Annotated in this window: 54 protein-coding genes (1 of these 54 running past the window's edge); 28 read left to right on the forward strand and 26 right to left on the reverse strand. The window is 71.6% G+C overall.

What is annotated here, in order from left to right:
- The 3 genes in view from ACWDVB_RS09195 to ACWDVB_RS09205 are tightly spaced (at most 38 nt apart) and all read left to right on the forward strand, a layout consistent with a single transcriptional unit that may run on beyond the window.
- Positions 1-432, forward strand: the final stretch of a protein-coding gene (locus ACWDVB_RS09195) for a cytidylyltransferase domain-containing protein (RefSeq protein WP_451514928.1). It extends 882 nt beyond the left edge of the window; 432 of the gene's 1,314 nt are visible here — the last part of the coding sequence; its start codon lies off the left edge, out of view; it ends in the stop codon at positions 430-432.
- 14 nt (positions 433-446) lie between these two features.
- A complete protein-coding gene (locus tag ACWDVB_RS09200) occupies positions 447-1,409 on the forward strand; it encodes an N-acetylneuraminate synthase family protein (protein WP_451514929.1) in 963 nt (320 codons plus the stop codon).
- Between the two features lie 38 nt (positions 1,410-1,447).
- Complete coding sequence (locus ACWDVB_RS09205; RefSeq protein ID WP_451514930.1) at positions 1,448-2,587, forward strand: hypothetical protein; 1,140 nt, start codon at positions 1,448-1,450, stop codon at positions 2,585-2,587.
- Here ACWDVB_RS09205 and ACWDVB_RS09210 read toward each other — a convergent pair.
- The 3 genes from ACWDVB_RS09210 to ACWDVB_RS09220 are packed head-to-tail and all read right to left on the reverse strand — an operon-like array spanning position 2,535 to position 5,255.
- Entirely contained in the window at positions 2,535-3,110 is a 576-nt protein-coding gene (locus tag ACWDVB_RS09210; protein WP_451514931.1) for a carboxymuconolactone decarboxylase family protein, read from the reverse strand. The genes ACWDVB_RS09205 and ACWDVB_RS09210 overlap by 53 nt on opposite strands.
- A 52-nt stretch (positions 3,111-3,162) precedes the next feature.
- A complete protein-coding gene (locus tag ACWDVB_RS09215) occupies positions 3,163-3,621 on the reverse strand; it encodes a protein-tyrosine phosphatase family protein (protein ID WP_451514932.1) in 459 nt (152 codons plus the stop codon).
- The gene (locus tag ACWDVB_RS09220; RefSeq protein WP_451514933.1) at positions 3,618-5,255 is read right to left on the reverse strand and encodes an MFS transporter; all 1,638 of its coding nucleotides are present in this window, start codon (positions 5,253-5,255) and stop codon (positions 3,618-3,620) included. Before ACWDVB_RS09220 ends, ACWDVB_RS09215 begins: the two co-directional genes overlap by 4 nt.
- Before the next feature lie 159 nt (positions 5,256-5,414).
- Here ACWDVB_RS09220 and ACWDVB_RS09225 point away from each other — a divergent pair, with 159 nt between their 5' ends.
- The 11 genes from ACWDVB_RS09225 (at position 5,415) to ACWDVB_RS09275 (ending at position 17,634) form a co-directional block, all read left to right on the forward strand.
- On the forward strand, positions 5,415-6,305 hold the full coding sequence (locus ACWDVB_RS09225; RefSeq protein ID WP_451514934.1) for a LysR family transcriptional regulator: 891 nt from the start codon (positions 5,415-5,417) through the stop codon (positions 6,303-6,305).
- 316 nt (positions 6,306-6,621) lie between these two features.
- Complete coding sequence (locus ACWDVB_RS09230; RefSeq protein WP_451514935.1) at positions 6,622-7,869, forward strand: M20 family metallopeptidase; 1,248 nt, start codon at positions 6,622-6,624, stop codon at positions 7,867-7,869.
- A 136-nt stretch (positions 7,870-8,005) separates the two neighbouring features.
- Positions 8,006-9,088: a BMP family lipoprotein gene (locus ACWDVB_RS09235; RefSeq protein WP_451514936.1), complete on the forward strand. Its 1,083-nt coding sequence runs from the start codon at positions 8,006-8,008 to the stop codon at positions 9,086-9,088.
- Positions 9,089-9,305: 217 nt separating this feature from the next.
- Entirely contained in the window at positions 9,306-10,358 is a 1,053-nt protein-coding gene (locus ACWDVB_RS09240) for a BMP family lipoprotein (RefSeq protein WP_451514937.1), read from the forward strand.
- 259 nt (positions 10,359-10,617) lie between these two features.
- Positions 10,618-12,207: an ABC transporter ATP-binding protein gene (locus tag ACWDVB_RS09245; RefSeq protein ID WP_451515033.1), complete on the forward strand. Its 1,590-nt coding sequence runs from the start codon at positions 10,618-10,620 to the stop codon at positions 12,205-12,207.
- Positions 12,204-13,361 (forward strand): ABC transporter permease, encoded by a 1,158-nt coding sequence (locus ACWDVB_RS09250; protein WP_451514938.1) that lies wholly within the window; start codon positions 12,204-12,206, stop codon positions 13,359-13,361. Before ACWDVB_RS09245 ends, ACWDVB_RS09250 begins: the two co-directional genes overlap by 4 nt.
- The gene (locus tag ACWDVB_RS09255) at positions 13,358-14,620 is read left to right on the forward strand and encodes an ABC transporter permease (protein WP_451514939.1); all 1,263 of its coding nucleotides are present in this window, start codon (positions 13,358-13,360) and stop codon (positions 14,618-14,620) included. Before ACWDVB_RS09250 ends, ACWDVB_RS09255 begins: the two co-directional genes overlap by 4 nt.
- The gene (locus tag ACWDVB_RS09260; protein WP_451514940.1) at positions 14,617-15,018 is read left to right on the forward strand and encodes a cytidine deaminase; all 402 of its coding nucleotides are present in this window, start codon (positions 14,617-14,619) and stop codon (positions 15,016-15,018) included. Before ACWDVB_RS09255 ends, ACWDVB_RS09260 begins: the two co-directional genes overlap by 4 nt.
- A gap of 100 nt (positions 15,019-15,118) precedes the next feature.
- Positions 15,119-16,396, forward strand: a complete 1,278-nt coding sequence (locus ACWDVB_RS09265) for a thymidine phosphorylase (protein WP_451514941.1) — start codon at positions 15,119-15,121, stop codon at positions 16,394-16,396.
- Between the two features lie 209 nt (positions 16,397-16,605).
- Positions 16,606-17,190 carry a Uma2 family endonuclease gene (locus ACWDVB_RS09270; protein ID WP_451514942.1) on the forward strand — a complete coding sequence of 195 codons (585 nt, stop codon included), beginning with the start codon at positions 16,606-16,608 and terminating at the stop codon, positions 17,188-17,190.
- Between the two features lie 63 nt (positions 17,191-17,253).
- Positions 17,254-17,634, forward strand: coding sequence for an STAS domain-containing protein (locus ACWDVB_RS09275; protein WP_451514943.1), 381 nt, complete (start codon positions 17,254-17,256; stop codon positions 17,632-17,634).
- Here the strand turns inward: ACWDVB_RS09275 and ACWDVB_RS09280 are convergent.
- Both ACWDVB_RS09280 and ACWDVB_RS09285 read right to left on the reverse strand, forming a co-directional pair.
- Positions 17,545-18,528 (reverse strand): sigma-70 family RNA polymerase sigma factor, encoded by a 984-nt coding sequence (locus ACWDVB_RS09280; protein WP_451514944.1) that lies wholly within the window; start codon positions 18,526-18,528, stop codon positions 17,545-17,547. The genes ACWDVB_RS09275 and ACWDVB_RS09280 overlap by 90 nt on opposite strands.
- A 181-nt stretch (positions 18,529-18,709) precedes the next feature.
- Positions 18,710-19,996: an MFS transporter gene (locus ACWDVB_RS09285; protein WP_451514945.1), complete on the reverse strand. Its 1,287-nt coding sequence runs from the start codon at positions 19,994-19,996 to the stop codon at positions 18,710-18,712.
- 62 nt (positions 19,997-20,058) lie between these two features.
- Here ACWDVB_RS09285 and ACWDVB_RS09290 point away from each other — a divergent pair, with 62 nt between their 5' ends.
- A complete protein-coding gene (locus tag ACWDVB_RS09290) occupies positions 20,059-21,030 on the forward strand; it encodes a LysR family transcriptional regulator (RefSeq protein WP_451514946.1) in 972 nt (323 codons plus the stop codon).
- Positions 21,031-21,075: 45 nt separating this feature from the next.
- Here the strand turns inward: ACWDVB_RS09290 and ACWDVB_RS09295 are convergent, their stop codons facing one another.
- Positions 21,076-21,840, reverse strand: coding sequence for an alpha/beta hydrolase (locus ACWDVB_RS09295; RefSeq protein WP_451514947.1), 765 nt, complete (start codon positions 21,838-21,840; stop codon positions 21,076-21,078).
- Between the two features lie 102 nt (positions 21,841-21,942).
- On the opposite strand from ACWDVB_RS09295, the gene ACWDVB_RS09300 reads away from it, so the two are divergent.
- Together ACWDVB_RS09300 and ACWDVB_RS09305 are read left to right on the forward strand one after the other, a co-directional pair.
- On the forward strand, positions 21,943-23,112 hold the full coding sequence (locus tag ACWDVB_RS09300) for an adenosine deaminase (RefSeq protein WP_451514948.1): 1,170 nt from the start codon (positions 21,943-21,945) through the stop codon (positions 23,110-23,112).
- A 149-nt stretch (positions 23,113-23,261) separates the two neighbouring features.
- Positions 23,262-23,663, forward strand: coding sequence for an ATP-binding protein (locus ACWDVB_RS09305; protein WP_451514949.1), 402 nt, complete (start codon positions 23,262-23,264; stop codon positions 23,661-23,663).
- 61 nt (positions 23,664-23,724) lie between these two features.
- On the opposite strand, the gene ACWDVB_RS09310 is transcribed toward ACWDVB_RS09305, so the two are convergent.
- The 5 genes from ACWDVB_RS09310 to afsQ1 form a co-directional block, all read right to left on the reverse strand.
- Positions 23,725-23,928 (reverse strand): PspC domain-containing protein, encoded by a 204-nt coding sequence (locus ACWDVB_RS09310; RefSeq protein WP_451514950.1) that lies wholly within the window; start codon positions 23,926-23,928, stop codon positions 23,725-23,727.
- A gap of 88 nt (positions 23,929-24,016) precedes the next feature.
- Positions 24,017-24,574 (reverse strand): VanZ family protein, encoded by a 558-nt coding sequence (locus ACWDVB_RS09315; protein ID WP_451514951.1) that lies wholly within the window; start codon positions 24,572-24,574, stop codon positions 24,017-24,019.
- Between the two features lie 51 nt (positions 24,575-24,625).
- The gene (locus ACWDVB_RS09320) at positions 24,626-25,228 is read right to left on the reverse strand and encodes a hypothetical protein (protein WP_451514952.1); all 603 of its coding nucleotides are present in this window, start codon (positions 25,226-25,228) and stop codon (positions 24,626-24,628) included.
- Positions 25,225-26,793 (reverse strand): ATP-binding protein, encoded by a 1,569-nt coding sequence (locus tag ACWDVB_RS09325; RefSeq protein WP_451514953.1) that lies wholly within the window; start codon positions 26,791-26,793, stop codon positions 25,225-25,227. The genes ACWDVB_RS09320 and ACWDVB_RS09325 overlap by 4 nt, the downstream gene beginning before the upstream one ends.
- The gene (gene afsQ1 / locus ACWDVB_RS09330) at positions 26,790-27,467 is read right to left on the reverse strand and encodes a two-component system response regulator AfsQ1 (protein WP_030779097.1); all 678 of its coding nucleotides are present in this window, start codon (positions 27,465-27,467) and stop codon (positions 26,790-26,792) included. The genes ACWDVB_RS09325 and afsQ1 overlap by 4 nt, the downstream gene beginning before the upstream one ends.
- Positions 27,468-27,680: 213 nt before the next feature.
- Between afsQ1 and ACWDVB_RS09335 the strand changes: the two genes are divergently transcribed.
- Positions 27,681-28,406, forward strand: a complete 726-nt coding sequence (locus ACWDVB_RS09335) for a SigE family RNA polymerase sigma factor (protein ID WP_451514954.1) — start codon at positions 27,681-27,683, stop codon at positions 28,404-28,406.
- Between the two features lie 146 nt (positions 28,407-28,552).
- Here ACWDVB_RS09335 and ACWDVB_RS09340 read toward each other — a convergent pair whose 3' ends face one another.
- On the reverse strand, positions 28,553-29,182 hold the full coding sequence (locus tag ACWDVB_RS09340) for a uridine kinase family protein (RefSeq protein ID WP_451514955.1): 630 nt from the start codon (positions 29,180-29,182) through the stop codon (positions 28,553-28,555).
- A gap of 122 nt (positions 29,183-29,304) precedes the next feature.
- On the opposite strand from ACWDVB_RS09340, the gene ACWDVB_RS09345 reads away from it, so the two are divergent.
- Positions 29,305-29,691 carry a hypothetical protein gene (locus ACWDVB_RS09345; RefSeq protein WP_451514956.1) on the forward strand — a complete coding sequence of 129 codons (387 nt, stop codon included), beginning with the start codon at positions 29,305-29,307 and terminating at the stop codon, positions 29,689-29,691.
- Between the two features lie 100 nt (positions 29,692-29,791).
- Here the strand turns inward: ACWDVB_RS09345 and ACWDVB_RS09350 are convergent, their stop codons facing one another.
- From ACWDVB_RS09350 to deoC, 3 genes are read right to left on the reverse strand one after another with little or no spacing between them, the layout of a single operon-like run.
- Positions 29,792-30,691, reverse strand: coding sequence for an aldehyde dehydrogenase family protein (locus ACWDVB_RS09350; protein WP_451514957.1), 900 nt, complete (start codon positions 30,689-30,691; stop codon positions 29,792-29,794).
- Entirely contained in the window at positions 30,684-32,120 is a 1,437-nt protein-coding gene (locus ACWDVB_RS09355; RefSeq protein ID WP_451514958.1) for an aldehyde dehydrogenase family protein, read from the reverse strand. Before ACWDVB_RS09355 ends, ACWDVB_RS09350 begins: the two co-directional genes overlap by 8 nt.
- Before the next feature lie 5 nt (positions 32,121-32,125).
- The gene (gene deoC, locus ACWDVB_RS09360) at positions 32,126-33,064 is read right to left on the reverse strand and encodes a deoxyribose-phosphate aldolase (protein ID WP_451514959.1); all 939 of its coding nucleotides are present in this window, start codon (positions 33,062-33,064) and stop codon (positions 32,126-32,128) included.
- 326 nt (positions 33,065-33,390) lie between these two features.
- Between deoC and ACWDVB_RS09365 the strand changes: the two genes are divergently transcribed.
- The gene (locus tag ACWDVB_RS09365; protein ID WP_451514960.1) at positions 33,391-34,026 is read left to right on the forward strand and encodes a PH domain-containing protein; all 636 of its coding nucleotides are present in this window, start codon (positions 33,391-33,393) and stop codon (positions 34,024-34,026) included.
- A gap of 47 nt (positions 34,027-34,073) precedes the next feature.
- Here ACWDVB_RS09365 and ACWDVB_RS09370 read toward each other — a convergent pair whose 3' ends face one another.
- From ACWDVB_RS09370 to ACWDVB_RS09385, 4 genes are all read right to left on the reverse strand, one after another.
- The gene (locus ACWDVB_RS09370; RefSeq protein WP_451514961.1) at positions 34,074-35,285 is read right to left on the reverse strand and encodes a hypothetical protein; all 1,212 of its coding nucleotides are present in this window, start codon (positions 35,283-35,285) and stop codon (positions 34,074-34,076) included.
- A gap of 164 nt (positions 35,286-35,449) precedes the next feature.
- Positions 35,450-37,099 carry a phospho-sugar mutase gene (locus ACWDVB_RS09375; RefSeq protein ID WP_451514962.1) on the reverse strand — a complete coding sequence of 550 codons (1,650 nt, stop codon included), beginning with the start codon at positions 37,097-37,099 and terminating at the stop codon, positions 35,450-35,452.
- A 498-nt stretch (positions 37,100-37,597) separates the two neighbouring features.
- Entirely contained in the window at positions 37,598-38,422 is an 825-nt protein-coding gene (locus ACWDVB_RS09380) for a purine-nucleoside phosphorylase (protein WP_451514963.1), read from the reverse strand.
- A gap of 114 nt (positions 38,423-38,536) precedes the next feature.
- Positions 38,537-38,974: a gamma-glutamylcyclotransferase gene (locus ACWDVB_RS09385; protein WP_055568517.1), complete on the reverse strand. Its 438-nt coding sequence runs from the start codon at positions 38,972-38,974 to the stop codon at positions 38,537-38,539.
- A gap of 120 nt (positions 38,975-39,094) precedes the next feature.
- Between ACWDVB_RS09385 and ACWDVB_RS09390 the strand changes: the two genes are divergently transcribed.
- On the forward strand, positions 39,095-40,543 hold the full coding sequence (locus tag ACWDVB_RS09390) for an NAD(P)H-quinone dehydrogenase (protein ID WP_451514964.1): 1,449 nt from the start codon (positions 39,095-39,097) through the stop codon (positions 40,541-40,543).
- Between the two features lie 176 nt (positions 40,544-40,719).
- A complete protein-coding gene (locus ACWDVB_RS09395) occupies positions 40,720-41,691 on the forward strand; it encodes a DeoR/GlpR family DNA-binding transcription regulator (protein ID WP_451514965.1) in 972 nt (323 codons plus the stop codon).
- 26 nt (positions 41,692-41,717) lie between these two features.
- Here the strand turns inward: ACWDVB_RS09395 and ACWDVB_RS09400 are convergent, their stop codons facing one another.
- A complete protein-coding gene (locus ACWDVB_RS09400) occupies positions 41,718-42,281 on the reverse strand; it encodes a TetR/AcrR family transcriptional regulator (protein ID WP_451515034.1) in 564 nt (187 codons plus the stop codon).
- Positions 42,282-42,463: 182 nt separating this feature from the next.
- Positions 42,464-44,239, reverse strand: a complete 1,776-nt coding sequence (locus ACWDVB_RS09405; RefSeq protein WP_451514966.1) for an acetyl/propionyl/methylcrotonyl-CoA carboxylase subunit alpha — start codon at positions 44,237-44,239, stop codon at positions 42,464-42,466.
- Positions 44,240-44,630: 391 nt separating this feature from the next.
- On the opposite strand from ACWDVB_RS09405, the gene ACWDVB_RS09410 reads away from it, so the two are divergent.
- Positions 44,631-45,047 carry a hypothetical protein gene (locus ACWDVB_RS09410; protein ID WP_451514967.1) on the forward strand — a complete coding sequence of 139 codons (417 nt, stop codon included), beginning with the start codon at positions 44,631-44,633 and terminating at the stop codon, positions 45,045-45,047.
- On the opposite strand, the gene ACWDVB_RS09415 is transcribed toward ACWDVB_RS09410, so the two are convergent.
- The 4 genes from ACWDVB_RS09415 to ACWDVB_RS09430 form a co-directional block, all read right to left on the reverse strand.
- The gene (locus tag ACWDVB_RS09415) at positions 45,028-45,633 is read right to left on the reverse strand and encodes a nucleoside triphosphate pyrophosphatase (RefSeq protein ID WP_451514968.1); all 606 of its coding nucleotides are present in this window, start codon (positions 45,631-45,633) and stop codon (positions 45,028-45,030) included. The genes ACWDVB_RS09410 and ACWDVB_RS09415 overlap by 20 nt on opposite strands.
- 41 nt (positions 45,634-45,674) lie before the next feature.
- A complete protein-coding gene (gene mmpB, locus ACWDVB_RS09420) occupies positions 45,675-45,803 on the reverse strand; it encodes a morphogenic membrane protein MmpB (RefSeq protein ID WP_451514969.1) in 129 nt (42 codons plus the stop codon).
- Positions 45,804-45,875: 72 nt separating this feature from the next.
- On the reverse strand, positions 45,876-46,082 hold the full coding sequence (locus ACWDVB_RS09425) for an acyl-CoA carboxylase epsilon subunit (protein WP_451514970.1): 207 nt from the start codon (positions 46,080-46,082) through the stop codon (positions 45,876-45,878).
- Positions 46,083-46,131: 49 nt separating this feature from the next.
- Complete coding sequence (locus tag ACWDVB_RS09430) at positions 46,132-47,715, reverse strand: acyl-CoA carboxylase subunit beta (protein WP_451514971.1); 1,584 nt, start codon at positions 47,713-47,715, stop codon at positions 46,132-46,134.
- A gap of 124 nt (positions 47,716-47,839) precedes the next feature.
- On the opposite strand from ACWDVB_RS09430, the gene ACWDVB_RS09435 reads away from it, so the two are divergent.
- The 5 genes from ACWDVB_RS09435 to hutH all read left to right on the forward strand — a co-directional run bounded on the left by ACWDVB_RS09435 (position 47,840) and on the right by hutH (position 54,139).
- The gene (locus tag ACWDVB_RS09435; protein ID WP_451514972.1) at positions 47,840-48,703 is read left to right on the forward strand and encodes a biotin--[acetyl-CoA-carboxylase] ligase; all 864 of its coding nucleotides are present in this window, start codon (positions 47,840-47,842) and stop codon (positions 48,701-48,703) included.
- Between the two features lie 134 nt (positions 48,704-48,837).
- On the forward strand, positions 48,838-49,998 hold the full coding sequence (locus ACWDVB_RS09440; protein WP_451514973.1) for an adenylate/guanylate cyclase domain-containing protein: 1,161 nt from the start codon (positions 48,838-48,840) through the stop codon (positions 49,996-49,998).
- Between the two features lie 83 nt (positions 49,999-50,081).
- On the forward strand, positions 50,082-50,879 hold the full coding sequence (locus ACWDVB_RS09445) for an enoyl-CoA hydratase/isomerase family protein (RefSeq protein ID WP_451514974.1): 798 nt from the start codon (positions 50,082-50,084) through the stop codon (positions 50,877-50,879).
- A 66-nt stretch (positions 50,880-50,945) separates the two neighbouring features.
- Entirely contained in the window at positions 50,946-52,127 is a 1,182-nt protein-coding gene (locus ACWDVB_RS09450) for a diguanylate cyclase domain-containing protein (RefSeq protein ID WP_451514975.1), read from the forward strand.
- A gap of 473 nt (positions 52,128-52,600) precedes the next feature.
- Entirely contained in the window at positions 52,601-54,139 is a 1,539-nt protein-coding gene (hutH, locus tag ACWDVB_RS09455; RefSeq protein ID WP_451515035.1) for a histidine ammonia-lyase, read from the forward strand.
- A 32-nt stretch (positions 54,140-54,171) separates the two neighbouring features.
- Here hutH and ACWDVB_RS09460 read toward each other — a convergent pair whose 3' ends face one another.
- Positions 54,172-54,414: a hypothetical protein gene (locus ACWDVB_RS09460; protein ID WP_451514976.1), complete on the reverse strand. Its 243-nt coding sequence runs from the start codon at positions 54,412-54,414 to the stop codon at positions 54,172-54,174.
- Positions 54,415-54,607: the final 193 nt, after the last annotated feature.

Here is a 54,607-nt window from a genome sequence, read left to right on the forward strand (position 1 = left end):
GACAGGGTGCTGATCGACTCCGACGGACGGGAGTTCGTCTCCGTGCACCGCGGGGACGGCCTCGGCATCGCGGCCCTCCGCAGGAGCGGCCTGCACATGCTGATCCTGTCCACGGAACAGAACCCGGTCGTCGCCGCGCGCGCCACGAAGCTGAGGCTTCCTGTCCTGCACGGCATCGACCGGAAAGACCTCGCACTGAAGCAGTGGTGCGAGGAGCAGGGCATCGCTCCCGAGCGCGTGCTCTACGTCGGCAACGACGTCAACGACCTCCCGTGCTTCGCCCTCGTGGGCTGGCCCGTGGCGGTCTCCAGCGCCCACGACGTCGTACGCGACGCGGCCCGCGCGGTCACCACCGTCCCCGGCGGTGAAGGCGCGATCCGAGAGATCGCCACCTGGATCCTCGGCCCCTCTCTCGACTCCCTCCACAGTTAAGGAAAGTTCCCGCCATGAGCACCCTCACCTCCGTCACCCCCCTCGACGCCAACTCCCGCCTGCGCCAGTTCGGTTCGAAGACGGCCGGTCCCGGTCAGCCCGTGTACATCACCGGCGAGATCGGCATCAACCACAATGGTGACCTGGAGAACGCGTTCAAGCTGATCGACGTGGCCGCCGACGCCGGCTGTGACGCGGTCAAGTTCCAGAAGCGCACCCCGGAGATCTGCACCCCGCGCGACCAGTGGGACATCGAGCGCGACACCCCCTGGGGCCGCATGACGTACATCGACTACCGCCACCGCGTGGAGTTCGGCGAGTCCGAGTACCAGGCCATCAGCGAGCACTGCGCCAAGCGCGGCATCGACTGGTTCGCCTCCCCGTGGGACACCGAGGCCGTCGCCTTCCTGGAGAAGTTCGACCTGCCCGCCCACAAGGTCGCCTCCGCCTCCCTCACCGACGACGAGCTGCTGCGCGCCCTGCGCGCCACCGGCCGCACGGTCATCCTCTCCACCGGCATGTCGACGCCGAAGCAGATCCGCCACGCCGTCGAGGTCCTCGGCTCCGACAACATCCTGCTCTGCCACGCCACGTCGACGTACCCGGCCAAGGCCGAGGAGCTGAACCTGCGCGTCATCAACACCCTCCAGCAGGAGTTCCCGAACGTCCCGATCGGCTACTCCGGCCACGAGACCGGCCTCCAGACCACCCTCGCGGCCGTCGCCCTCGGCGCCACCTTCGTCGAGCGCCACATCACCCTCGACCGCGCCATGTGGGGTTCCGACCAGGCCGCCTCCGTCGAGCCGCAGGGCCTCACCCGCCTGGTCCGCGACATCCGCACCATCGAGGCGTCGCTCGGCGACGGCGTCAAGAAGGTGTACGAGTCGGAGCTGGGCCCGATGAAGAAGCTGCGCCGCGTCGCGGGCGTCGTCGCGGAGGCCGACTCGTCGGCGGCCGCCGAGCCGGTCGCGGTCTGAGCGCCCGGCCCGCCTTAACGGGAGACGGACAGACGACGATGAGCCCCCGAGTCGGCCGAGCCGCCGACACCGCAGCGGCAGCCGCGCCCGAGCGCACCACGCTCGCCTTCGTGGAGAGCCCGGTCCAGCTGCTCAACGTCCTGGAGTGGGCGCACGCCGCGGCCGCGACCGGCCCGACCGGAGGCCTCACCGTCGTCGTCCTGTCGCCCAACGACCCCATGACCCGTGGGCAGTTGCGCCGCATGGCGCAGCTCGCCCGCGACGAGGGCGTCGAGGTCCGCTGGGAGGAGGCACGCGGCGGCGCGAGCGCCCCCTTCCAGACGATAGGAGGCCTCGCGGGCGCGCTGCGCAGGGCCGACCGGATCGTCATAGGCGACCCGTTCTCCCGCTACGTACAACTGCTCCTGACGATCACCCGTGCCCCCTCCCTCGTCGTGGTGGACGACGGCACGGCGACGATGGAGTTCATCTCCCAGCTCGCCCGCGGCGAACGCCTGGTGCGCTGGCACCGCAAGGGCGGCCGCCCCGGCGCCCGTGACCTGGTCTTCGCGCCGGTCTCGGCCTCGGCCAGGCGCCGCCTCACCCCCGGAGCGTCCCGCACGGTGGAGGTCTTCTCCGCCATGCCGATCGACCAGGCGCCGCCCGGCGTCGACGTCACGGTCAACGCCTTCGCCTGGACCAGGGAGCGCTTCGGCCCGCCCCGCATCACGCGCGGCGCCGACCTGGTCGGCACCTCCCTCGTCGAGACGGGCGTGGTGGACCCCGACCGCTATGTCGAGGCGGTCCGGGCGCTCTCCCTCACCCACGGGGCGACCCGCTACTTCGCCCACCGCCGCGAGAGCTCCGAGAAGCTCCACCGGCTCGCGGTGGAGACGGGCCTCCAGGTGGTCCGCCCCGACCTGCCCCTGGAGCTGATCGCCCGCCGCGGCCCCATCGGCCGTACGATCCTCAGCTTCCCCTCCACGGTCGTCCACACGCTGCCGCTCGCCCTCGCGGGCACGGAGGTGAAGGTGGCGGTCTGCGACATCGACCCGTCCTGGCTCACGGAGAACGCGTCGCCGCGCGCCCAGGGCTTCCTGTCCGGGGTGACGGGGACGGCGCGCGACGTGCACCGGCTGACGTCGGTCATCTCTGCGGCGGGTAGTCCTCGAAGCGTGGGGTCCCCGGCTCCGGGGTGAGCCGGGTGGCGCGGGCCACGAAGCTGATCGCGTGATACCAGCCGGCCAGCATCAGCAGGTCGAGCAGCTGCTCCCGGGTGAACTCGGCGGCGAGCCGTGCCCACAGGGCGTCGTCGATGTCGCCGCCCGCGTGCAGCGCGTCGCTCAACTCGACGAGCAGCCGGTCGCGTCCGGTGGTCCAGCACGGGTCCGTGCTGGACCCGTGGGTCAGGGACGCGATCTGCTCGTCGCTCAGTCCGGCCTTCGCGGCGAAGCGGGAGACGTGGACGGCCCACTCGTACTCGGAGCGGCACAGGGCGCAGACGCGGTCGATGACGATCTCCCGGTCGCGCAGCCCGGCGCTGAAGTTCCGCCCCAGTTCGTAGGAGCCCCAGCCGTGCATCGCGGCGGCCATCGGCACGTTGTGCGCGAACATGCGGAACAGGGCGATGGGTTCCTGCCCCGGCGGCATCATGCGGCGCAGGACGGCGGCGGCCTCGGGCGGGTAGGGGGCTCGGAGGGGCGGTATCCGCTCGTCGGTCACGGCTTCCTCTCGGCTGTTCCTGGTGTTCCTGCGGGCCTTGCGGCCCGGCTCCTCAAGCCTGCCCCGCGAAGCGCTCCACGTACCGCCGCTGCCAGGGCGTCTCCACCGCACGCCGGTCGTAGTTCGTACGTACGAAGGCGACCGCCTCCAGGGCGGGCACCCCGTCGAGTACGGCGATGCAGGCGAGGGCGGTACCGGTCCGCCCGCGCCCGCCCCCGCAGGCAACCTCGACGCGCTCCCCGGCCGACCGGTCCCACACCTGGCGCAGCAGCTCACGCGCCCGCGCGCGGTCACTCGGCAGCCGGAAGTCGGGCCAGCGCAGCCAGGCATGCTCCCAGGGGAGACGCTCCGGTTCCTTGCCGAGGAGATAGACGCCGAAGCCGGGCGGCGGTCCGTCCGGCAGCGGCCGCCGCAGCCCACGCCCGCGGACGAGCCGCCCGGAGGGCAGTCGAAGGACGCCGGGGGCAGTGGGCTGCCAAGTCGCCGTGGTCGCGCTGCGGTCCTCGGTCATGGCCGGTCGGTGCTCCCTGTGGCGTGTTGGCGGTGGCGTGCTGGCGGTGGCGTGCTGGCGGTGGACGCCTCATTCTCACGCGCGGGTCCGTCCGGCTCATTCTCACGCCCGAATCCGTCCGGCGTACAGCGGTCTTCGGACCCCGGTCCGGACCATCGGCCCGCCACCGGGAGATCGGCGTCGGCGCCGTCCACGGCGGGCGCGCCCGAGGCCACCGGCACACTCCGCCTCGCACGCAGCCCGAAGGCGCTGATCAGCGCGGCCAGCAGGGCGGCGCCGAGCGGCACCCACAGGGCCGCCCGGTAGCCGTGGAGCAGGTCCGCCGGCGCACCGGACGCCGTGGCCGCGACGTTGACGGCCGTGACCGCGGAGAGGCCGAGCGCGGCGCCGAACTGGAAGGACGTGTAGAGCAGCGCACCGGCCAGGCCCTGCTCCTCCTCGGCGATCCCGTCCGTGGCGACGATGGTCAGCGGCCCGTAGGCCAGCGAGAACGCGACGCCGATGACGATCATGCTCGGGAGCATCATCGCGTACGTCCAGTCGGCGCCGACCGGCAGGAACAGGGCGTAGGCGAGCGCCGCCAGGAGCAGCCCGCCGAAGATCACCCGGGCGTTGCCGAAGCGGTCGACGAGCTTGGGGGTGAGGAGAGGGGAGAGGATCGCGTCGACGCCCATGATGAGCATCGCGAAGCTGGTCTGGAGCGTCGACCAGTCCCGGAGCTCCTGGAGATAGAGCACGACGAGGAACTGGAAGCCGAAGAAGCCCGCGGCGAAGAGCAGCCCGGAGAGGTTGGCGCGGACCAGGTTGCCGTTGCGCAGGATGCCGAGGCGCACCAGCGGGGCCGCCGAGCGGCGTTCGACCGCGACGAACGCGGCGAGGAGGGCGAGACCGGCGCCGATGGTGGCCGCGGTCCAGCCGGGCGAGGCGTGCGTGGCGCGCTCCACGCCGAGGACGAGCAGCACGATGGCGGAGGTGACGGTCAGGCCGCCCGCCAGGTCGAACCCCTGCCCGGCCACCCGCTGCGGACGCGCCGACTTCGGCACGAAGGCGAGGGCGGCGAACAGGATCAGGGCGGAGAGCACGACCGGCGCGAAGAACACCCAGCGCCAGCCCACCGAGGTCAGCACCCCGCCGACGACGAGCCCGACGGAGAAACCGCCGGCCGCGGTACCCGAGTAGATGAGCAGGGCCTTGTTGCGCTGCGGCCCCTCCTCGAACCCGGTGGTGATGATCGAGAGCCCCGCGGGCGTCATGAAGGCGGCGGCGATCCCGGTGACGAACCGGGCCACGATCAGCATCCACCCCTCGGTGGCGAACCCGCCGAGCCCGGAGAAGACGAGGAAGACGGAGAGCCAGAACACGAACATCTGACGGCGCCCGAAGAGGTCGGCGGCGCGCCCGCCGAGCAGCATGAACCCGCCGTACCCGAGGACGTACGCGCTCATCACCCACTGGAGGGAGCCGGTGGACAGGCCGAGGTCGGCGCGGATGGAGGGCAGGGCGACGTTGAGCATGGCGACGTCGATGCCTTCGAGGAAGATCGCCCCGCACAGGACGAGGAGGACGCCCCATTGGCGCGGAGTCCAGCTGGTGGTGGGCCGTTGTCCGGCGGATCTCTGGGCGCTGTCACTCATGACGACTCAACTCTCCCGCTACGGGCAGCCGTTGACCCTGGTGCTGCCGCTGTTGTTGTCTGCTCAATCACCCTCGGTCAGACGGGGGAGAGGAACAACGGCGAAGATCGCAACGTTCGTTCAATCAGGCTGAACGATCCGACGATCACGGGGGCACCGATGCCGATCGAGCGCGACGAACTGGAGTGCTTCCTCCTCCTCGCCGACGAGCTGCACTTCGGCCGCACCGCCGAGCGGATGCGGCTCTCCAAGGCCCGGGTGAGCCAGCTCGTGCAGCGGCTCGAACGGCGCGTGGGCGCACCGCTGTTCATCCGCACCAGCCGCCGCGTCGCCCTCACCTCGCTCGGCCGGCAGCTGCGCGCCGACCTCGCGCCGCACCACCGCGCCATCGAGGAGGCCCTGGAGCGGGCGGCCGCCACCGCGCGCGGCATCGACGCCGTGCTGCACGTCGGGTTCTCCAACCCGCTCACCGGCGAGATCGTGATGAAGGCGACGGAGGTCCTGCGCGTCAGCCACCCCGGCCTCGCCGTGGAGGTCTGCGAGGTGCCGCTCGGCGACCCTTACGGGCAACTGCGCAGGGGCGAGTTCGACGTGCAGCTCACCGAGCTTCCCGTACGGGAGGACGACCTGGGCGGCGGACCGCCGCTGCTCGCCGAGGAGCGCGTACTGGCCCTGCCCGCCGCCCACCCGCTGGCCGCGCGGGACACGGTGACGCTGGAGGATCTGGCCACCGTCCCCCTCCTCACGCTCGCGGGCGAGGTCCCCGACTACTGGCTGGAACACCACGTCCCCGCCCGCACACCGAGCGGCCGCCCGATCGAGCGGGGCCCCGGGGTGATCAACCTGCAGGAGGGCCTGACGCTGGTCGCGGCGGGCCGGGGCGCGCTGCTGGCCCCCGCCCACACGGCGACGTACTACGCCCGCCCCGGTGTCACGTACGTCCCCTTCGCGGACGCGGCGCCGACGGGCTACGGCCTGGTGTGGCGCCTGGGGCACGACACGGGGGCGGTGGCGGCGTTCGCACGGACGGCACGGGAAGTGGCGGGGTGACCTGACTCGAACGTGCGTTCCCATCTGCGTGGGCGGAGGGGCCGGGTGTGACCGGCGGTACAGCGCAGATCCCGTTTGTCGTGTTTTGCTGTAGAGAGCTGATCGCCCGACCGCCTCTTCCGGGAGCGGTCGCCCACGCCCCCTACAGGCGTCGGACGACTTACGCATCCTCCATGGCGGCGTGAAAGTTTACCCATCCCGATCGGCGGCCATGCGCCACGAGGCCACTATTTCTTCCCCTATCGGGCTGAACTTTTGTTGATCGTGGGTTAGTTGGCCGTTGCATCGCCCTACCCTTCAAAGGGTGAACCAACTGATGTCCCGAGCGTCCGAAAAGGTGTCCGACGGCATGTCCGGAACGGAGTCCGCGCCCGCGGAAACACTCCCCGGCGCGCTGCCCGAAGCGCTGCGCGCCGAACTCGTCGCCTTCCGCCGCGACCTGCACATGCACCCGGAGCTCGGCAACCAGGAGTTCCGTACCACCGCGGCCATCAAGGCCCGCCTTGAGGAGGCGGGCCTCGCGCCCCGTGTGCTGAGCGTCGGCACGGGCCTGGTCTGCGACATCGGCGAGCCGGACGGAGCACGCCCCATGCTCGCCCTGCGCGCCGACATCGACGCCCTGCCCATCCCCGACACCAAGCTCGGGGTGCCCTACCGCTCCACCGTGCCCGACCGCGCCCACGCCTGCGGGCACGACGTGCACACCACCGTCGTCCTCGGCGCCGGTCTGGTCCTCGCCGGTCTGGCGAGCAAGGGGCAGCTGCCCTTTCCGGTGCGGCTGATCTTCCAGCCCGCCGAGGAGGTCCTGCCGGGCGGCGCCGCCGAAGCCATCAAGGAGGGCGTCCTCGACGGCGTAGGGAAGATCATGGCCGTGCACTGCGACCCCCGCGTCGACGCGGGCCGCATCGGCCTGCGGCACGGCCCCATCACCTCTGCCTGCGACCGCCTTGAGGTCTCGCTCGACGGGCCCGGCGGCCACACCGCGCGCCCGCACCTCACCACGGACCTGGTCACCGCGGTCGCCAAGGTCGCCACCGACGTCCCCGCCCTCGTCGCGCGCCGCGCCGACGCACGCTCGGGCCTCTCGCTGACCTGGGGCCGCATCGAGTCCGGGCACGCCGCGAACGTCATCCCGCAGCACGCCGAGCTCTCCGGGACCGTGCGCTGCCTGGACCTCAGGGCCTGGCGGGAGGCGCCCGACCTGGTGCACGACGCCATCCAGGAGATCGCCGGCCTCTACCGCGCCAAGTCCGAGGTCGACTACGTCCGCGGAGTCCCGCCCGTCGTCAACGACGGCGGCGTCGCCGACCTGCTGCGCGACGCCATGGTGGAGCGGCGCGGCCTCCACTCGGTCGAGGACACCGAACAGAGCCTCGGCGGCGAGGACTTCTCCTGGTACCTGGAGCACGTGCCCGGCGCCATGGCCCGGCTCGGCGTCCGCAAGCCGGGCGAGCGCACCGTCCGCGACCTCCACCAGGGAGACTTCGACGCGGACGAGTCGGCCATCACCGTCGGCGTCGAACTCTTCACCGCGGCCGCCCTGTTGGACGCCGCGCGCACATGACCCGGGATGTATCCGGCGCTCGGCACGAATAGGTAACGGCCGGGCGGAAACCCGTTCCCTGCCTTTCTACGCGCGTTAATGTGCGCCGAAATCAGCGCCGTCAGCGGTGCGTTGGGGAACGTGAGGAGTACGTCCTATGCGTCGTGTATCAAGACTTTCCCAAGTGGCCGTGGCGGTGGCGTCGCTCGCCCTCGCGGCTTCCGCGTGCGGCAAGACCAGCAGCGAGGCCTCGCAGGAGAACGGCGGCAAGGAGAAGGGCTCCGGCACCTCGTCGTACAAGGGCAAGGGCATCGGTCTGGCGTACGACATCGGCGGGCAGGGCGACCAGTCCTTCAACGACGCCGCCTACGCGGGCTACTCCAAGGCCCGCAAGGAGTTCAAGATCGGCGGCGTGGACATGGAGCCGGGCGACGGCGAGTCCAGCGCCGACAAGGTCCAGCGCCTCGAACAGCTCGCCAGGCAGGGATACAACCCCGTCATCGGTGTCGGCTTCGTCTACGCGCCCGCGGTGGAGGCGGCCGCCAAGAAGTTCCCGAAGACCACGTTCGGGATCATCGACGACAACACCGTGAAGGCGGACAACGTCGCGGGCCTCGTCTTCCACGAGGAGCAGGGCTCCTATCTGGCGGGCGTCGCCGCCGCGAAGGCCAGCAAGGCCAAACACGTCGGATTCGTGGGCGGCGTGGACATTCCACTCATCCACAAATTCGAGGCCGGATTCGTACAGGGCGTGAAGTCCGTCGATCCCAAGATCGAAATTGAGAAGCGGTATCTGACGGAGAAGCCCGAGGAGGGCGGATTCTCCAGCCCCGACAAGGGGCAGAACGCGGCGAGCGGTCAGATCGAGGCCGGCGCGGACGTGATCTACCACGCGGCGGGGCTCTCCGGGCAGGGCGTCATCCAGGAGACCGGCTCGCAGAAGAAGTGGGCGATCGGCGTCGACTCCGACCAGTACCGGCAGAAGGCCCTCGCCAAGTACAAGGAGTACATCCTCGGCTCGGCCCTCAAGGACGTGGGCGGCGCGGTGTACGACCTGACGAAGTCGGTCGTCGAGGGCAAGCCGATGAAGGGCGAGCAGCGGTACGACCTGGGCTCCGGCCGCGTCGGCTTCTCCGACTCGAACCCGAAGTACACGGCGATGAAGGACGTCGTCGCCGCCGTGGACAAGGCGAAGAAGGACATCATCAGCGGCAAGGTGAAGGTCAAGACCGTTCCGTAGGGCGTTGTACGTAGTACGTCGTGTGGCGACTGGGCGCCTCCCATCCGGGGGGCGCCCACCGCGCGTTCGCCCCCCGGACGCCTGGTGGCCACAGCTCGATAACGGACCGGACAGAAGGGTTCTTATGTGAGGTCTACGCGCGTTACGCTGCGGCGAAATCAGCGCCGGGTGTGGCGCGTACGTGCTTGTGCTTGCTTGTACTAAGGAGTTCTTCTCTATGCGCCGGGTGTCTCGAATAGCTGTCGCGGGCGCCGCGACCGCAGCCCTCGCCGTCTCCGTCTCCGCCTGTGGTGGCACGTCAAGTGACGCCGCCGCGAGCAAGGACGACAAGAACAAGGGCGTCGCCATCGCCTACGACGTCGGCGGCGCCGGCGACCAGTCCTTCAACGACGCCGCGACCGAGGGCATGAAGAAGGCCGCCAAGGAGTTCAAGACCGGCGAGAAGGCCGTCGAGCCGGTCGACGGCGAGTCGGACGCCGACAAGGCGCAGCGCCTGACGCAGCTCGCCAAGCAGGGCTACAACCCGGTCATCGGTGTCGGCTACGCCTACGCACCGGCGATCAAGGAGGTCTCGGCGAAGTTCCCGAAGGTCTCCTTCGGCATCGTCGACGACGAGACCGTCAAGGCCGACAACGTCTCCGACCTGGTCTTCAGCGAGCAGGAGGCGTCCTACCTCGCGGGCGTCGCCGCCGCCAGGACCACCAAGTCCAAGACCGTCGGCTTCATCGGCGGCGTGGACGTCCCCCTCATCCACAAGTTCGAGGCGGGCTTCGCGCAGGGCGTCAAGGACACGAACCCCAAGGTCAAGCTCGTCAAGCAGTATCTGACGGAGAAGGCCGAGGACGGCGGCTTCACCAGCCCCGACAAGGGCAAGACCGCCGCCCAGGGCCAGATCGAGAAGGGCGCCGACGTGGTCTACCACGCCGCGGGCCTCTCCGGTCAGGGCGTCATCGAGGCCGCCGCCGCCAAGAAGGTCTGGGCGATCGGCGTCGACTCCGACCAGTACAAGCAGGACGCGCTCGCCAAGTACAAGAAGTACATCCTGACCTCGGCGACCAAGGACGTCGCGGCCTCGGTCTACAACCTGGCGAAGGCCGTCGAGGACGGGAACGCCAAGGGCGGCGTCGTCCGCGCCGACCTCAAGTCGGGCGGTGTCGCGCTCGCCGACTCGAACCCCGAGTTCATGAAGATGAAGGACGTCCAGGCCGCGATCGAGAAGGCCGAGGCGGGCATCAAGAGCGGCAAGATCAAGGTCAAGACCACGCCGTAACGGCCTGGCCATGGCACCGTCTGCCGTAACGGCGGCGTGATTCTCGTGTGACGGGGTGTGGGGGACGATGGTTCACCCACGCCCCGTTCGCGCGGGCCGCGTTCTCAACTTCCCCTGGTGTGAGATCCCTTCGCACCAGGGACTTCCCCAGCAACACCCAGCAACATCCGGAAGCACCTAGTAGCAGGGGCACTGCGCGCGTAGGCGGCCCCTTTCCTTCAGGCCCTTCAGGCCCTCTGGCCCCCGAGGAGAGTGCGCCATCGACGCGTCCACCAACCCTCCGCCCATCGCCGTCGAACTCGTCGGCATCACCAAGCGCTTCCCCGGAGTCGTGGCCAACCACGACATCCACCTCACCGTCCGCAAGGGCACCGTGCACGCCCTCGTCGGCGAGAACGGCGCCGGCAAGTCGACCCTGATGAAGATCCTCTACGGCATGCAGAAGCCGGACGAGGGCACCATCAACGTCGACGGCGAGCAGGTCGCCTTCGCCAGCCCCGCCGACGCCATCGTGCGCGGCATCGGCATGGTGCACCAGCACTTCATGCTCGCCGACCAGCTCACCGTCCTGGAGAACATCGTTCTCGGCAGCGAGAAGCTGCACGGCATCGGCGGCGCGGCCCGCCGAAAGATCGCCGAGATCTCCGACCGCTACGGCCTCGGGGTGCGCCCCGACGCGTACGTCGAGGACCTCGGTGTCGCGGACCGCCAGCGCGTGGAGATCCTCAAGGTCCTCTACCGCGGCGCCACCACGCTGATCCTCGACGAGCCCACGGCCGTGCTCGTGCCGCAGGAGGTCGACGCGCTCTTCGACAACCTCCGCGAACTCAAGTCCGAGGGCCTCTCGGTCATCTTCATCTCGCACAAGCTCGGTGAGGTGCTCTCCGTCGCCGACGACATCACCGTCATCCGGCGCGGTACGACCGTCGGCACGGCCGTCCCGTCCGAGACGACGCCGCGCCAGCTCGCCGAGCTGATGGTGGGCAGCGAACTGCCCACCCCCGAGACGGCCGAGTCCACGGTCACCGACCGCCCGATGATCCAGGTCGAGAGCCTCAAGCTGCTCGCCGACGGCGACTCGGGCCGCGCCCTGCTCGACGACATCTCCTTCACGATCCACGAGGGAGAGGTCCTCGGCATCGCGGGCGTCGAGGGCAACGGCCAGACCGAGCTGATCGACGCGCTCATCGGCCTCAAGCACGCCGACTCCGGCGCGATCCGCATGGCGGGCGAGGACATCACCGCCGTACCCACCCGCAAGCGGCGCGAGGACGGCATCGGGTACATCCCCGAGGACCGCCACCGCCACGGCCTCCTCCTGGAGTCCCCGCTGTGGGAGAACCGCATCCTCGGCCACGTCACGGAGAAGCCGAACGCGCGGGGCTTCTGGCTCGACCCCAAGGGCGCCCAGGCCGACACCCGCCGCATCGTCGAGGAGTACGACGTCCGTACGCCCGGCATCGACGTGACGGCCGCCTCGCTCTCCGGCGGCAACCAGCAGAAGCTGATCGTCGGCCGCGAGATGAGCCACAAGCCGCGCTTCCTGATCGCCGCCCACCCCACCCGCGGTGTGGACGTCGGCGCGCAGGCACAGATCTGGGACCAGATCCGCGAGGCCCGCCGCGAGGGCCTCGCCGTGCTGCTGATCTCCGCCGACCTGGACGAGCTGATCGGCCTCTCCGACACCCTCCGCGTCATCTACCGCGGACGGCTCGTCGCGGACGCCGACCCGGCCACCATCACGCCGGAGGAGCTGGGATCGGCGATGACGGGTGCCGCCTCCGGTCACCTGGAACACGTCGAGTCCGGTGACGGCTCCGAGGAGTCCGAGGAGGACAAGACCCGATGAAGAAGTTCGACAAGGAGCGCGTGCTCCTCGCGGTGGCCGCACCGGTCATCGCGCTGTTCGTGGCCGTGGCGCTGACCTCGGTCGTGCTGCTCGCGTCGGGCAAGAGCCCGATCGAGCCGTACACCCTGATGCTGGAGCAGATCTCCTACTCCGACGTGCAGGTCCTGACCATCAACCAGGCCGGCATGTACTACCTGGCGGCGCTCGCGGTGGCCATCGGCTTCCGCATGAACCTGTTCAACATCGGCGTCGACGGTCAGTACCGCCTCGCCGCGATGGTCACCGCCGTCGTCGGCGCGCACGTCGCGCTCCCCGCCGCCCTGCAGATCCCGCTGCTCATCGTGGTCGCCATGCTCACCGGCGCCTTCTGGGCCGGCATCGCGGGCATCCTCAAGACGACCCGCGGCGTCAGCGAGGTGGTCGCCACGATCATGCTCAACGCCATCGCGACGAGCGTCATCGGCTACCTCACCCTCACCGAGAACTTCGGCGTCCCGGTCGGCAACAACCAGACCACCGGCGTGATGAAGGAGTCCGGCTGGTTCCCGGGCATCAAGCTGGCGGGCGGCGAGGTCTACGGCTTCGTCTTCGTCGCGATCCTCGCGGGCGTCCTGTACTGGCTGGTCCTCAACCGCACCCGCTTCGGCTTCGACCTGCGCGCCACCGGCGCCTCCGAGTCGGCCGCCGCGGCCTCCGGCGTCAACGCCAAGCGCATGGTGCTGACCGCCATGCTGCTCTCCGGCGCGGTCGCGGGCCTCGCGGGCCTGCCGATCCTGCTCGGCGACACCCACACCTACAGCCTCAGCTTCCCCGCGGGCCTCGGCTTCACCGCCATCGGCATCGCGCTGCTCGGCCGCAACAACCCGGTCGGCATCGCGCTCGCCGCGCTGCTCTGGGCCTTCCTCGACAAGGCCTCGCCCGCCCTGGACTACGCGACCCCGGTCTCCTACGACAAGGAGATCGCGGTGATCATGCAGGGCCTCATCGTGATCGCGGTCGTCGTCTCGTCCGAGACCGTACGCCGCTGGGGCCTGAGCCGTCAGCAGCGTCGCGTCGGTGAGGAACTGGCCGCCGCCGCACGGGCGAAGGCCGACAACGGCAGCAACGGCAACAACGGCAACAACGACACCGCGAAGGAGGTGGCTGCCCGATGAGTACGGCATCCGTGGCCAAGCCCCCGGCCAAGCAGCCCGCCGCGGGCCGCCGCCGCGTCTCGCTCCCCGTCCTCCTGCTCTCCATCGCGGGCGCCCTGGTGCTGATCTCCGTGGTCCGCATCATCACCGGCGCCGACGGCATCACGTCCACCGGCCAGATGTCGACGGCGCTCAAGCTCGCCGTGCCGATCGGCCTCGCGGGCCTCGGCGGCCTGTGGGCCGAGCGCGCGGGCGTCGTCAACATCGGCCTCGAAGGCATGCTGATCCTCGGCACCTGGTTCGGTGCCTGGGCCGGCTTCCAGTGGGGCCCGTGGGTGGGTGTCCTCTTCGGCATCCTCGGCGGCGCGCTCGGCGGCCTGCTGCACGCGATCGTGACGGTCACCTTCAACGTCAACCACATCGTCTCCGGCGTGGCCCTGAACATCCTCGCCCTGGGCGTCACGCGCTACCTCGCGACCTTCGCCTTCGAGGGCGAGGAGGGCGGTACGTCGAAGCAGTCGCCGCCCGTGGACTCCCTCGGGGACTTCTCCGTGCCAGGTCTGTCCGACTGGCTCATGGACCTCAACGGCAAACACTGGTTCCTCGTCTCGGACCTCGCGGGCCTGCTCGGCGGCCTCTTCACCAACCTCTCGCCGCTCACCGTGGTCGCCGTCGCGATGGTGCCGCTGAGCTGGTGGGTCCTGTGGCGCACCTCGTTCGGCCTGCGGCTGCGCTCCTGCGGCGAGAACCCCATCGCCGCCGAGTCGCTCGGCGTGAACGTCTACAAGTACAAGTACCTGGCCGTCGTCATCTCCGGCGGCTTCGCCGGCCTCGGCGGCGCCTTCCTCTCGCTGGTCGCCTCCAACATCTACCTGGAGGGCCAGACCGGCGGCCGCGGCTACATCGGCCTCGCCGCGATGATCTTCGGCAACTGGATGCCGGGCGGGCTCGCGCTCGGCGCGGGCCTCTTCGGCTACACCGACAGCCTCAAGCTCCGGGGCGGCGGTACGAACGTCCACGCGCTCCTGCTGCTCATCGCGGTCCTGCTGGTCATCGGCGCGATCTACCTCGCCTGGCGCAAGCGGTACGTCCCCGCGGCGATCACCGCGGCCGTCTCCGCGCTGATGTTCCTGTGGTACGGCTTGACCGACGAGGTCCCGAACCAGGTCGTCACCGCCACCCCGTACGTGGTGACCCTGCTGGTCCTCTCGCTCTCCGCCCAGCGGCTGCGGATGCCGAAGGCGGACGGAATGCCGTACCGAAGGGGACAAGGCAAGTGACGACCACCGCTGTCGACGCCGACTGGGACGCCCTGCGGGAAGCCGCGCGCGAGGCCATGTCGCGTGCGTACGCCCCCTACTCCGGCTTCCCGGTCGGCGCCGCGGCGCTGGTCGACGACGGCAGGACGGTCTCCGGCTGCAACGTCGAGAACGCCTCCTACGGCCTCGGCCTCTGCGCCGAGTGCGGCCTGGTCTCGCAGCTCCAGCTCACGGGCGGTGGCCGTCTCACCCACTTCACGTGCGTGGACGGCAAGGGCGAGATCCTGATGCCGTGCGGGCGCTGCCGCCAGCTCCTGTACGAGTTCGGGGGCGCCGAGCTGCTCCTGGAGACGTCGTCGGGTGTGCGGTCGCTGGGCGACATGCTGCCGGACGCGTTCGGGCCGCAGCACCTCAACTGAACCCGGGCCCCCGCCTGTTGGCGGGGGCCTTCTTCGCTGGCGGGCTCTATGCGCGTAGAGTCGGGCCGGTACGACGCCTTAACTGCTGGAAGGACATGCCATGGACGTCATTTCCGTCATCCGCACCAAGCGCGACCGGGGCGAGCTGAGCGACGAGCAGATCGACTGGGTCATCGACGCGTACACGCGCGGCGCGGTCGCCGACGAGCAGATGTCGGCCCTCGCGATGGCGATCCTGCTCAACGGCATGAACCGCAAGGAGATCGCCCGCTGGACCGCCGCGATGATCGCGTCCGGCGAGCGCATGGACTTCTCCTCGCTCTCCCGCCCCACCGCCGACAAGCACTCCACGGGCGGCGTCGGCGACAAGATCACACTGCCGCTCGCGCCGCTGGTCGCCGCGTGCGGCGCGGCCGTCCCGCAGCTGTCGGGCCGCGGCCTCGGCCACACCGGCGGCACGCTCGACAAGCTGGAGGCCATCCCCGGCTGGCGCGCCCTGCTCTCCAACGAGGAGATGCTGAACGTACTTGAGGGCGTCGGCTCGGTGATCTGCGCGGCGGGCGACGGCCTGGCCCCCGCCGACAAGAAGCTCTACGCCCTTCGTGACGTGACGGGAACCGTCGAAGCGATCCCCCTGATCGCCTCCTCCATCATGTCCAAGAAGATCGCCGAGGGCACGGGCTCGCTCGTCCTCGACGTGAAGGTCGGCACCGGCGCCTTCATGAAGAACCTCGACGACGCCCGCGAACTGGCGTCCACGATGGTCGAGCTGGGCACGGACAGCGGCGTCCGCACGGTGGCCCTGCTCACCGACATGTCGACGCCGCTCGGCCTCACGGCGGGCAACGCCCTTGAGGTCCGCGAGTCGGTGGAGGTCCTCGCGGGCGGCGGCCCGGCCGACGTCGTCGAGCTGACCCTCGCGCTGGCCCGCGAGATGCTGGACGCGGCCGGCCTGAAGGACGCCGACCCCGCGAAGGCCCTCGCGGACGGCTCGGCGATGGACGTGTGGCGCCGCATGATCGCGGCCCAGGGCGGCGACCCGGACGCGAAGCTGCCGGTGGCACGGGAGCGGCATGTGGTCACCGCGCCGTCGTCGGGCGTGCTGACCCGCCTCGACGCGTACGACGTCGGCGTCGCCGCGTGGCGCCTCGGCGCGGGGCGTGCGCGCAAGGAGGACGTGGTCCAGGCGGGGGCGGGCGTGGAGCTACACGCCAAGCCGGGCGACTCCGTCGAGGCGGGCGCGCCCTTGATGACCCTGCACACGGACACGCCGGAGCGGTTCGCGTACGCGCTGGAGTCCGTGGAGGGTTCGTACGACATCGCTCCGGCGGGGACGGACTTCTCGCCGGGGGCGATTGTGCTGGACCGGATCGGCTGAGAGCTCGGCTCTGGGGGCGCTACGCCGTCTGCGGGTGTGTGGGGGCTGGTCGCGCCCGCGCGGCGGAGCCGCATATGGACACAGCCCCGCGCCCCTTCGGGGCGCCCCTCTGACCAGGGCTTACTCATGCGGGTGAACGGGATCGGTGGGCCGCCGCCGGTCCCGTTCGGCATGCTGGGATCGGTGACGCACCGAAAGAGGAGACCGCCATGAGCGCACTCACCGTAGGCCATTGGCCCGGCCAGAGCTGGGACGACTTGCTCCGGCTCTGGGAGGAGATGGAGTGGCCCGAGGGCAGCAAGGTGGAGATCATCGATGGGGTCGTCACCGTGTCACCTAGCCCTGCGAACCAGCACAACGTCATGGCGGAGAAGGTGCAGCGCCGCCTCTATTCCGTACTCCCGGAGGACTGGGGGATCTACCAGACGCTGTCCGTTGCCGTGCCATCGAGGCTGGGCGTGTTCACCCCGGATCTTGTCGTGGTTCCTGTTGTGGAAGCCGGAGTCCCCGGCGCCTACCTTTCAGCGGGCGCCGCCGAACTCGTCGTCGAGGTGACATCGCCGTCGAACGCCCACCACGACCGCATCAGTAAGCCCGCGAGCTACGCGGCAGCAGGTGTCCCCCTCTATCTCCTCATCGACCGCTGGGCGCCAGGCGGCCCTAAGGTCACCCTCTACGGCGAACCCCGAGGCGACGTCTACCGCGTCCTGAGCGCCTGCAAGTTCGGTGAGCCCGTCAAGCTCCCCGAGCCCTTCGACCTGGAGATCGACACCAGCGCGTTCCCCGTGGACTGACGCAGGCAGGCTCATCCGGCGGCCCCACCGATGAGTTCCGCCGGCCGCGCCGGTCAACCCTGCGTGGCCGAACCCGAAGAGAACCTCATCCGTATCGCAGGGCCCCTGCGCCCAGACGACATCCCGCCCCTGTGCGAACAGGTCACGGCCGCCCGGCACGGGCCCGGCGACGGCGAGACAGCCGACGTGATCTGCGACGTCTCCGCCGTCACCACCGCCGACCTCACCACCGTCGACGCCATCGCCCGCCTGCACCTGGCGGCCCGCAGGGCCGGGGGCCGGATCCGGCTCAGGAACCCCACCCCTGCCCTGCTTGCCCTCCTCGGTCTTGTCGGCCTCGTCGAACTGCTCGGGCTAGTCGTCGAGATGGAGGGGCACCCCGAAGAGCGGGAACCACCGCTGGGTGTCCAGGAAGCAGTGGAAGCCGGCGATGCGGCCCTCTGAGATCTCGACGACCTGGATCGACCAGGGCATGAAGCCGCCGTTGTCGGGGTCGGGCTTGTACTGGGCGAAGCCCGGTGTGCCGTTCACATTCACCGGGAGCAGGCGGCCGTTGGCGCACGCGGCGCCCATCGTGGACATGAAGCCCGTGATGTCCGCCGTGCCACGCAGCCACAGGTCGAACGGCGGCATCGTCATGACGGCGTCCTCGGCGAGCAGCGCGGTCAGCGCCACCATGTCGTACCCCTCGAAGGCGGCGACATAGCGCTCCAGGAGCTTCTGCTGCTCCTCGTCCAGCGGGTCGGAGACGGCCGTGTCGTCCGCCGGCCGCTCGGCGAGGGTGGCGCGGGCCCGCTGGAGCGCGCTGTTCACCGAGGCGACGGAGGTGTCGATCAGCTCGGCGACCTCGCTGGCCTTCCAGGCGAGGACCTCGCGCAGGATCAGCACCGCCCGCTGCTTGGGCGGCAGGCTCTGCAGGGCGGCGACGAACGCAAGGCGCACCGACTCCTTGGCGACGGCGGCCTCGGCGGGGTCGCTGGGCAACGGCAGCATCCGGGCGTCCGGCATCGGCTCCAGCCACGTGTTGTCCGGGCGGGGGGTGAGCGCGGCCTGGGCCAGCGGGGCGGCGGCGGTCAGGTCCATGGGGCGGGCGCGGCGGTTGCCGGCGTTCAGCATGTCCAGGCAGACGTTCGTCGCGATGCGGTACAGCCACGAGCGGACGCTGGAGCGGCCCTCGAACTTCTCGAAGCTGCGCCAGGCACGCACCATCGTGTCCTGCACGGCGTCCTCGGCCTCGAAGGCCGAACCCAGCATCCGATAGCAGTACCCGGTCAGTTCGACCCGGTGCTTCTCCAACGTGACGTCCAGATCGGTCGTCGTCCCTGCGATGTCGCTCATCCCCACCCACCCCTGCGGCTACCGAGAAGGGCCCGCCAGTGAGGCCCGACACATCGGAAGCTACCGCAGCCCACTGACAACGGCCCCCGGAGTGGGACAACCCGCAGGTGAAAGGGGTGGGAGCCCGAGAACAGCGGGAGCCCGAAATCAGCAGGCGTGCGAAATCAGCAGGCGCGCGCAATCAGCAGGCGCGCGCCACGAGCCCGCGTCGCCGCTCCGCCCGCGCCGCGTGCGAACCCCACACCGTCACCGACACGACGCCGAGCACCGCGAGAAGACCGAGCCCCACCGTTCCGGCCCAGCCCCCCGCGTGGAAGGCGACCGCGCCCAGCGTGCCGCCCGCGCTGGAGCCCAGGTAGTACGCGGACTGGTACAGGGCCGACGCCTGCGCCCGCCCGGTCGTGGCCGTCCGGCTCACCGACGAGGACGCCACCGCGTGCCCCGCGAAGAACCCGGCGGTGATGAGCACGAGCCCCAGCAGGACCAGGACCAGGGAGGAGGAGAGGGACAGCAGCAGGCCGCCCGCCGTCGTGCTCACCGCCAGGTACAGCGCGCCGCGCCGCCCGAGCCGGGCCACGAGCTTGCCGGCCGCCGCCGACGAGACCGTACCGACGAGGTAGACGAGGAAGATCGAGCCGATGACGCCCTGGGGGAGCGAGAACGGGGCGTCGGTGAGCCGGTATCCGATCACCGTGTAGACCGCGCCGAAGACGGTCATGAACAGCGCCCCGATCGCGTACAGCCTGCACAGGAGCGGGTTCGACAGATGCGTACGCACCGTGCGCGCGAGGGACTTGGGGTTCAGCGAGCCCGGCGTGAAGTGCCGCGGCGCGGGCAGCAGCGCGCGGAAGGCGACCGCGCACAGCACCGCGACGACGCCCACGACGGCGAGCGCCGCACGCCAGCCCCAGGCCTGCGCGACCCAGCCCGTGACGATGCGCCCGCTCATCCCGCCGATGGAGTTGCCCGCCACGAACATGCCGATCGCGGCCACCAGCGCCTTGGGCCGCACCTCCTCGGCGAGGAACGCCATCGCCGACGCCGGGAGCCCCGCGAGGGCCGCGCCCTGCACGGCCCGCAGCGCGATGAGCACCTCGACGGACGGCGCGAAGGGGACGAGGAGTCCGACCGCCACCGCGACGGTCAGGGACGCGGTCATCACCGCGCGCCGCCCATAGCGCTCGCTGAGCGCGCTCAGCGGCAGGACGAAGAGAGCCAGTGCGCCCGTGGCCGCCGAGACCGTCCAGCTCGCCGTGCTCGCGCTCGCGCCGAAGTCGGCGGAGAGCAGGGGCAGCAGGGCCTGCGTGGAGTAGAGGAGGGCGAAGGTGGCGACGCCCGCGAGGAAGAGCGCGAAGCTCATCCGGCGGTAGCCGGGACCGCCCGGTGTCAGACGGGAGTCGGCGGCGGGGGACGACGGGGTGAGGGCGACCGCGTGGGTGGCGGACGCCCCGCTACTGGCAGGAGGCATGCCACGAACGTACGAGCCCTTTTCTGATGCGTCCAATGCATGGAATCGCCATAATCGTTCCCATGCAGCATCAACGAAGGTCACAGCCGCGCCTGTCACACAACAGTGACGTGGAGGACATCGTGACGCTGCTCGCGCCACGCCTCGCGTACTTCGCGGGGGCCGCCCGCGCCGAGCACGTCACGCGCGCCGCGCAGGAGATGCAGATCCCCCAGTCGACGCTCTCCCGCGCGCTCGTACGGCTCGAACGGGACCTCGGCGTCGACCTGTTCGCGCGCCACGGCCGCACCGTCTCGCTCACCCCGGCCGGCCGCACCTTCCTCGCCTCGGTCGAGCGGGCCCTCGGCGAGGTGGAGCGTGCCGCCGAGTCGGTGCGCGCCGACGCCGACCCGGCCTCCGGCAAGGTGGCCTTCGGCTTTCTGCACACCATGGGCTCGGAGACCGTGCCCGGCCTGATCCGCGCCTTCCGCGCCGATCACCCCAGGGTGCGCTTCAGCCTCGTACAGAACTACGGCGAGGCCATGATCGAACGCCTGCGCGCGGGCGAGCTGGACCTCTGCCTCACCTCACCCGTGCCCGACGCCCCCGACCTGGTCGCCCGCCGCCTCGACGAGCAGCGTCTGCGTCTGGTGGTGCCGGACGACCACCGCCTGGCCACCCGTAAGCGGGTCCGCCTCGCCGAGGCCGCCGACGAGGCCTTCGTGACCCTGGAGCCCGGCTACGGCCTGCGCCGCATCACCGACGACCTCTGCCAGGAGGCGGGCTTCAAGCCCCGCGTCGCCTTCGAGGGCGAGGAGGCGGAGACCCTGCGCGGCCTGGTCGCGGCGGGCCTCGGGGTGGCCCTGCTGCCGCCGCCCGCCGTGCCCCGGCCCGGAGTCGTGGAGCTGACGGTGACCGGGCAGCGGGCGGTGCGCGAGATCGGCGTGGCCTGGCTGGGCGGCCATCCGGACACCCCACCGGTGGCGGCGTTCAAGAAGTTCCTGCTGAGCAGAAAGGGGAACCTGCTGGGGAATTCGAGCCCGTCCGGCGATTGAGGACGAACTCGGCGAAGCCGGTGACGGCAGAGCCCCGTCGCGGGGTCACCTCCGCAAGGACTGCCCGAAACCGGAAGCGAGAGGCATACGCAGCCCCAGCGGCGGCGGAGCCGCCAGCGCGTCCTCCAGCGGACGGGCGAAGCCCGTCCCGAGGAGGGTGCCCAACACGAAGTCCGAGGCCAGCGCCAGGACTTCCGACTGGTGCTGCTGCAACCGGTGCCCGTCCGAGTGCACCTCGAACCGGCACACATCACGGTTCACCTTCTTCGCCCGCTCGGCGAACCGGAACGACAGCTCCGGGTCGGTCCGCTCGTCGTTCGTGCCGTGCACGATGAGCACCCGCCGCCCCGCGAGGTGCTTCACCGGTTCAGGTGGCGCGGCCACGTCGTCCTCGGGCAGCCAGGGCGCCATCGCCAGGACCGAGTTGACGGCCTCGTGCCCGCCCGCGCGCAGCGCCGCCCGGCCGCCCATGTCCACTCCGGCCAGACAGACCGGGACATCGCCGTAGAGACGTACGACCTCGTCCGCCGCCCACTCCGTGTCCTCGGCGAGCTGCGCCTGCGCGCCGTTCCAGCCCCGGCAGCGGTAGTGCACGACGTGTGCGGCGAGGCCCGCCGGGCGCCCGTCGTGGGCCAGTCTGCGCCCGAGCGCGCGCACGGCGCCCGCCGCCAGCGGCGAGGGTCTGCGGGCGGACGTCTCGCAGCCGCCGGGCAGCAGAAGGACCACGCCGCTCACCGCCGAAGGCGCCGTCCCGATCACGCGCCCGAGCCTGGGCGCGCCCGCGGGCCTCGCCGTCCCTTGCTGTGCCATGACAGAACAGTGTCAGAAGCGATGGTGTACGCCACCCGTCCGCCGGGTCACTGTTACGTATCGACCAGTGAGTTCTACGCGCGTAGGCGCTAGAGTGCCGAAATGACGAGCCAGACACACACGACCGGTCACACGGACCGTGAAACGCCCAGCGCCGACCAGATCCGCCGCGCCCCCAAGGTGCTCCTCCACGACCACCTCGACGGCGGCCTGCGCCCCGGCACGGTCGTCGACCTCGCCCGCGCGTGCGGGTACGAGGGGCTGCCCGAGACCGACCCCGACAAGCTCGGGATCTGGTTCCGCGAGGCGGCCGACTCCGGCTCCCTGGAGCGCTATCTGGAGACCTTCGCCCACACCTGCGCGGTGATGCAGACGAAGGACGCCCTCAAGCGCGTGGCCGCCGAGTGCGCCGAGGACCTCGCCGAGGACGGCGTGGTCTACGCCGAGATCCGGTACGCGCCCGAGCAGCACCTGGAGAACGGCCTCACCCTCGAAGAGGTCGTCGAGGCGGTCAACGAAGGCTTCCGCGAGGGCGAGCGCCGCGCGAAGGCCAATGGCCACCGCATCCGCGTCGGCGCCCTGCTCACGGCCATGCGGCACGCCGCCCGCGCCCTGGAGATCGCCGAACTCGCCAACCGCTACCGCGACCTGGGAGTGGTCGGCTTCGACATCGCGGGCGCCGAGGCGGGCTTCCCTCCCACCCGCCACCTCGACGCCTTCGAGTTCCTCAAGCGCGAGAACAACCACTTCACGATCCACGCGGGCGAGGCCTTCGGCCTGCCGTCGATCTGGCAGGCCCTGCAGTGGTGCGGCGCCGACCGCCTCGGCCACGGCGTGCGCATCACCGACGACATGGAGATCGCCGAGGACGGCACCGTGACGCTCGGCCGCCTCGCGTCCTACGTACGGGACAAGCGCATTCCGCTGGAGCTCTGCCCGACGTCCAACCTCCAGACGGGCGCCGCCAGCTCCTATGCCGAGCACCCCATCGGTCTGCTGCGCAAGCTGCATTTCCGCGCCACGGTGAACACCGACAACCGCTTGATGTCGGGCACCAGCATGAGCCGCGAATTCGAGCACTTGGTCGACACGTTCGGCTACACGCTCGACGACATGCAGTGGTTCACAGTCAATGCGATGAAATCAGCGTTCATTCCTTTCGATGAACGGCTCGCCATGATCAATGACGTGGTCAAGCCCGGCTATGCCGAGCTGAAGTCCGAATGGCTGTTCCGCCAGACCGTCTCGACCAGCGCGTCTGTCGGCAGCTAACGGGCACGGTCGCGTCCTCGCGCGACGCGTGGGCGGCCGGGTCTTCCGTCCCCCGGCCGCTTTTCGCTGTCCGCTGCCCGTGATCCGGGGTGTACACGGTCGTTGAACCGTCAGATCCCCGTCATCGAATTCGCAAGGACGCATTGAAGATGAAGCAGTCTGCCGCCAAGACCCTCGGTGTCGCCGCCCTCGGTGCCGCTTTCGCCGTCGCCGGTGCCGGTGTCGCGAACGCCGCCCCCGCTCTCCCGGACGCGGCATCGGCCCTGGGCCCGGTCGCCTCGGGCCTCCCCGTCGGGCAGGCCGCCAAGACGCTGCCCGCCGGCGCCCCCGAGGCCGTGGCCGCCGGTCAGAACGCCCTCGGCAGCGGTCTGGCCACGACCGGACCCGCCCTCGACAAGGCCGCCCCTTCGGCCCTGCCTACCGATGGCAAGGGCAAGGGAAAGAGCAACGGCAAGGGCAAGGGCGCCGCCAAGCCCCAGTCCCCGATCGCCGGCCTGCTCGGCGGCCTGCCCCTCGCCGGCAACGGACTCAACGGCCTGCCGCTCGGCTGACCTCCCCCGCACACACCGATGGGGCGCCCCTCCACCAGGAGGGGCGCCCCATCGCGCCGTATCACCAGGCCTGGCGGGCGGCCTTGTCCTCGGAGGGCAGCAGGAACCACAGGGCTATGTAGAGCAGGACCTGCGGGCCGGGCAGCAGGCACGAGGCCACGAAGATGACGCGCATCGTCGTCGCGGAGGTGCCGAAGCGCTTGGCCAGGGAGGCGCAGACGCCGCCGATCATCCGGCCGTGGGCGGGGCGGGCAAGGGCGGTCATGGCGGGCTCCTTCACGAACCGTAGGTGGGAGGCTCTCTGTGCCTCGATGCTTCAAAGCTACGGCTGCCCAGCGGGTGGAAGCGTCGCTCTACGGTGCGATCCCGACCCTGGGAATCGTCGGGGTCGACCCCTGAGACCCTTGAGGGGTCCCCTCCCGCAGAAGGGCCGTGACGTGGTCGGGGCCGACGCGGCGGCGGAGCCTGGCCCTGGCCGCGGGCACCACGGCGATGTGCGCGAGGGCCACCCCGAGGGTGTTCAGAAGCAGCGAGTCGATGTCGACGACCTGCCCGGGGACCCCCGTCTGCAGCAGTTCGATGCCGAGCGAGAGCAGCGCCCCCGCGGCGATCGTGCGCACCAGGGAACCCCACGGCGACACGAGGAGCCGCCCGCCGGCCAGCGGCAGCAGCACGCCGAGCGGGGCGAGCAGCAGCAGGCCCTCACCGATGCGGCGGGCCGCCTGCAGGCCGCCGAGCGCCAGATCCGCCTTGATCCCGGCGAGCGGCCGCAGATTCGCGGCGCTCACCCAGGGGACGTCCAGTGGACGCAGCGTGATCCATCCGACGAGCAGAAGATGTGCGACGAGGAGGAATCCCCCCGCCGCACGGAAGCGGATGGCGGCAGTACGGCCGCCCGAGCCTTGACGCACGCCCCCCAAGACGCCAGAGGCGGCAGGATCGGTTCCGCGTACCCGCGCCGGTTACTCCACGGTCTTGGTCGGCAGCGCCACCGTGCCGGGCCGGGAGCGGACCTCGGGCGTGCATGCGTAGCGCCGCAGCGGGTCGTCCGCGGTGCCGCCCATGACGACCGTGCGGTCCTGCGCCGCGGCGGCGCTGTCGGCCAGCGTGCACACGATCTGCGCGAGCGCGAACGCGGACAGGTCCTGCGGCGGCGTACTGAAGCGGAGCGCTTCCTCGGGGTCGCCGTCGGCGGGCCCGGAGACCGTGGTGCCGCCGCGCACGTCCGTGGCGAGGCCCGCCTGCTTCTCGGACTCCGAGGGCGGCGAGGCCAGCTCGTCGAGGAGGGCCTGCGCGATCCGCACCCGGTCGGTGGTCGCCTTGTCCTCGTGGATCCGCACGGTCCTGTCGACGCTCACCAGCTGCGCAGCGCACACCAGGAAGACCTGCACCGGAACCCCGCTGCCCGACTGCGAGGCGATGCTGGAGCCCGACTGCACGCACGGCACGCGCGACGGCGCGGGCCCGAAGTCGGTGGGCACCTCCGTCGACCTGATCCCGCACCCGGCGAGCGCGGCGGCGAGCACGGCGGTGGCCGCCGCGGCGCGGATCCGTCGCCCGTTCATGCCTGGCCTCCCTCGGCGCGGTCCTCGGCGCCCTCACTGTCGGGGTCGGCGTCGCTCTCGCTGTCGCACGGCAGCCACAGCGTGAAGACGGCGCCGCCCTTGGGGCAGTTGGCCGCGGAGATCTCGCCGCCGTGGATGTGCGCGTTCTCCAGGGCGATGGACAGCCCCAGGCCGCTCCCCTCGGACCGGGGCCGGGACGCGCTCGCCTTGTAGAAGCGGTCGAAGACGTGCGGCAGCACGTCCTCGGGGATGCCGGGTCCGTGATCGCGTACGGAGATGACGAGCTTCGCGTCCTCCAGGCGCACGGAGACCTCCACCGGGGAACCGCCGTGCTTGAGGGCGTTGCCGATGAGGTTGGCCAGGATGACGTCCAGGCGCCGCGGGTCGAGCCGGGCGGTGATGCCGCGCTCGGCGTCCAGCTCGACCGCGTCCAGCCAGGCGCGCGCGTCGATGCACGCGGTGATCTGGTCGGCGATGTCGACGTCGTCCAGGACCAGACGCGCGGTGCCCGCGTCGAAACGGGTGACCTCCATGAGGTTCTCCACGAGATCGTTCAGGCGGCGCGTCTCGCTCACCACGAGCCGTACGGCCGGCTCGATCATCGGGTCGACGGAACCGGTCTCCGCGTCGAGCTCCTCCTCCAGGACCTCGGTCACGGCGGTGATCGCCGTCAACGGCGTACGCAGCTCGTGCGACATGTCGGCGACGAAGCGCCGGGACGCCTCGTCACGGGCGCTCATGTCGGCGACCTTTTTCTCCAGGTTCTCGGCGGTCCTGTTGAACGTCCTTGACAGATCGGCCAGTTCATCGGTGCCGGACACGCGCAGCCGCGTGTCGAGCTTGCCCTCACCGAGCCTGCGCGCGGCGACACCCAGCCGGTGCACGGGCTTCAGTACGGTCGTCGCCGCGGCCTGCGCGAGCAGCGCGGAGCCGATCAGCGCGAGAGCCGTGGCGATGGCGAGGGACCAGCCGAGCGAACTGAGGTCCTTGGCCTCGGGCTCCAGGGACTTGAGCATGTAGCCGGTCGGGCCGCCGCCGATCACCGTGGCACCACCGATCAGGTACGGCGTGCCGTGGTCCACGGTCCGCTGCCAGTACAGGTGGTACGGGCTGTCGTTGCCGGACGTCAGCTCCTGCTTCTTGGCCACGGCCTTCTGCAGCGAGTCCGGCACCTTGGCGAGCGTGAACGCGTCCAGGTCGGAGTAGCCGACGATCCGGCCGCCGCCCTTCTTCTCGGCGACCAGGAGCACGCTGTAGCGCTGGCTGCTGTTGGCCATCTGCCCGGCCGCCGACTGCAGTTCCTCCTGCGTCGCGTCGGCGCGCAGCGCGCCCGCGCGGGTCTGCATCTGCTGCCGGAAGTCCTTGAGCGCCGCGTCCTGGGCGCGCGTCAGGACGGCCTCGCGGTTGAGCCAGTACGCGATGCCGGACGCGGTGACGGCGGCGGTGAGCGCCACGAGCCCGAAGACCAGGACGAGCCGCAGTCGCAGACTCGTGAAGCGCAACCCCGCCAGGAGGGCCTTGCGCGCCGCGGGCAGCCCGCGGAGCTTGTCCTGCGGTTTGGTCACTGAGGAGTGTCCAGCCGGTATCCGACGCCGCGCACCGTGCGGATCAGCGTGGGCGACGACGGGACGTCCTCGACCTTGGCGCGCAGCCGCTGCACGCACGCGTCGACGAGCCGCGAGTCACCGAGGTAGTCGTGCTCCCACACCAGACGCAGCAACTGCTGCCGTGACAGGGCCTGTCCGGGCCTGCGGCTCAGCTCCAGGAGCAGCCGCAGCTCGGTCGGCGTGAGCTGGAGGTCCTCGCCGTTCTTCGTCACGGTCATCGCGGCCCGGTCGATGACGAGCGAACCGAACGTCGCCGCGTCATTGGCCTCCCGCTCACCGCGCCGCAGCACGGCCCGGATCCGGGCGTCGAGGACCCGCCCCTGCACGGGCTTGACCACGTAGTCGTCGGCGCCGGACTCCAGGCCCACGACCACGTCGATGTCGTCGCTGCGGGCGGTCAGCAGGATGATCGGCAGCTGGTCGGTGCGCCGGATGCGACGGCACACCTCGAACCCGTCGATGCCCGGCAGCATCACATCCAGCACGATCAGGTCCGGCCGCTGCTCACCGAGCAGTTTCAGGCCGTCCTCGCCGGTGGCAGCAGTGGCCACCCGGTGCCCCTGGCGCGTCAGCGAGAGCTCCAGGGCCGTCCGGATGGCGTCGTCGTCCTCGATCAGCAACAGGGAAGGCACGGAGGTCATTCTGTCCCATGCTCGGCGCCAGTTCGACTGCTGGAGCGCTCCCACACCCAACCCCCACGACCGAAAGGTGTCTCCCGGCCCTGTGACAGGCCTGTGACAGTCGGCGGACACCGTCATGAAGTGGGTCCGGCAGAGTTCTGGTCACACGCAAGAAGCACGGAAGCAAGACGGAACAAGCCGGACTCCACCGATGGGGGGCGCGAGATGAATACGCTGCACAGCACCAGCTCAAGCGCAGTTGTCACGCGTCTCCACGACGTCGGACGGGGCTCTGAGAAGTCCGGTGCCGTGAGCGGGCGGGGGTGCGCTCGCGGCGCCGGGCGTCAGCACACCACGTACATGACGGTGGTTGACGCGCCGCACGGGGGAAGCGCGTACGGGGAGGGCACGGGGGGGCGGAAGACCTTGTCGGAGGCGGAGTTCACCGCCTACGTCCAGGAGCGCCGCGCCTCTCTGTACGCCACGGCCTATCACCTGACCGGCGACCGCTTCGAGGCCGAGGACCTGCTGCAGAGCGCCCTCTTCTCGACGTACCGCGCCTGGGACAGGATCAGCGACAAGGCGGCGGTCGGGGGCTACCTCCGCCGCACCATGACCAATCTGCACATCAGCGCGTGGCGCCGCCGCAAGCTGAACGAGTACCCGACCGAGGAGCTGCCGGAGACGGTGGGCGACACGGACGCGATGCGCGGCACGGAGCTGCGCGCGGTTCTCTGGCAGGCCCTGGCCCGCCTCCCCGAACTGCAGCGGACGATGCTCGTGCTCCGCTACTACGAGGGTCGCACCGACCCCGAGATCGCGGACATCCTCGACATCAGCGTGGGCACGGTGAAGTCCAGCATCTGGCGCTCCCTGCGCCGGCTGCGCGAGGACGAGGTCCTCAGCTTCGGCCGTGACCAGGAGGAGTCCTTCGGCGAGTTGGTCGCCTGAGGATCGGGGGGAACACGGGGGAGACAAGTAGCGGGACCGGGAGACCTGGGGGGGCCTTCCGGTCCTTCTGCTTTTCCAAAGGAGGCCGACGCGGGGCAAACGGGTGGGTGGGAGAGATCGCCGCGAAGCGGCGGCCTGGACGCCACTCAACGCGATGCCGCGACACACCGTCCGGCCGCGGCCGCGGCGACCCGGCCCAACGCCTCGTCGGCCCCGCAGGGATACGCCCCGAGGGCGGCCTGCCGAGCCACGATCGCCCGCTCGGAGCGCATGAGCCGCCACCCCCTCCGCAGGAGGAACGGCACGGACTTGCGGCCCTCCCGCAGATCCCGGAGAAGCCGCCGCCGGAACGTGGTGGAGGGCCGCCCCCGAAGACAGAGGGCGTCGGCGAGCACGCCGGCCTCCCGGCACCGCTCCACGATGTCCGCCGCGAAGATCCCCTCCGCGATGAACACGGGCGAGCGCTCGATGTCGAGGGACTCCTGCCCGGTGCGGGCGCTGGACGCGATGTCGTACACCGGGACGCGCGTACGCCCCGTGCGGCACAGCTCCTCGATGGCGGCGAGCGCCACGTCCGCGTCCCAGGAGGCGGGGGAATCCCAGTCGATGTCCGAACTGCCTGGGACCTGGGGCAGCGTGGGGTCGTCGCCCTCTTTGTAGAAGTCGTCCAGACAGAGGACGGGCAGCCCGGAGCGGGCGGCGAAGGACGACTTGCCCGAGCCTGAGGGGCCGCAGAGCAGCACGACGCGGGTGGGTATCGGCGGATGGGAGCTCACGAGAGAACAGTGTGCGGCATCGCGCCGCGCCGGCGCTCCTCGCGGGTGGCCCTTTGCCGGTGCCGTCACGGCTCAACTACGCTGTGTGCTCGCACGATCACCCACAAATATGGGCGGTACTCATGGCACGACACGCGACACCCAGGTCACCCCGTCCCGGCTCCCGCGCGCTGCTGCGTGCGGGGCTCGCGCTCACCGCGGCGGGCGCCGCGCTCGGTGCGGGCGGTGCCGGCGCGAGTGCGGCGGAGCCGGTCGAGGGGGGCTCGGCGGTGTCGGCGCTGACGGGGGCGGTGGACAGCTCGGCGGCAGGTGGGCTCGGCCCGGCCAAGGACCTGCGCCTCGACCCGCTCGCGGGCACGGGCGTCGACCCGCTCGACAACTCCCTCGGCACACAGGTCGCGGACTTCGAGCCGGTCACCACCGCCGCCGCCACCGGCCCGATCGCCCGGGGCGGCTCCTTGGACGACCTGCCGGTGGCGGGCCCCGCGACGGGGCTGCTGCCGGGCTAGGGCACCGGGCCGGGGCACCGACAGAGTGGCGTGCCGAAGCCCCGGCCTCCTGGACGGAGGGGGCCGGGGCTTCGGTGCGGAGATGGCTGGCGGCCGGTGGCTAGTAGGCCGAGCCGGAGGCTCCCAGGGAGCCCGTGGGGTGCCAGACCGTCTTCGTCTCCAGGAAGGCCGTCAGGCGGCGCGTGCCGGGGTCGGCGGTCCAGTCCGTGTCCACAGGCTGTGGACGCAGGACGCGCTTGAGGTTGTCGGCGGCCGCGATCTCCAGGTCGCGCGCGAGGTCCGCGTCCGCGCCCGTCACGTCGATCGCGTTGACGTCCTGGTGCGCGGCGAGCGGAGCCGCGATTTCCGCGGTCCTGCCGGTGAGGATGTTGACCACCCCGCCGGGGACGTCGGAGGTCGCCAGGACCTCGCCCAGCGAGAGCGCCGGGAGCGGGGCCTTCTCCGAGGCGATCACGACGGCCGTGTTGCCCGCCGCGATCACCGGGGCGAGCACTGACACCAGGCCGAGGAAGGACGAGTCCTGCGGGGCGAGGACGGCGACCACGCCGGTCGGCTCGGGCGTCGAGAGGTTGAGATACGGGCCCGCGACCGGGTTCGTCCCGCCCACGACCTGGGTGATCTTGTCGGTCCAGCCCGCGTACCAGACCCAGCGGTCGATCGCCGCGTCGACGACCGCGGCGGCCTTGGACTTCGACAGGCCCTCGGCGTCCGCGATCTCGCGTACGAACTGCTCGCGGCGGCCCTCCAGCATCTCGGCGATGCGGTAGAGGATCTGGCCGCGGTTGTACGCGGTCGCGCCCGACCAGCCGCCGAACGCCTTGCGTGCGGCGACGACCGCGTCACGGGCGTCCTTGCGGGAGGAGAGGGGCGCGTTGGCGAGCCACCTGCCCTTTGAGTCGTTCACCTCGTACACCCGGCCGCTCTCGGAGCGGGGGAACTTGCCCCCGACGTACAGCTTGTAGGTCTTGAAGACGCTCAGTCGGTCAGTGCGCTCAGACATCGAGGTACGCCTCCAGGCCGTGACGGCCGCCCTCGCGGCCGAAGCCCGACTCCTTGTAACCGCCGAACGGCGAGGTCGGGTCGAACTTGTTGAATGTGTTGGCCCAGACGACGCCCGCCCGGAGCTTGTTCGCGACCGCGAGGATGCGCGAGCCCTTCTCCGTCCAGATGCCGGCGGAGAGGCCGTACTGCGTGTTGTTGGCCTTGGCGACGGCCTCGTCCGGCGTGCGGAAGGACAGGACCGAGAGGACCGGGCCGAAGATCTCGTCGCGGGCGATGGTGTGCGCCTGCGTGACGTTCATGAAGAGCGTCGGCGCGAACCAGTAGCCGGAGGTGGGCAGCTCGCACGCCGGCGACCAGCGCTCGGCGCCCTCCGCCTCGCCGGTGTCGGCGAGCGCGGTGATGCGGGCCAGCTGCTCGGCGGAGTTGATGGCGCCGATGTCGGTGTTCTTGTCCAGCGGGTCGCCGAGACGGAGGGTGGAGAGCCGCCGCTTGAGGCTGTCGAGCAGCTCCTCCTGGATCGACTCCTGTACGAGGAGACGCGACCCGGCGCAGCAGACCTGGCCCTGGTTGAAGAAGATGCCCGTGACGATGCCCTCGACGGCCTGGTCGATGGGGGCGTCGTCGAAGACGATGTTCGCGCCCTTGCCGCCCAGTTCGAGGGTGACCTTCTTGTCCGTGCCCGCGACCTGCCGGGCGATCGCCTTGCCGACGGCCGTGGAGCCGGTGAAGGCGACCTTGTTCACGTCCGGGTGGGCGGTCAGGGCGGCGCCCGCGTCGCCGTACCCGGGAAGGATGTTGACGACGCCCTTGGGCAGGCCCGCCTGGCGGCAGATGTCCGCGAAGAACAGGGCGCTCAGGGGGGTGGTCTCGGCGGGCTTCAGGACGACCGTGTTGCCGGTCGCGAGGGCCGGGGCGATCTTCCAGGCCAGCATCAGAAGCGGGAAGTTCCAGGGGATGACCTGGCCCGCCACGCCGAGCGGCGCGGGGTTCTTCCCGTACCCGGCGTGGTCGAGCTTGTCGGCCCAGCCCGCGTAGTAGAAGAAGTGCGCGGCGACCAGGGGGAGGTCCGCGTCGCGGGTCTCCTTGATGGGCTTGCCGTTGTCCAGGGTCTCCAGGACGGCCAGCTCGCGGCTGCGCTCCTGGATGATCCGGGCGATCCGGAAGAGGTACTTGGCGCGCTCGGCGCCCGGCAGCGCCGACCACTTCTCGAAGGCCTTGCGGGCGGCCCGCACCGCGCGGTCGACGTCTGCCTCGCCCGCCTGAGCGACCTCGGAGAGGACCTCCTCGGTGGACGGGGAGACCGTCTTGAAGACCTTGCCGTCGGCGGCCTCGGTGAACTCGCCGTCGATGAACAGGCCGTACGACGGGGCGATGTCGACGACCGAGCGGGACTCGGGCGCCGGGGCGTACTCGAAGGGGGAAGTCATCTGGATCAGTCCACCGTCACGTAGTCGGGGCCGGAGTAGCGGCCGGTCGCCAGCTTCTGGCGCTGCATCAGCAGGTCGTTGAGGAGCGACGAGGCGCCGAAGCGGAACCAGTGGTTGGACAGCCAGTCGGGGCCCGCCGTCTCGTTCACCAGGACGAGGAACTTCACCGCGTCCTTCGTCGTGCGGATGCCGCCCGCGGGCTTCACCCCGATCTGTACGCCGGTCTGCGCGCGGAAGTCGCGGACGGCCTCCAGCATCAGGAGGGTGTTGGCGGGGGTGGCGTTGACGCCGACCTTGCCGGTCGAGGTCTTGATGAAGTCGGCGCCGGCGATCATGCCGATCCAGCTGGCGCGCTTGATGTTGTCGTACGTCGAGAGTTCGCCGGTCTCGAAGATGACCTTCAGGCGGGCCGTGCCGCAGGCCTCCTTCACGGCGCGGATCTGCTCGAACACCGTCATGTAGTCACCGGAGAGGAAGGCTCCCCGGTCGATGACCATGTCGATCTCATCGGCGCCGGCGGCCACGGCCTCGCGCACGTCGCCGAGCTTCACCTCGATCGCGGCGCGGCCCGCGGGGAAGGCGGTCGCGACGGAGGCGACCTGCACGCCGCTGCCCGCGACGGCCTCCTTGGCGGTGGCGACCATGTCCGGATACACGCAGACGGCCGCGGTGCGCGGGGTCTCACGGTCGGTGGGGTCGGGGTTGACGGCCTTCGCGCCGAGCGCCCGGACCTTGCCCGGGGTGTCGGCGCCCTCCAGGGTCGTCAGGTCGATCATCGAAATGGCCAGGTCGATGGCGTACGCCTTCGACGTGGTCTTGATCGAACGGGTTCCGAGCGAGGCGGCACGCGCCTCCAGGCCGACCGCGTCGACGCCGGTCAGCCCGTGGAGGAAGCGGCGGAGCGTGCTGTCGGACGCGGTCACGTCAGCGAATGCAGTGGGCATGGTCACGAGGGGAGCATATCTACGCGCGTAGCAGCTGTACAGGGGCGGGGTTCGCGCGGGGCGCGGCGGGGGTGGCCGGGGCCGCGCGGGGCGCGGCGGGGGTGGCCGGGGCCGCCGGGGCGCCGGGGCCGCCGGGGCCGCTGGGGCCGCTGGGGCCGCTGGGGGGCGGGGCGGTGGTCCGGGGTCCTGGTGATGGCGGGCGGATGGGCGCGGCCGGGGTGAGGGGGTGTGGGGGCAGGGGTGGTCGGAGCCTCGGGGTGGGGCGGGGTCGGGGTCGAGGTGGGCCGGGATGAGGGGGTGTGACGGGCGTCAGGCAGAATCGGGGTATGAGCGACCCTCAGAACCCCGTGGCGGAGCCCGCATACAAGGACCGTGCCTTCCGGTCCCCCGCCGGCATCGCCGGTGGCGTCCTGCTGCTCGCCCTGGGCGCCTGGCTCGGCATCGACGCCGTGGTCCGCGGCGAGGGCCGCACCCCGTGGCTCGCGCTCGCCGGGCTGCTCCTCGCGGTGCCGCTGGTCATCGCGTACACCGTGCGGCCCGCCGCCTTCGCGAACGACGACCGGCTGCGCGTCCGCAACCCCTTCAGGACGATCACCCTGCCCTGGGGCTCCATCGCGACGCTCCGCTCCGGCTACTCCAACGAGGCCCTCACCAAGGCCGGCGCCAAGTACCAGCTCTGGGCCATCCCCGTCTCGCTGCGCGGTCGCAAGAAGGCGGCGCGCACGCAGTCCCGGGCCGCCGCCTCCGGGGACCCGACGGGCGGCCGCCCCTTCCTCGACCCGAACTCCCCGCCCTCGCGCTCCAGCGGCGACCAGGCCATGGACGAACTCCGCGAGCTCGCCGAGCAGCAGGCCGACGTCGAATCCGCGCAGGGCGAGCCGGAGGTGCGGTGGGCCTACGAGATCCTCGCACCGGCCGCCGCGGGCGCGGTGCTGCTTGTGGTGCTGCTGGCGGTGACCTGAGGGACGCGGGCGCGGGGTCCGGGCCCGGTTCACGGTGGGCCCCCGGTTCACGGTGGGCCGTGCCAGCCCAGGAGCATGTGGGCGTTGAGCACGGCCGAGGCGGATGCCGCTGTTGTCAGGAGTGTTGCCATGACCGGTGTTCTCGCGCGGGCCAGGGGCGCGGCTAGTGGCAGCAGCAGGGGGAAGCCGGGGAGCAGGAAGCGGGCCCGGGGGAAGTAGACGCCGCTGCTGCCGAGCACGATCAGCAGGAGCAGGCCCGTGAAGAGCAGGAGCGGGAGCGGTTGGCGGTCCGCTGCCGAGAGGGCGTAGAGGATGAGGGAGCCCAGCAGGACCGCCGTCACCATCACCAGGAACAGCGGCGGCCGCTCCACCACGAACAGTCCCTGCATACGGCGGACCGTCTCGACGCCGCCGTCCCACTTGTTGTGCCACAGCTTCTGTACGGCGAAGTAGCCGTCCCAGCGGCCGAGGCGCAGGCCCACCCAGGCGACGTACGCGAGCCAGCCCAGGGGAGCCAGGAGGGCGCCCAGGAGCGGGCGCGGCGCGAAACCGCGCCTCAGCGCGAGCAGCGCCGTCACGGAGACCGCCGCCGCCAGCGCCACCCCCGTGGGCCGGGTGAGGCCCGCCAGCGCGGCCAGGGACCCCGCCCACAGCCACCGGCCGCTCAGCACCGCGTACAGCGACCACGCGGTGAGCGCCGTGAAGAGGGACTCGGTGTAGCCCATCCACTGCACCAGCGCCACAGGCAGGCTGCCCCAGAGCACGGCGAGGACGGTCCCGGCCCGGCGGCCGTACAGCCGGTCGCCCACCGCGAAGATCCCCCACGCCGCGAGGAACGAGCAGAGCAGCGAGACGCCCAGGCCCACCGCGCCGCGCGGCAGGGCGGGGACGAGGGCGTCACCGGCCCGGACGAGCAGCGGATACAGCGGGAAGAACGCCAGGTTGTTCGCGTCGTACGCGGTGCCCAGCGTGTGCGCGTACCCCTGCGAGGCGATCCGCAGATACCAGTCGCAGTCCCAGGACTCCATCAGCAGATGCCGCACCCCGCGGCGCTCACCGTGCGCCCATGGGACGAAGACCAGCAGGCCGAGCACGCGTACGGCCGCGTACGCGAGCAGCGCCGGGGAGGCGTGACGCAGGGCGCGGGCCGCGCGTCGGCGGAGGCCGGGCGGCGGCGGTGCGGCGGTGAGGGGGCGCCGGGACGTCGGGACCGTGGGAAGGGCGGAGGCGGTGGGCGAGGGGATCGGTCCGTACGGCACTGCGGCAGCTCCCGGAACGTGAACGTGCGCTACCGGTCGTCCCTTCCTGGGAGACCGGCAGCGCATCGTGTCGCTACGGCAACTGCGGTAGTGGAATCACCCGGATGGGTGGCGTGGCCCGTCGTGCCTTGGTCGATGCCTGTTGGGCAGGGCTTTCGCGCGGCTCAGATGCCCGCTGCCGCGGACAGGTCCCGCTTGATCGCGGCGAGGAGCTCCGTCGCCCTGGCGCGCGCCGCCGGGAGTTCCGGCTTCGACGACAGCGGAACCACCACTTCGAGGTAGCACTTGAGCTTCGGCTCCGTGCCGCTGGGGCGCACGATGACGCGGGCGCCGTCCAGCGTGTAGCGCAGGCCGTCCGTCGGCGGCAGCGTGTCCGTGCCGCGCGTCAGGTCCTCCGCCTTCGTCACGGGCAGGCCCGCCAGCTCCGTCGGCGGCTGCTCACGCAGGCGGCGCATCGCGTCCGCGATCAGGGACAGGTCCTCCACGCGGACCGACAGCTGGTCGGTGGCGTGCAGGCCGTGTTCCAGGGCGAGGTCGTCGAGGAGGTCCAGGAAGGTGCGGTTCTCTTCCTTGAGCTCGGACGCGAGTTCGGTCAGGAGGAGCGCGGCCGTGATGCCGTCCTTGTCGCGTACGCCCTCGGGGTCGACGCAGTAGCCGAGCGCCTCCTCGTAGCCGTAGCGCAGGCCGTCGACGCGGGCGATCCACTTGAAGCCGGTGAGCGTCTCCTCGTACGGAAGACCCGCCTTCTCGGCGATCCGGCCGAGGAGGGACGAGGAGACGATCGACTCGGCGAACGTGCCGCGGGCGCCGCGCTTCACCAGGTGCGCGGCGAGCAGGGCCCCGACCTCGTCGCCCCGGAGCATCCGCCAGTCCGCGTCGTCACCGTCCCTGACCGCCGCGGCGCAGCGGTCCGCGTCCGGGTCGTTGGCGATGATCAGGTCCGGGGCGGGGGTGGTGCGCGCCGCCGTCGCGAAGGCCAGGTCCATCGCGCCCGGCTCCTCCGGGTTCGGGAACGCGACCGTCGGGAAGTCCGGGTCCGGCTCGGCCTGCTCGGCGACGAGGACCGGGGCGGGGAAACCGGCGCGGGCGAACGCCGCGAGGAGGGTGTCCTTGCCGACGCCGTGCATCGCCGTGTAGACGGCGCGGGCGGTGCGGGGGGAGCCGGGGGACAGGACGGCGTCCGTACGGGCCAGATAGGCCCCCAGGACGTCGTCCGTGAGGGTCTCCCAGCCGGAGTCGGGGCGGGGGACGTCGTGGAGCGACGTGATCGCGTCGATCTCGGCTGCGATCTCCGCGTCCGCGGGCGGGACGATCTGGGAGCCGTCGCCGAGGTAGACCTTGTAGCCGTTGTCGCGCGGGGGGTTGTGGCTGGCCGTCACCTCTACGCCCGCGACCGCGCCCAGGTGCCTTATGGCGAAGGCGAGCACGGGGGTGGGCAGGGGGCGGGGCAGGACGGCCGCGCGGAGCCCGGCGCCGGTCATCACGGCGGCGGTGTCGCGGGCGAAGTCGGCGGACTTGTGGCGGGCGTCGTAGCCCACTACCACGAGGCCGTCGGTCTCGCCCTTGGCCTTGAGGTACGCGGCGAGGCCGGCCGCCGCGCGGATGACCACGGAGCGGTTCATCCGCATGGGGCCCGCGCCCAGCTCGCCGCGGAGGCCCGCGGTGCCGAACTGGAGCGTGCCGGCGAAACGTGCGGTCAGCTCGGCGGTGTCCTCGGCGTCGATGAGCTTCGCCAGCTCTTCGCGGGTCTCGGGGTCCGGGTCCTCGGCCAGCCAGGACTGGGCTCGCGCGATGAGTTCGGAGTTGTCCTGCACGTGTCGTCAGCCTCTCGTTGCGGCGTCGCTTTAGCTGGTTTGCTGCGTCTGGCCCGGGGCCGGGGGGTCGGGGGGTCGGTTGCCCGAGGGTCAGGTGCCCGGGGGGTCAGGTGCCCGGGGTATGCATACCCCCGGTTGTTCTTGGGGCGGGGCCGCGCCGGTATGTCCGTCCTCGCTATCTTGGCCTCGGCGTCCTTCTGCTTCGGCGCCCTGGGCTGTAGGCGCGTGCTCCGGGCGGACATACCGGCACGTCCCCTCGCGTCTCGATCCGGGCCGCGGGTCGGTGGGGCGGGACGGGGGGGGGCGGGACGGGGGGCGGGACGGGGGGTCCCCAGACTCGGGTCTACCCCGAGTCCCGGGTCTACCCCGAGTTCCTACCCCCACCCGTCGACGCGGGGCAAACGGGTGGGTGGGAGACCCGGCGCGGAGCGCCGGAGAGCCTGGGCGGGACGCGGGGTGCTGGAGGAGGGCGGTCCGAGACGCCCCCGTCAGAGCCCGTCAGATCCGGTTGAGGACCTTGCCCAGCAGCTCGCCCATGCGCGTAGCGCTGTCGCGGCCCGCCTGGAGGACTTCCTCGTGGTTCAGCGGCTCGCCCGTCATGCCCGCGGCAAGGTTCGTGACCAGGGAGATGCCGAGCACCTCCGCACCCGCCTCGCGCGCGGCGATCGCCTCGAGGACGGTGGACATGCCCACCAGGTCCGCACCGATCGTGCGGGCCATGCGGATCTCCGCCGGCGTCTCGTAGTGCGGGCCGGGGAACTGCGCGTAGACGCCCTCTTCGAGGGAGGGGTCGATCTCCTTGCAGAGGGTGCGCAGGCGCGGGGAGTAGAGGTCCGTGAGGTCCACGAAGTTCGCGCCGACGATCGGCGACGTCGCCGTGAGGTTGAGGTGGTCGCTGATCAGCACCGGCTGTCCGGGACGCATGCCCTCGCGCAGACCGCCGCAGCCGTTGGTCAGCACGATCGTCTTGCAGCCGGCGGCCACGGCGGTGCGGACGCCGTGCGAGACGGCGGCCACGCCACGGCCTTCGTAGTAGTGGGTGCGGCCCAGGAAGACCAGCACGCGCTTGTCGCCGATCTGGAAGGAGCGGATGCGGCCGCCGTGCCCCTCGACCGCCGGGGGCGGGAAGCCGGGCAGCTCGGTGACGGCGAAGTCCGCGTCGGGCTCGCCCAGCGCGTCGACGGCCGGTGCCCAGCCGGAGCCCATCACGAGGGCGACGTCATGGGTCTCGGCGCCCGTCAGCTCACGCAGGCGCGCGGCGGCGGCGTCGGCGGCGGCGTACGGGTCGCCCTGGATGTCGTCCGGAATAACTGAAGCGTTCACGCGGACGAGAGTAGCCGGTCGCGGCCTACGCGCGTAGATGACGATGCTCACGGGATTCTGATTGTTGTCTTGTCGTTTCCGACGAGAGAACGGTGAGGAGGCGCTCGGAGACTGCTAGCAGGGCCTTTTGCGGAGTTCCATCACGTAGTCGTGCGGCGCGCCCGCCGACTCCGCCGCGTCCGCCAGCTCGCCCAGATAACGCGCGGACGGAAGGCCACCCTCGTACCCGTTGAGGACGTACACCCATGCGGGCTCCTCACCCTCCAGGGTGTCCACGCGGACCCGCATGCGCCGGTAGATGTCCAGGCCCACGCCCTCCCACCGGTCCATGGAGTCCTCGTCCATGGGGGCGATGTCGTAGAGCGTGACGAAGACCTGGGAGCGTGGCGCCTCGACGAGCGTCGCGAGGGCGCCCTCCCACCCCATGTGCTCCCCGCCGAAGGTGAGCCGCCAGCCGGTCAGCCAGCCGGTCGCGCGCAGCGGTGAGTGCGGGGCGCGGCGTGACATGAGCCGCGGATCCAGATTGCCGGCGTACGCGGCGTAGAGCGACATGACGTCGAGGGTACGGCAGCAATCAAGGACGCAGGTCCTGTGACGGGAGGACTGCCCGGACGGGGGCGCTCGCACGGACGGTGGGCCCCGGCGCGTCCGGACCTCGAAGCGTGCGGGACAATGGAGTACGTGACTCGGATCGTGATCATTGGCGGCGGACCCGGCGGATACGAGGCGGCCCTGGTGGCCGCCCAGCTCGGCGCGGAGGTGACCGTCGTCGACTGCGACGGTCTGGGCGGGGCGTCGGTGCTGACCGACTGCGTGCCGTCGAAGACTCTGATCGCCACGGCCGAGGTGATGACCACCTTCGACTCCTCGTACGAGGAGCTGGGGATCATCGTCGCGGACGACACCCCGCACATCGACAGCCCCGCGCGCGTGGTCGGCGTGGACCTGGGCAAGGTCAACCGCCGTGTGAAGCGCCTCGCGCTCGCGCAGTCCCACGACATCACCGCGTCCGTCACGCGTGCGGGCGCGCGCGTGCTGCGCGGCCGGGGCCGTCTGGAGGGCCAGCAGGACATCGACGGCTCGCGGAAGGTCGTGGTGCGGGCCGCCGACGGCAGCGAGGAGACCCTCGTCGCGGACGCCGTGCTCATCGCCACCGGTGGCCACCCGCGCGAGGTCCCGGACGCCCTGCCCGACGGCGAGCGCATCCTCAACTGGACCCAGGTGTACGACCTCGACGAGCTGCCCGAGGACCTCATCGTGGTCGGCTCGGGTGTCACGGGCGCCGAGTTCGCCGGTGCCTATCAGGCGCTCGGTTCGAACGTGACCCTCGTGTCCAGCCGTGACCGCGTGCTGCCCGGTGAGGACCCGGACGCCGCCGCCGTCCTGGAAGACGTCTTCCGGCGGCGCGGTATGAACGTCATGTCCCGCTCCCGCGCCGCCTCCGCCAAGCGCGTGGGCGACCGTGTCGAGGTCACTCTCGCCGACGGGCGCGTCATCTCCGGTACGCACTGCCTGATGGCCGTCGGCGCCATCCCGAACAGCAGCGGCATGGGCCTGGAGGAGGCCGGGGTCAAGCTCAAGGACTCCGGGCACATCTGGACCGACAAGGTGTCCAGGACGTCCGCTCCGGGTGTGTACGCCGCCGGTGACGTCACCGGCGTCTTCGCGCTCGCCTCCGTCGCCGCCATGCAGGGGCGCATCGCGATGTACCACTTCCTGGGCGACGCCGTGACGCCGCTGAACCTGAAGACCGTGTCGGCGAACGTCTTCACGGACCCGGAGATCGCGACCGTCGGCTACAGCCAGGCCGACGTCGACGGGGGCAAGATCGACGCGCGCGTGGTGAAGCTGCCGCTGCTGCGCAATCCCCGCGCGAAGATGCAGGGCATCCGCGACGGCTTCGTCAAGATCTTCTGCCGTCCGGGTACGGGCATCGTGGTCGGCGGCGTGGTCGTCGCACCGCGTGCCTCGGAACTGATCCACCCCATCTCGATCGCGGTCGACAACAATCTGACGGTCGAGCAGATCGCGAATGCGTTCACCGTCTACCCGTCCCTTTCGGGGTCGATCGCCGAGGTGGCGCGCCAACTCCACACCCGGAAGACGGCGGGCGAGGGCTGATCGGGGCGGCGGCCTGAATCAACACTTCGCAGGTCACGCACTGTTGTCACCCATTTGCGCGGCATAGGCGGTGCGGATACGCATCTATACCACTCCCGCCCCTGCCGTGCGAACAACTTCTGTAATTCGGCGCAAACTGCTGAAAGCAGACGGTCGTTGGGGTTACTGTCAGTTTCGTGTTCGCTGCAGAACGTCGCCAATTGATCCTCGAAATGGTGCGGGCCAACGGAGCGGTATCGCTCCGTGAGCTCGCCCGCGTCGTCCAGACCTCCGAAGTGACCGTACGGCGGGACGTGCGCGCGCTGGAGGCAGAAGGACTCCTCGACCGCAGACATGGCGGTGCGGTATTGCCGGGCGGATTCACGCGGGAGTCCGGCTTTCCGCAGAAATCACATCTCGCGACCGCCGAGAAGACGGCCATCGCCGATCTCGCGGCGGGTCTCGTCGAAGAAGGCGAAGCCATCGTCGTCGGGGCGGGTACGACCACGCAGGAGCTGGCCCGACGGCTCGCGCGGGTACCCGGTCTGACCGTCGTCACCAATTCCCTGCTGGTGGCACAGGCATTGGCCCACGCCAACCGGGTGGAAGTCGTCATGACCGGCGGCACCCTGCGCGGTTCCAACTACGCCCTCGTGGGCAGCGGGGCCGAGCAGTCCCTGCAAGGGCTGCGGGTGTCGCGCGCGTTCCTGTCGGGCAGTGGTCTGACCGCCGAGCGCGGCCTCTCCACGTCCAACATGCTCTCCGCGAGCGTGGACCGCGCGCTGGTGCAGGCGGCGGCCGAGGTCGTGGTCCTCGCCGACCACACCAAGCTCGGCACCGACACCATGTTCCAGACGGTGCCGACGGACGTCATCACCCGCCTGGTCACGGACGAGCCGCCGGCGCACGACGACCGCGCGGCCACGGAACTGCAGGCCCTGGCCGACCAGGGCGTGCAGATCGCGGTGACGGGCGGCTCCGCCGGCCCTAGCGCCGGACCCGGTGTCGACTCCGTTCCGACGGGGCGCCAGCCGCGCCGGGACGTGCCCCTGCCGGGTCAGCGTCGCAACCACGGGGCGGGTCCGGGCCAGCAGCTGCGCAGCGCGCTCCTCGGGGAGCAGCCGCCGGGGGAGCGGACCGCACGCGTCGCGGACCTGCGCCGCCGCTGAGGCCGCCGGACGGGGCGGCAGGGGTCTTACGCCGCTGTCCGTCCGTCGGCCTTCAGGCCCCGCAGGGTCAGCGTGAGCAGGCGGTCGGCCAGCTCCGGGTCGTCCGGTGTCTCTTCGGCCGCCAGCGAGATCGCGTTGGTCAGCTGCAGCAGGTCGGAGATGGAGACGTCGGGCCGCACGGCCCCCGCCTCCTGCGCGCGGGCGAGCAGCGCCGCGCCCGCCTCGCGCATGGGCTTGCTGCACCGCGCCAAGTCCGAACTGTCGTCGTGCGACGCCGACATGAGCGCGCTGGAGAGGCCGCGGTACTCACCGGCGTGGGTGACGATGGCGCGCAGCCACGTCACCAGCGCCGAACAGGGCTGCGGGTCGTCGAGCAGTGCGCGCGAGCGTGCGAGGAGATCGCTCACCGCGTCCTCCCAGACCGCGCTCATCAGCGCGTGCCGGTTGGGGAAGTGCCGGTAGAGCGTGCCGATGCCGACGCCCGCGCGGCGCGCCACGTCCTCCAGGGACGTGCCCGTGCCGTGCTCGGCGAAGGCGGCGCGGGCCTCCGCGAGCAGCCGGTCGTAGTTCCGGCGTGCGTCGGCCCGCATGGCGCGCGCGGAGGGCTGTGCTCTGGCCTGGGGGTCCGTGCCGGTCGTCATGCCCGCGCCCTTCGTGAACGTACGCCTCTTCCCGGCAGTCACCGGCTTCGCCGCGTTCGTCCTCGAACGCCGGACGGGCTCGGTGTACCCGACCGGCGTTCGAGGAGCGAAGTCCGGGGCGGAGCCCCGGATCAGTCCTTGATCTCGCAGATCACCGCACCGGAGGTCAGGCTCGCGCCCACCTCCGCCGTGAGGCCCTTGATCGTGCCCGAGCGGTGCGCGTTCAGGGGCTGTTCCATCTTCATGGCCTCCAGGACGACGACGAGGTCGCCCTCGTTGACCTCCTGGCCCTCCTCGACCGCGACCTTGACGATCGTGCCCTGCATGGGCGAGGCGAGGGTGTCACCCGAAGCGGCCGGGCCGGACTTCTTCGCCGCGCGGCGCTTGGGGCGGGCGCCGCCCGCCGCCGCCGTGCGCGCGATCGTCATGCCCAGGGAGGACGGCAGCGAGACCTCAAGACGCTTGCCGCCGACCTCGACGACGACCGTCTCGCGGCCCGGCTCCTCGTCGGCCTCGGCGTCCGCGGCGGGCGCGGCGAAGGCCGGGATGGCGTTGACGAACTCCGTCTCGATCCACCGCGTGTGGACCGTGAACGGGTCGCTGGAGCCGGTCAGTTCGGGCGCGAACGCCGGGTCCTTGACGACGGCGCGGTGGAACGGGATGGCGGTGGCCATGCCCTCCACGTTGAACTCCGCCAGAGCCCGCGCGGCACGCTGGAGCGCCTGCTCGCGCGTCGCCCCGGTCACGATCAGCTTGGCCAGGAGCGAGTCCCAGGCCGGGCCGATGACCGCGCCGGACTCGACGCCCGCGTCCAGGCGGACACCGGGACCGGAGGGAGCCTCGAACTTCGTCACTGTGCCGGGCGCGGGCAGGAAGTTGCGGCCCGGGTCCTCGCCGTTGATGCGGAACTCGAAGGAGTGGCCGCGCAGTTCCGGATCGTCGTAGCCCAGTTCCTCGCCGTCGGCGATGCGGAACATCTCGCGGACCAGGTCGATGCCGGCGACCTCCTCGGTGACCGGGTGCTCCACCTGGAGGCGGGTGTTGACCTCCAGGAAGGAGATGGTCCCGTCCACGCCGACGAGGAACTCCACGGTGCCCGCGCCGACGTAGCCGGCCTCCTTCAGGATCGCCTTGGACGAGGCGTACAACTCCGCGACCTGGGCGTCGGACAGGAACGGCGCCGGGGCCTCCTCCACCAGCTTCTGGTGGCGGCGCTGCAGCGAGCAGTCACGGGTGGAGACGACCACCACGTTGCCGTGCTTGTCGGCCAGGCACTGGGTCTCCACGTGCCGCGGCTTGTCGAGGTAGCGCTCCACGAAGCACTCACCGCGGCCGAAGGCCGCCACGGCCTCGCGCACCGCGGAGTCGTACAGCTCCGGGACCTCTTCGAGGGTGCGGGCGACCTTGAGGCCGCGCCCGCCACCGCCGAACGCCGCCTTGATGGCGATCGGCAGGCCGTTGGCCTCGGCGAAGGCGACGACCTCCTCGGCACCGGAGACCGGGTCGGGTGTGCCCGCGACCAGCGGGGCACCGGCGCGCTGCGCGATGTGCCGCGCGGCGACCTTGTCGCCGAGGTCACGGATGGCCTGCGGCGGCGGGCCGATCCAGATCAGGTCCGCGTCGATGACGGCCTGCGCGAAGTCGGCGTTCTCCGAAAGGAAGCCGTAACCGGGGTGGATCGCGTCCGCCCCTGAATCCTTGGCCGCCGCCAGCACCTTGGAGATGTCCAGGTAGCTGGTGGCCGGAGTGTCACCGCCCAGCGCGAACGCCTCATCGGCCGCCCGGACGTGCAGAGCGTCCCGGTCGGGGTCTGCGTAGACGGCTACGCTCGCGATCCCTGCATCCCGGCATGCCCGAGCAACGCGGACAGCGATTTCGCCACGGTTGGCGATGAGCACCTTGCGCACGATGGCTCCCTCCTTGAAACAAGCCGAGTTTAGGGACTGCCGACACGGCCTTACGACCCGTCCCCGAGGGTGAGCTTGCCCACACGGAGTGTGATGCGAGGCCCGCTCGGTCCGCGAAAACCCTTGTCGCACCACGGTACGCAAGGTCCCTGCCCGGCAGCCTAGCCCGCCGGTGTGGCCAAGGTCTCTGTGAGGCAGCGCTGCGGCGGAGGGGCATTCTTTGTCGAGTCCCTACGAATGGCCCAATGATTCTTTGCCTTCGGCAGGGCCGTTGTCCCGTGGTTTACCGTCCCCCAAGCTCTGAACGAGCAGGGGGTGCCCCCATGTAGCCTTCGCGATGGCTCGACCGTACTAGGGGTAACAGCAGCGGAACGGAAAGAGGGTGGGCGCCGTGGCGCGCAGACCTGTGGCCTGGCTGGGCGCGATCGTTCTCCTCGCGGAAGCGTTCGGCATCGCGCTCCTCAACTGGTTCCTCGGCCTCGTCGTCGACAAGCAGGACATGTCCCTGGCCGGCCTCGACCCGCACGCGATGACCGTGTCGACCTGGATCGCCGGGCTCCTCTTCGGCGGCTATCTCGCGCTGTGCGGCGTCATCCTGGCCCTCACCGGCGCCCGTGACCGCGCACCCGGCCGCTTCGGGCGCCTGCTGCTGATCAGCTGCGCCGTCGTGCACGGGGTACTCGGCGCTTTCTGCGTCGGCCTGGTGGGCTGGCCCGCGTTCGCGTTCATGATGGTCGTACTCGGCCTGGTCGTCCTGCCGCTCGTGGCGTACGACAGGGCGGCCCGGACTACGCCCACAACTGCGTGATGCCCACGTCCAGTTGTCCGAGCAGGCGGCGCAGCAGCGGCAGGGAGAGGCCGATGACGTTGCCGTGGTCGCCCTCGATGCCGTCGATGAACGGCGCGGAGCGGCCGTCCAGCGTGAACGCCCCCGCCACGTGCAGCGGTTCGCCGCTCGCGACGTACGCGGCGATCTCCTCGTCGGAGGGCTCGCCGAAGCGGACCACGGTCGACGCCGTCGCCGACGCGTACTTTCCGGAGGCGGTGTCGTAGACGCAGTGGCCCGTCTGCAGGACGCCCGCGCGGCCGCGCATGGACTTCCAGCGGGCGGTCGCCTCCTCGGCGTCGGCGGGCTTGCCCAGCGCCCGGCCGTCCAGCTCCAGGACCGAGTCGCAGCCGATGACCAGGGCGCCCTTGGCCTCGGGCCGCGCGGCGACCACGGAGGCCTTGGCCTCGGCCAGGGCGAGGGCCAGCTCGGCGGGGGTCGGCGCCGAGACCTTGTCCTCGTCGACGCCGCTGACGATCACCTCGGGGGCGAGACCCGCCTGCCGGAGCAGGCCGAGACGGGCGGGGGACTGCGAGGCGAGCACGAGACGGCGTGGCTGATCACTCATGCGGCCAGCCTAGCGAGCGCCCGGCGCCACGCGCCCGCGGCTCAGTGGATGCCGAGCACGAGCATCGCCACCACCATGGCCAGGGCGAGGACGAGACCGGCACGGCGCATCTTCGCCTGCATGTCCCGCATGTCCTTGGGCGGGTTGTTCTCCGGGTCCGACCACAGCATGGCTCCGATCCTGCGGCCGGGCGGGCCGGGAACGCCTGAGTACGCGTACTCAAGTTCCCCGGCCCGGGGCGGCTACGCGGGCCAGTACGTGCGGCCCCACGTCGTGGGACCGGGCGCCGGCAGCCGGTGGCGGGCCACTCGCGCGGGGTCGGCCCACGCGTCGGGCGGCGCGAGCGCGCCGGACGGCTGGTTCGCCACCGCCGCGGCGCGCGCCTGGACCACCGCCAGTGCGGCGGCCAGCTCCTCCGGGGTCGGGTTGCCCCGTACGACCTTGATCATGACCGCTCCCTGGGGACTAGGGGACTGGGGGACTGGGGGATTGAGGTGGCTAGAGGGGGATGTTGCCGTGCTTCTTCGGAGGGAGGGATTCCCGCTTCGTACGCAGCTGACGCAGCCCGCGCACGAGGTGCGACCGCGTCTCCGACGGCATGATCACGGCGTCGACGTAGCCGCGCTCGGCCGCGGTGTACGGGTTGAGCAGCGCGTCCTCGTACTCCTGGATCAGCTGCGCCCGCGTCGCCTCCTGGGCCCTCTCGTCGCCGGCCGCGGCGATGGTGCGGCGGTGCAGGACGTTGACCGCGCCCTGCGCGCCCATCACCGCGATCTGCGCGGTCGGCCAGGCGAGGTTCAGGTCGGCGCCCAGGTGCTTGGAGCCCATGACGTCGTACGCGCCGCCGAAGGCCTTGCGCGTGATGATCGTGATGAGCGGGACCGTCGCCTCGGCGTAGGCGTAGATGAGCTTCGCGCCGCGGCGGATGATGCCCGTGTGCTCCTGCTCGACGCCCGGCAGGAAGCCCGGCACGTCCACGAAGGTCAGGACCGGCACGTTGAAGGCGTCACAGGTGCGTACGAAGCGCGCGGCCTTCTCGGAGGCGTCGATGTCCAGACAGCCGGCGAACTGCATCGGCTGGTTGGCGACGATGCCCACCGGGCGGCCCTCGACACGGCCGAAGCCGGTGAGGATGTTCGGCGCGAACAGCGGCTGCGTCTCGAAGAACTCGCTGTCGTCGAGGACGTGTTCGAGCACGCCGTGCATGTCGTAGGGCTGGTTCGCGCTGTCCGGGATCAGCGTGTCGAGGGCGCGGTCCTCGTCCGTGAGGTCCAGGTCCGCCTCCTCGGGGAAGGCGGGCGGCTCACTGAGGTTGTTCGACGGCAGGTACGACAGGAGGGACTTGACGTACTCGATGGCGTCCTTCTCGTCGCCCGCCATGTGGTGCGCCACGCCCGACGTCGCGTTGTGGGTGCGGGCGCCGCCGAGCTCCTCGAAGCCGACGTCCTCGCCGGTGACCGTCTTGATGACGTCGGGCCCGGTGATGAACATGTGCGAGGTCTGGTCGACCATCACCGTGAAGTCGGTGATGGCGGGGGAGTACACCGCGCCGCCCGCGCACGGGCCGACGACGAGGCTGATCTGCGGGATCACACCGGAGGCGTGGGTGTTGCGGCGGAAGATCTCGCCGTACATGCCGAGGGCCATCACGCCCTCCTGGATGCGGGCGCCGCCGGAGTCGTTGATGCCGATGACCGGGCAGCCGGTCTTCAGCGCGAAGTCCATGACCTTGACGATCTTCTGGCCGAAGACCTCGCCGAGCGCGCCGCCGAAGACCGTGAAGTCCTGCGAGAACACCGCCACGGGGCGGCTGTCGACGGTGCCGTAACCGGTCACCACGCCGTCGCCGTACGGCCTGTTCTTCTCCAGGCCGAACTGGGTCGAGCGGTGCTGGGCGAACTCGTCGAACTCGACGAAGGAGCCCTCGTCGAGCAGCAGCTCGACCCGCTCACGCGCCGTCAATTTCCCCTTGGCGTGCTGCTTCTCCACCGCGCGGGCCGATCCCGCGTGCGTCGCCTCCTCGATGCGGCGCTGGAGGTCCGCGAGCTTTCCGGCGGTCGTATGGATGTCGATCTCGGACATAGGGATGCGGCTCCCTGCCTGCTCAAAGGTGCGTATGGCGGCTTACGGCTGGCTACTGACCCGTAGCGTATCGGCGCGGATACCGTTCGGCAGTGCGGCGTTTACCACACCTAGGGTGGCTTGCATGACGCCGCCGGATGCTGAAGACAACCGCTGGTCCGACCTCGGTCGGCCGCCCCTGAACGCCGCCTCCCTGCGGCGGACCCTGCTGCGGGAGGGCGGCCTGTGGTCCTCCCTGGACGTGGTGCCCGTCACCGGGTCCACCAACACCGACCTCGCGGCGCGGGCCGACGAGCTGCCCGAGGGCGCGGTGCTCGTCGCCGAGGAGCAGAGCGCGGGGCGCGGGCGGCTCGACCGGCAGTGGTCGGCGCCTGCCCGCTCCGGGCTCTTCTTCTCCGTGCTGCTCAAGCCCGCCGAGGTGCCGGTCGACCGGTGGGGCTGGCTGCCGCTGCTCACCGGCGTCGCCGTCGCCACGGGGCTCTCCCGGGTGGCCGGCGTGGACACGGCACTCAAGTGGCCCAACGATCTCTTGGTGACTGTCGGTGAGGAGGAGCGCAAGGCGGGCGGCATCCTCGCGGAGCGCGCCGGGGGAGCCGCCGGGGGCGTCGTCATCGGCATCGGGCTCAATGTGACGCTGCGTGCGGAAGAGCTGCCGGTGCCCACGGCCGGGTCGCTCGCGCTCGCCGGGGCCTCGACCACGGACCGGGACCCGCTGCTGCGGGCCGTACTGCGCTCTCTTGAGCAGTGGTACGGAGTGTGGCGGGCGGCGGACGGGGACCCGGGCGTCTCCCGGCTCCAGGAGGCGTACGCGGCGGGCTGCGCGACGCTGGGGCGCCGGGTGCGGGCGGAGCTGCCGGGCGACCGCGCGATCGTGGGCGAGGCGGTGGCCGTGGACGGCGACGGCCGTCTGGTCCTCGCCACGGCGGAGGGGGTGCAGGAGCCGGTGGGCGCGGGGGACATCGTGCATCTGCGGGCGGCGGCCCCGTAAGGGGGCGACCCCCGCGGGCCTCCGCGGGCCCCCTCGTGACGGGTCACGGGGAGTCGGGAGTGAGCTGCGGCACACCTGCCGTAAAGTTGGCGCCGGTCGATACCTGACCGCGGCAGATCGGAAGGGCAGCAGGCGTGACCGTCGACGACACGGGCTCCGGCGCGGGCGCACAGCGCGGTCCCGAGGCCGGGACGGACGCCGCCTCCGCGATCCCCGAAGTGGAGGACGAGAAGGCGGACGGCGAGTCCGCGAAGAACCCCCTCGCCCTCCAGCTCGAACAGCTCATCCTCGGCGCGGACCGTCGCTACACCCCCTTCCAGGCGGCGCGCAGCGCGGGCGTCTCGATGGAGCTGGCGTCCCGCTTCTGGCGGGCCATGGGCTTCCCGGACATCGGCCAGGCCAAGGCGCTGACGGAGGCCGACGTCCTCGCCCTGCGGCGGCTCGCCGGTCTGGTGGAGGCGGGGCTGCTGAGCGAGGCCATGGCGGTGCAGGTGGCCCGGTCGACGGGGCAGACCACCGCCCGGCTCGCCGAGTGGCAGATCGACTCGTTCCTTGAGGGGCTGACCGAGCCGCCCGAGCCGGGCATGACCCGTACGGAAGTCACGTACCCCCTGGTCGAGCTGCTCCTTCCCGAGCTGGAGGAGTTCCTCGTCTATGTGTGGCGCCGCCAGCTCGCCGCCGCCACGGGGCGCGTCGTGCAGGCCGCCGACGACGAGGAGATGGTCGACCGGCGGCTGGCCGTCGGCTTCGCGGACCTGGTCGGGTTCACGCGGCTGACCCGTCGTATGGAGGAAGAGGAGCTGGGCGAGCTCGTCGAGGCCTTCGAGACCACCGCCGCGGACCTGGTGGCCGCGCACGGCGGGCGGCTCATCAAGACGCTCGGCGACGAGGTCCTGTACGCCGCCGACGACGCGGGCATCGCCGCGGAGATCTCGCTGCGGCTCATCGAGACCATGGCCAACGACGAGACCATGCCGGAGCTGCGCGTCGGCATCGCCTTCGGGACCGTGACGACGCGCATGGGCGACGTCTTCGGTACGACGGTGAACCTCGCGTCCCGGCTCACGTCGATAGCGCCCCGGGACGCGGTCCTGGTCGACGGGGCGTTCGCCGAGGAGCTGACGCGCACGGGTGACGCGCCCGCCTCGGAGGCGGAGGCCGCGGAGGCGGCCGCCACGGCCGAGAAGGAGGGCGAGGAGCCGCCTTCGTACCGGTTCGCCCTCCAGCCGATGTGGCAGCGGCCCGTGCGCGGCCTCGGCGTCGTCGAGCCGTGGCTCCTGGCCCGCCGTACGTGAGTGCCCCCTCGGGCTCTTCCCGGGGCCGGGCCCGGCTGACATGATCCCGGGGTAACGGTCGTTAACCGGAGGAGGCGTCGGTCATGGGTGACGAGCAGCGGTACGGGGAGCATGTGGCGGTCAGGCGGCACGGCCATGTCGTCGAGCTGGTCCTGGACCGCCCGAAGGCCATGAACGCCGTCTCCTCGGAGATGGCCCGCTCCATCGCCGCCGCCTGCGCCGCCCTCTCCGAGGACCGTGACGCTCGCGTCGTCGTCGTGACGTCCACCCACGACCGGGCGTTCTGTGTCGGCGCCGACCTGAAGGAGCGCAACTCCCTCAGCGACGCCGAGTTGCTGCGGCAGCGGCCCACCTCGCGAGCCTGCTACACCGGCGTACTGGAGCTGCCCGTGCCCACCGTCGCCGCCGTGCGCGGCTTCGCGCTCGGCGGCGGGTTCGAGCTCGCGCTCTCCTGCGACGTGATCGTCGCCGACCCGACCGCCGTCGTCGGGCTCCCCGAGGTGTCCGTCGGCGTCATCCCGGGCGGCGGCGGTACGCAGCTCCTGCCGCGCCGCGTCGGCGCCGCCCGCGCCGCCGAGCTGATCTTCTCGGCGCGGCGCGTGGACGCCGCGGAGGCGCGGGAGTTGGGGCTCGTCGACCTGCTGGTCGGGGAGGGCGAGGCCCGTACGGAAGCGCTCGCGCTGGGCGCCCGCATGGCCGCCAACTCGCCCGTCGGTCTGCGCGCCGCCAAGCGCGCGCTGCGGCTGGGGCACGGCCTCGACCTGCGCGCGGGCCTTGAGGTGGAGGACGCGGCGTGGCGCACGGTGGCGTTCTCGGGGGACCGGGCGGAGGGCGTCGCGGCGTTCAACGAGAAGCGGAAGCCGGAGTGGCCCGGGGAGTAGGGCCCACGCCCGGCACCGGTCATGCCCCGAAGTTCGACATTGCCGTAAACGTCATAGCCTGGAGTGATGGGTGAGGATGTCCGGCTGCGGGCCGTGGTGGAGCTGGCGCAGGCGATGGCCGCCGCGCAGACTCCGCGTGAGTCCTGGCAGGCGGCCGCCCTCGGCGCCTGCCGCGCGCTGAGCGGCAGCTTCGCGGCGCTCTCCGTGTGGGAGCGGGACCTGGGCCGGCTGCGGGTGCTCGTGAACGCGGGCGAACGCGCCGAGGGCGAGGAGGAGTTCCCCGAGCGGGAGGCCTACCCCGTCCACCAGTTCCCGGAGATCACCGAGTTCCTCCACGAGCGCTGGGTCGGCGGCGGTGAGCCCAACGCCTGGGTGGAGACGGCCGAGGGGCCGGAGGGCGGCCGGTTCGCGGGCTACTGCCACCAGCGCGTCACGGCGCTGCGCCGGCGCGGCCGGGGCTGCTGCGTGGTCGCGCCGATCGTGCTGCACGGGCGCGCCTGGGGCGAGCTGTATGTGGCCCGCCCGGTGGGCGCGCCCGTCTTCGGCCGGTCCGACGCCGACTTCGCCACCGTCCTCGCGGCGGTGGCCGCCGCCGGTATCGCCCAGACCGAGCGTCTGGAGGAGGTGCGCCGACTGGCCTTCACGGACGCGCTGACCGGGCTCGCCAACCGTCGCGCGGTGGATCTGCGCCTCGACGAGGCGGTGGAGCGGCACCGTGGCGACGGGGCCGTGGTGAGCCTGGTCGTCTGTGACGTGAACGGCCTCAAGCGGGTCAACGACACCCGGGGGCACGCGGTCGGCGACCGCCTCCTGGAACGCTTCGGGTCGATCCTCTCGCTCTGCGGCGCGATGCTGCCGGGGACGCTGGCCGCGCGGCTCGGCGGCGACGAGTTCTGCCTGCTGTCCGTGGGGCCGACCGCCGACGAGGTGGTGCGGGTCGCCGATGAACTGTGCGTACGGTCCGCCGAGTTGGAGCTGGGTGACGGGGTCGCCTGCGGGGTCGCGTCCACCGGCGACCCGATCGGCCCGGTGCACTCGGCCCGCCGTCTCTTCCGCCTCGCCGACGCGGCCCAGTACCGCGCGAAGGCCGCGCGCGCGGCGAAGCCGGTGGTCGCGGGGCGCGAGGGCCCCGCCGGCGGCCACGACCCGGTGGTCCGCCTCGCCGACTCGCCCCCGCGCACGGACGAGCCGGGGGAGCGGCGGCGCTTCCGGGGGCGGGGGACGCGGCCTCCGGCCTCCGGCGAGTAGGGGCGGCATGCCGGTGATCGGTCGGGGTGTGCCGCGGGCGGCGAAGCGTGGCTGACGCCGGGGTGCGCGGGGCCGTGACAGGGAGCTGACGCCGGGGTGCGCGGGGCCGTGACAGGGAGCTGACGCCGGGGTGCGCGGGGCCGTGACAGGGAGCTGAAGCTGCGGTGCGCGGGGCCGTGACAGGGAGCTGACGCCGGGGTGCGCGGGGCCGCGACAGGGAGCTGAAGCTGCGGTGCGCGGGGCCGCGACAGGCAGCAGCTGATGCCGCCGTGCGCGGGGCCGCGGCAGGCCGCGCGAGAGGGGCGTCGGGCGGCGCGGGGAGCAGGCGCTTCCGGGTGGCGGGTCGCCGCCACGGGACGACGTCCCGCGGTGCGCCCGGCCACCGGCGACGTCGGGGTAAGTGGCTGGTGCTACCTCCACCCGTGACACCTGGCGATTCAATACGTACGCTGCTGAATATGGATATGCACAGCGTGGGCACCGTGGCCCTTGGAACGTCCGGGACGACCGCGGCGGACGTCATCGCCGTCGCGCGCGGGAACGCGCGGATCGAACTGACCGACGAGGCGCGGACCGCCCTCGCCGCGTCGCGCGAGATCATCGACGCGCTCGCGGCCAAGCCCGACCCCGTCTACGGCGTCTCGACCGGCTTCGGCGCCCTGGCCAGCCGCCACATCGGCCCCGACCTCCGCGCCCAGCTCCAGCGCAACATCGTCCGCTCGCACGCGGCCGGCATGGGCCCGAGCGTGGAGCGCGAGGTGGTCCGCGCGCTGATGTTCCTGCGCCTGAAGACGGTCTGCTCGGGCCACACGGGCGTACGCCCCGAGGTCGCTCAGACGATGGCCGACGTCCTGAACGCGGGCATCACGCCGGTCGTCCACGAATACGGCTCGCTCGGCTGCTCCGGTGACCTGGCCCCCCTCAGCCACTGCGCCCTGACGCTGATGGGCGAGGGCGACGCGGAGGGCCCGGACGGCGTGGTGCGGCCCGCGGGCGAGCTGCTCACCGCGCACGGCATCACCCCGGTGGAGCTGCGCGAGAAGGAGGGCCTGGCCCTCCTCAACGGCACCGACGGCATGCTCGGGATGCTGGTGATGGCCCTCGCCGACCTCGACACCCTCTACAAGTCGGCGGACATCACCGCGGCCCTGACCCTCGAAGCGCTCCTCGGCACGGACAAGGTCCTCGCCCCCGAGCTGCACGCCATCCGCCCCCACCCGGGCCAGGCCGCCTCCGCCGCCAACATGCTCGCCGTCCTCGCCGGTTCGGGCCTCACCGGGCACCACCAGGACGACGCGCCGCGCGTCCAGGACGCGTACTCGGTGCGGTGCGCTCCGCAGGTCGCGGGCGCGGGCCGCGACACGCTGGCGCACGCCCGTACCGTCGCCGAGCGCGAGCTGGCGGCCGCGGTCGACAATCCGGTGGTCCTTCCCGACGGCCGCGTGGAGTCGAACGGCAATTTCCACGGCGCCCCGGTCGGCTACGTCCTCGACTTCCTCGCGATCGCCGCCGCCGACCTCGGCTCGATCGCCGAACGCCGCACGGACCGGCTCCTGGACAAGAACCGCTCGCACGGCCTCCCGCCCTTCCTCGCGGACGACGCGGGCGTCGACTCCGGCCTGATGATCGCCCAGTACACGCAGGCGGCCCTGGTCAGCGAGATGAAGCGGCTCGCGGTCCCGGCCTCCGCCGACTCGATCCCGTCCTCCGCGATGCAGGAGGACCACGTGTCGATGGGCTGGTCGGCCGCACGCAAACTCCGTACCGCCGTCTCCAACCTGACCCGCATCGTGGCGATCGAGCTGTACGCCGCCACACGCGCCGTCGAACTCCGCGAGGGCCTCACCCCGGCCCCCGCCACGCAGGCGGTCGTCGAGGCCATCCGCAAGGCGGGCGTCGAGGGCCCCGGCCCGGACCGCTTCCTCGCCCCGGACCTGGCGGCGGCCGACGCCTTCGTACGCTCGGGCGCGCTGCTCGCGACGGTGGAGGGGGTGACGGGGGCCTTGGCCTGACATCTCGGGGCCGGGGGCCGGGGGCCAGTGGTTCAGGCAAGCCGGTGTTCCCAGCGTAGCGAGGGGCTCCGGTCGATCCAGTACAGGTGTGATGCGGCGGTCACACGGAGCCGAATGGCGCCGATGTCCGGCCCCCCGGCGTCTTGCCAGGCGACAAGAGAGCGTTCGATGTCGTCCCACAGAGCCACGGGGCCGCCTTGGCGGACGGTCCAGCTCTCGCCGTCGGCGGTGAATTCGGCGAACGACTCCCGCTCCGGATCGAACAGGTATCGCAAGGGCGGGCCGTCGGCGTGGGCGGCGCGGACAAACTGTGCGCCGGGTGCGGCCAGCTGCTGAGCGTACGCGCGACCTGTACGCCGCTGCCGAGGTGCGCCTACTTGGCGTCATCGCCCGGCGGACTCGACGCGCCAGGGTGGGGGCGAGGCAAGCTAGCTGCCGTTCAGTCGCTGCGCGCCTCATCGGGCGTAG

The organism is Streptomyces sp. NPDC003379, assembly GCF_053589195.1.

What these genes read in the sequence shown, in the direction of transcription:
- ACWDVB_RS09415 (WP_451514968.1), bottom strand. Translation starts at nt 45,633, where the DNA reads ATGAGTGATCAGCCACGCCGTCTCGTGCTCGCCTCGCAGTCCCCCGCC.
- ACWDVB_RS09230 (WP_451514935.1), top strand. Translation starts at nt 6,622, where the DNA reads ATGTCCCGAGCGTCCGAAAAGGTGTCCGACGGCATGTCCGGAACGGAG.
- ACWDVB_RS09240 (WP_451514937.1), top strand. Translation starts at nt 9,306, where the DNA reads ATGCGCCGGGTGTCTCGAATAGCTGTCGCGGGCGCCGCGACCGCAGCC.
- ACWDVB_RS09265 (WP_451514941.1), top strand. Translation starts at nt 15,119, where the DNA reads ATGGACGTCATTTCCGTCATCCGCACCAAGCGCGACCGGGGCGAGCTG.
- ACWDVB_RS09430 (WP_451514971.1), bottom strand. Translation starts at nt 47,715, where the DNA reads ATGTCCGAGATCGACATCCATACGACCGCCGGAAAGCTCGCGGACCTC.
- ACWDVB_RS09205 (WP_451514930.1), top strand. Translation starts at nt 1,448, where the DNA reads ATGAGCCCCCGAGTCGGCCGAGCCGCCGACACCGCAGCGGCAGCCGCG.
- ACWDVB_RS09235 (WP_451514936.1), top strand. Translation starts at nt 8,006, where the DNA reads ATGCGTCGTGTATCAAGACTTTCCCAAGTGGCCGTGGCGGTGGCGTCG.
- ACWDVB_RS09345 (WP_451514956.1), top strand. Translation starts at nt 29,305, where the DNA reads ATGGCACGACACGCGACACCCAGGTCACCCCGTCCCGGCTCCCGCGCG.
- ACWDVB_RS09290 (WP_451514946.1), top strand. Translation starts at nt 20,059, where the DNA reads ATGCAGCATCAACGAAGGTCACAGCCGCGCCTGTCACACAACAGTGAC.
- ACWDVB_RS09320 (WP_451514952.1), bottom strand. Translation starts at nt 25,228, where the DNA reads ATGAACGGGCGACGGATCCGCGCCGCGGCGGCCACCGCCGTGCTCGCC.
- ACWDVB_RS09385 (WP_055568517.1), bottom strand. Translation starts at nt 38,974, where the DNA reads ATGTCGCTCTACGCCGCGTACGCCGGCAATCTGGATCCGCGGCTCATG.
- ACWDVB_RS09280 (WP_451514944.1), bottom strand. Translation starts at nt 18,528, where the DNA reads ATGAGCGACATCGCAGGGACGACGACCGATCTGGACGTCACGTTGGAG.
- ACWDVB_RS09335 (WP_451514954.1), top strand. Translation starts at nt 27,681, where the DNA reads ATGAATACGCTGCACAGCACCAGCTCAAGCGCAGTTGTCACGCGTCTC.
- ACWDVB_RS09225 (WP_451514934.1), top strand. Translation starts at nt 5,415, where the DNA reads ATGCCGATCGAGCGCGACGAACTGGAGTGCTTCCTCCTCCTCGCCGAC.
- ACWDVB_RS09450 (WP_451514975.1), top strand. Translation starts at nt 50,946, where the DNA reads ATGGGTGAGGATGTCCGGCTGCGGGCCGTGGTGGAGCTGGCGCAGGCG.
- ACWDVB_RS09310 (WP_451514950.1), bottom strand. Translation starts at nt 23,928, where the DNA reads ATGACCGCCCTTGCCCGCCCCGCCCACGGCCGGATGATCGGCGGCGTC.
- ACWDVB_RS09400 (WP_451515034.1), bottom strand. Translation starts at nt 42,281, where the DNA reads ATGCGGGCCGACGCACGCCGGAACTACGACCGGCTGCTCGCGGAGGCC.
- ACWDVB_RS09305 (WP_451514949.1), top strand. Translation starts at nt 23,262, where the DNA reads ATGAAGCAGTCTGCCGCCAAGACCCTCGGTGTCGCCGCCCTCGGTGCC.
- ACWDVB_RS09435 (WP_451514972.1), top strand. Translation starts at nt 47,840, where the DNA reads ATGACGCCGCCGGATGCTGAAGACAACCGCTGGTCCGACCTCGGTCGG.
- deoC (WP_451514959.1), bottom strand. Translation starts at nt 33,064, where the DNA reads ATGCCCACTGCATTCGCTGACGTGACCGCGTCCGACAGCACGCTCCGC.
- ACWDVB_RS09200 (WP_451514929.1), top strand. Translation starts at nt 447, where the DNA reads ATGAGCACCCTCACCTCCGTCACCCCCCTCGACGCCAACTCCCGCCTG.
- ACWDVB_RS09215 (WP_451514932.1), bottom strand. Translation starts at nt 3,621, where the DNA reads ATGACCGAGGACCGCAGCGCGACCACGGCGACTTGGCAGCCCACTGCC.
- mmpB (WP_451514969.1), bottom strand. Translation starts at nt 45,803, where the DNA reads ATGCTGTGGTCGGACCCGGAGAACAACCCGCCCAAGGACATGCGGGAC.
- ACWDVB_RS09365 (WP_451514960.1), top strand. Translation starts at nt 33,391, where the DNA reads ATGAGCGACCCTCAGAACCCCGTGGCGGAGCCCGCATACAAGGACCGT.
- ACWDVB_RS09425 (WP_451514970.1), bottom strand. Translation starts at nt 46,082, where the DNA reads ATGATCAAGGTCGTACGGGGCAACCCGACCCCGGAGGAGCTGGCCGCC.
- ACWDVB_RS09285 (WP_451514945.1), bottom strand. Translation starts at nt 19,996, where the DNA reads ATGCCTCCTGCCAGTAGCGGGGCGTCCGCCACCCACGCGGTCGCCCTC.
- ACWDVB_RS09255 (WP_451514939.1), top strand. Translation starts at nt 13,358, where the DNA reads ATGAGTACGGCATCCGTGGCCAAGCCCCCGGCCAAGCAGCCCGCCGCG.
- ACWDVB_RS09300 (WP_451514948.1), top strand. Translation starts at nt 21,943, where the DNA reads ATGACGAGCCAGACACACACGACCGGTCACACGGACCGTGAAACGCCC.
- ACWDVB_RS09250 (WP_451514938.1), top strand. Translation starts at nt 12,204, where the DNA reads ATGAAGAAGTTCGACAAGGAGCGCGTGCTCCTCGCGGTGGCCGCACCG.
- ACWDVB_RS09295 (WP_451514947.1), bottom strand. Translation starts at nt 21,840, where the DNA reads ATGGCACAGCAAGGGACGGCGAGGCCCGCGGGCGCGCCCAGGCTCGGG.
- ACWDVB_RS09270 (WP_451514942.1), top strand. Translation starts at nt 16,606, where the DNA reads ATGAGCGCACTCACCGTAGGCCATTGGCCCGGCCAGAGCTGGGACGAC.
- ACWDVB_RS09220 (WP_451514933.1), bottom strand. Translation starts at nt 5,255, where the DNA reads ATGAGTGACAGCGCCCAGAGATCCGCCGGACAACGGCCCACCACCAGC.
- ACWDVB_RS09390 (WP_451514964.1), top strand. Translation starts at nt 39,095, where the DNA reads ATGGAGTACGTGACTCGGATCGTGATCATTGGCGGCGGACCCGGCGGA.
- ACWDVB_RS09445 (WP_451514974.1), top strand. Translation starts at nt 50,082, where the DNA reads ATGGGTGACGAGCAGCGGTACGGGGAGCATGTGGCGGTCAGGCGGCAC.
- ACWDVB_RS09350 (WP_451514957.1), bottom strand. Translation starts at nt 30,691, where the DNA reads ATGTCTGAGCGCACTGACCGACTGAGCGTCTTCAAGACCTACAAGCTG.
- ACWDVB_RS09355 (WP_451514958.1), bottom strand. Translation starts at nt 32,120, where the DNA reads ATGACTTCCCCCTTCGAGTACGCCCCGGCGCCCGAGTCCCGCTCGGTC.